Origin of the sequence: Bergeyella cardium (assembly GCF_003614945.1) — a bacterium.
In the GTDB taxonomy this organism is placed as follows: Bacteria; Bacteroidota; Bacteroidia; order Flavobacteriales; family Weeksellaceae; genus Bergeyella_A; species Bergeyella_A cardium.
In genome coordinates this window covers 80,001-137,415 of sequence record NZ_QYCZ01000001.1, presented here as the reverse complement: position 1 = coordinate 137,415, position 57,415 = coordinate 80,001, and the positions used below count along the sequence as shown (strand labels likewise).

The following is a 57,415-nucleotide window of genomic DNA, read 5'->3' as shown; positions in this document are numbered from 1 at the left end:
GGGATAAATTACGCAATGCTCATCACTACCAATGGTGGGCTGTGGAGATACCTCATCGGAGATACGGTTTATTTCACCTCTACCGAGCCTTACCGAATAAAAATCTCTGGCAGGACTAAGCATCACATCAATGTATTCGGTGAGGAGCTGATGATTGATAATGTAGAAACCGCCATAGAAATCGCCTGCAAGAAGACCCATTCCAGTGTGAAGGACTATACAGGTGCTCCCGTCTTTATGGAAGGAAACTCCAAAGGTGCCCACGAATGGATTTTTGAGTTTAATGATGAGCCTGAAGACTTCAATGCCTTTAAGCAAGAATTTGATTCTGCATTAAAAGACCTCAACTCCGACTACGAAGCGAAGCGATACAATAATATGACCCTAAGGGAACCCATTATTCATAAAGCCAAGCCCAACCTCTTCTTCGAGTGGATGTCTTCCCGAAACAAGCTCGGGGGGCAAAACAAAGTACCACGCCTCAGCAATGAAAGAGAATACATAGAACCCCTCCTTGAAATGAACCGATAACCTATGGGCGAGACCTCACAACAGCACTGCTACCACTGCGGACAGGAGATTGATAAAGAAAAAATCTTCTTCGATGAGAAAGCCTTTTGTTGCAATGGTTGCAAATCCGTCTACGAAATCTTAAACCTAAACCATTTAGAGAACTTCTATACCCTGAACAAACAGTCGGGAATACGACCAGATGACAATCTCTCGCAGTTTGACTACCTCGATACCCCAGAAATATTCAGCAAAGTAACCGACTTCTCTGAGGGGGAGACTACACTCGTTACCTTTAAGATTCCCGTTATCCATTGCTCCTCCTGCATCTGGCTTTTAGAGAGCTTGAGTAGCCTGAACCCTCATATCAAGTACTCGCAAGTTAATTTCACGAGGAAGAACCTTCAAGTATCTTTTAATCACAATGAACTCAAACTAAGCGAGCTCGCAAAGTTCCTTACCAACCTTGGGTATAAGCCTGCCATCAACCTAGAAACAGCCGACAAAAAGGAGGAATCCTTGGATAAATCCCTGCTGATAAAATTTGCCATAGCAGGCTTCGCTTTCGGGAATGGAATGTTTTTCAGCTTCCCAGAATACGCACAAGAGATTTTAGGTACCAATGACCTTTGGATGGACAGCTACAAACACCTGTTCCGATGGATGGTCTTCCTGCTCTCCACTCCCGTAGTGTTTTATTCTGCTTCAGATTACTTTAAATCTGCCTACTTCGGGCTAAAAAACAAAATCGTCAATATCGATGTACCTATCGTACTCGGCATTCTGGTGCTCTACGGCAGGAGTATCTATGAGATGCTTACAGACTTTGGTCCTGGCTACTTTGATACCCTTTGCGGACTGCTGTTCTTTATGCTCCTTGGAAAGATTTTCCAGAAGCGCACCTACTCTTCCCTCTCCTACGACAGGGATTATAAATCCTTCTACCCCATTGCCGTTACCAAAATAGAAGCTGGGGGCAAGCAGGAAAACATCCTCCTCTCTCAACTGAAGGTAGGCGACAGGATTATGGTGAGAAACCAAGAGATTATCCCAGTAGATTCTATACTGATACAGGGCGAAGGGAATATAGACAACTCCTTCATCACGGGAGAGAGCGCCACCATTCCTAAAAAGGCAGGAGATAAAATCTTTGCTGGAGGAAAACAAATCGGCTCCATCCTCGAACTTGAAGTGATAAAAAGCGTAGATCAGAGCTACCTGACTCAGCTTTGGAACAAAGAAGCTTTCAAGAAAGCAGAAACGGGATTGGATAACCTCACCAACCGCGTAAGCAAGTACTTCACCTTCGTTATCCTCGCCATTACGCTCATTGCAGGAGTCTATTGGAGCCAAGTAGATTTCGAGAAGATGTTCCAAGTAGTTTCCGCCATTCTCATCATCGCCTGTCCGTGTGCCTTAGCCCTGTCGGCACCCTTTACTTTGGGGCATATAATGAGAATACTCGGGCGGCATAAATTCTATGTAAAAGATACATTGACCATAGAAAAACTCTCAAAGATAGATACCCTCGTTTTTGATAAAACAGGAACCATTACCCAGACTAAGAAATCTCAGATAGAGTACAAAGGCAAAGCCCTCTCGGAATTTGATGCTCAAAATATCAAAACCCTATTAAAGAACTCCAACCATCCGCTTTCCAAATCACTCTATGAGTTTCTGAATATCCCCGATGAATATTTCCCTGTGGAGAACTACCAGGAAACCTCTGGAAAAGGCTATTCTGCCACTATACGAAGCCATCAATACCTCATCGGCTCTGCTCAATTCATAGGAGAAACCGCCTCCGAAATAGAAACCGCCGTCTATATCCGAAGAGATAATGAATTTCTCGGCAAATACCTCTTTAAAAACGAATACAGAAAAGGGATTTCACAGATGTTTTCAGACCTAAAAGACTACAAAATCTATATCCTCAGCGGTGATAATGCCTCCGAAGAGCAAACCCTTCGCGAGAAAGCACCGAATATCTCTGGATTATCCTTTAATCAAAGCCCTGAGGACAAGCTCAGCTTCATCCAACAGCTGCAAGAGCAAGGGCGCAAAGTCGCAATGCTGGGCGATGGGCTAAACGATGCAGGAGCCCTAAAACAAAGCAGCGTAGGAATCGCTATAGCCGATGATACCAATGCCTTTACCCCCTCCTCCGATGTTATTATGAGCGGGCAGGTTCTCCCACACCTAAGAAACTACATCACCCTGACCAAAGACGCGATGAACATCATCAAAGCAATGTTCGTCATCAGTTTTCTCTATAATATTATAGGGCTTGGCTTTGCTGTTTCTGGCAACCTCTCCCCTCTCATTGCTGCCATTCTAATGCCCATAAGCTCCATTACTGTAGTTTCCTTTACTGCCCTCGCCTCCCACGCCGCAGCATATCGCAGGTGGCGCTCTCATTAGCACGAGGGGCTATGATAGGTCTGCTAAAACTGTATATTACTATCCTCTTGGGGCAATTAAAAAAGCGAGACGGGCTCGCTCTCTCAGGCGAGGGTGACTCGCTCTCTCGGGCGAGGGTGACTCGCTCTCTCGGGCGAGGATGGCTCGCTCTCTCAGGCGAGGGTGGCTCGCTCTCTCAGGCGAGGGTGACTCGCTCTCTCGGGTGATAGACCTATAAATAAAAAATACAGCCTTTAAAGAGGCTGTACTTTTTTGCTTTAGGCTTTAGGCAGTAAGCCTAACCACACATCGCCTACTGCTTACTGCCTAAAGCCTACTGCCTTTTTAGTATATTTGTCGGGAAAAATTAGAGAAAATGCCAGATTTTTTACATCCAGATAAGGAGAATTTTTCGCCTCAGGACTTGGATATGGAGGAGAGGATTCGTCCGCAATCGTTCAGCGATTTTGCGGGGCAGAGAAAGACGCTTGAGAACTTGGAAGTATTCGTTGCCGCTGCAAAGAAAAGAGGGAGTGCCCTTGACCATACCCTGCTTCACGGCCCACCAGGGCTGGGGAAAACCACCCTCTCGCATATTATCGCCAATGAACTGGGGGTGAATTGTAAGGTAACCTCAGGTCCCGTGCTGGATAAGCCTGGTAGCCTCGCAGGGATATTGACCAATCTGGAAGAAAATGATGTGCTTTTCATCGACGAGATACATCGGCTCTCGCCCATCGTGGAGGAGTATCTGTACTCGGCAATGGAAGATTATAAAATCGATATAATGCTCGAGACAGGCCCTAATGCCCGCTCGGTACAAATAGGGCTCAATCCCTTTACCCTTATCGGAGCTACGACCAGAAGCGGAATGCTTACCAAACCGATGCTCGCAAGATTCGGCATCCAAAGCAGGTTGGAGTATTACAACATAGAGCTCCTGAGTAGCATTATACAGCGAACAGCAAGGGTTTTAGGAGTTCCGATTGATGAAAATGCAGCCATAGAAATCGCCAGACGAAGCCGAGGAACCCCAAGAATAGCCAATGCCCTGCTGCGAAGAGTGAGGGACTTTGCCGAGATAAAGGGGAATGGCAAGATAGAAATAGAAATCGCCAAGTACGCACTCAACTCACTCAATGTAGATGAATACGGACTGGACGATATGGATAATAAAATTATGCGGGTGATGATAGAGAACTTTAAAGGTAAGCCTGTGGGCATCTCCGCATTGGCGACTTCGATTGGGGAGAACCCCGAGACCTTAGAGGAGGTATATGAGCCTTACCTGATTCAGGAGGGGTTTATCATCCGTACCCCTCGCGGTAGGGAGGTTACCGAGAAAGCGTATAAGCACCTCAACCTTTCCAAGCCTTCTCACCCAGGGGAATTGTTTTAGTGAGGGCTATTTCTCTTCTACTTTGGTTACAAAACCGTCGTAGGAAATCGGCTGGCGATCAGATGAACTTATAGAAAGATATGCCCTGCCATTAGAGAAAATTTCAAGGCTCATCCTTTTTACTGAAGGCTGATCCTTCACATCAAAGGTATAGAGCATACCGCGCTTGCCTCTATCGGTTTTCGTCATATAAAAATCCTTGGATTCAAAATTAAAACCGGCATCTCTACCACCATAGGAGAGGTTATACGCCCTCCCGAAATAGGGAAGATGTACGAAGAGGGCATCTTTCTGCACCTCTAATGTATAGCCCTGCCCTGATAAATCTAAAATCCTCATAGGGACTGCTCCAGGGATAGATGCAGAGGCATTATTTACCGCCGAATAATCCATAGGCGTAGCCTTCTCTGCCACAAAAGAGAAACGGTCTTCTGCAATCATCTGAGATAAAACCCCTGATTCTACATAGCGTTTAGAAGCACAAGAGCTTAAAACCACTAAAAATCCAAAGTAAACCAAAACGAACTTTTTCATTGGGAGAAGTTTTTATTATTAAACAGGGAGCTTATCATCAAAATCTATGCAAATCACGGCACATTTGGAATACTAATTGCAAATCTACACGGCATTTAATAGCATCATTATGAAAATTTCAGCATATATTTCAGCAGGGCTAGTGTCCCTATCTTTACTCGGCTGTACTACTAACCCTATTACAGGTAGAAAATCCTTTCAGCTAACTTCTCTCAACCCAGAGATACAAGCGAGCTCTTTTAGCCAATACAGAGCTACACTCAACAAGAGCAAAGTGATTAATAATACCTCTGCAGCAAGGCAGGTAAAAGCTGTAGGACAAAGGATAAGGAATGCTGCCCACGCCTATTACAGAAGTATAGGAAGGGAGCAGGATTTAGCATCTTATGCCTGGGAATTTAACCTCATAGAGGATAAGCAGGTAAATGCCTGGTGTATGCCTGGCGGCAAAGTAGCGGTATATACTGGGATACTTCCTGTAACAAAAAATGAAACAGGAATGGCAGTAGTAATGGGGCACGAAATTGCCCACGCACTTGCAGGGCACGGTAATGAGAGAATATCTCAAGCAATGGTAGCTCAGTATGGTGGAGCGATTCTCGGTAGTGCTATCTCAGATGCTCAATGGGCAAGGGTATTCCAAGAGGCCTATCCTCTGGGCTCGCAGATGGTACTTCTAAAGTACGGTCGTAGTCAGGAATTAGAAGCCGATGAAATAGGGCTTTACCTAATGGCAATGGCAGGCTATGACCCAAGGCAAGCACTCCCCTTCTGGGAGAGAATGGAGGCACAATCCAGCGGACAGAGAAATCCAGAGTTTCTCTCTACCCACCCCCACCCCGAAAGCCGAAGAGCAGATATCACAAGGCACTTGCCTCGAGCATTGAATTATTACAAACAAGCAGGAGGTAAATAAATATTTTAATACATTTGACGCCTAAAATTTAAATCTATGCGAAGTTTATTAATCATTGGAGTAATCCTTTTAGCTGTGGCTACTGGATTTTTTTATATTGCCGACTTTAAAGTACGAGACCTTTTTGAATCCGCTATCCTAATGGGGATTATTTGTGGAATTGGTATTGGGCTTATCATTGGAGGTGTAGTAGGCTATGTTTCCAAAGGTGTAGCGATAAAAACCGCTCAGAAAGAAAAGGAATTTAAAGCACTGCAAAAGGAAAAAGAAAAACTGGAAAAGCAGGCAGCAAATCTCTCTGATACTCATTCTAATTCAGGTAATACTATTTAAGAGGTAAATGAATTGCCTCTTTTTTTTTATTTCCCCTCCTCACACGCACTCCAAACGGTATCTTGCTGAGGTACGGGAGCCGTGATTTCTATACGCTCTCGGGTTACGGGGTGAATAAACTCCAGTTTTCTGGCGTGTAGAGAGATTCCTCCATCTTGGTTTGAGCGCGGTGCACCATACTTTAAATCTCCTTTAATTGGCAAGCCTATCTTTGAGAGCTGTGCCCGAATCTGATGATGCCTGCCCGTCTCTAAATCTACCTCCAAGAGCTGGTAATTATCCAATACTTTTATAATGGTATAGGTAAGTACGGCTTTCTTAGCCCCATCCGTAGGCTTTGTAAAGACAATTGCCTTGTTATTTTTCTCATTTTTTTTGAGGTAATGCACCAGCCTCTGGCTTTTAGGGACGATTTCCTTAGGCACAATAGCCCAATAGGTTTTCTTTATCTCTCTGTTTTTTATCATCTGAGTAAGGCGAGAGAGTGCCTTTGAGGTTTTAGCATAAATCACCAAGCCCGAAGTAGGTCTGTCTATACGATGAACCAAGCCGAGGAATACATTCCCTGGTTTATGGTCTCGCTCTTTGATAAAATGCTTTAGGGTTTCCAAGAGAGATTCATCACCTGTTTTATCTCCTTGCACGAGCTGCCCAGCCCGTTTGTTGATAATCAAAAGGTGGTTATCCTCATACAGAATCTGGTCTTGCATCGGTTAGTAGCTTTCGTTTGAGTTGGGAAAATCTTTTCCCTTTACATCTTTTACATATTGGGAAACGGCTCCTGTAATTTCGGAGTAGAGATTAAGATAGCGTCTTAAGAATTTAGGTGAGAAGCCTTGATTCATCCCCACCATATCGTGATAGACGAGCACCTGACCGTCACAATCTGCCCCAGCGCCTATACCAATAGTAGGTATCGTAAGACTTTTGGAGACTTTTTTTGCCAGTTCTGCCGGGATTTTCTCTAATACAATAGCAAAGCATCCGAGCTTCTCGAGGAGTTTTGCATCGGAGATGAGTTTCTCTGCTTCCTGCTCTTCTTTTGCTCTTACTTTATAGGTACCGAACTGGTAGATGGACTGTGGAGTAAGCCCCAGGTGCCCCATTACGGGGATTCCTGCATTTACAATCTTTTGTATGGAGTCTTCTATCTCCTTACCTCCTTCGATTTTTATGGCGTGTGCTCCGCCTTCTTTCATCATCCTCACGGCAGACTCGAGAGCTTTCTCGGCATTGGATTGATAAGTCCCAAAAGGTAAATCTGCCACTACTAATGCTCTACTTACGCCTCTCACTACGGATTGAGTGTGATAAATCATCTGATCCAAGGTAATCGGGAGTGTAGTTTCGTGCCCTGCCATTACATTAGAGGCAGAGTCTCCTACAAGAATAGCATCTACCCCTCCTGCATCTACCATTTTAGCAGTGGTAAAGTCATACGAGGTGAGCATTGTGATTTTCTCACCTTCAAACTTCATCTTTCTTAGAGTCTCTGTGGTTACTTTTTTTATTTCTGAGTAGGTTGACATTTAGCTTCCTTTTTTCTTTTAGTTACAATGCCCAAGTTTCATCAGCTTTGAGCGATCTAAAACCTTAATATTCCTCCCTTCTACCTCTATCAATCTATCGGCTTTAAATTCGGAGATGAGTCTAATGGCACTCTCTGTTGCTGTACCGATAAGGTTCGCTATTTCCTCTCGGGTGAGGGCTATTTTTATGTATCCTTCAGGGTCTGTGCCAAGACGGTCTTCGAGGAGGAGGAGGATTTCTGCAAGCCGCTCTCTTACGGTTTTCTGTGCCAGTAGTGTAATGGTATTGGAAGATTCTCCCAGCTCATAAGCTATTTTTTGAAGCATTGCATAGGCAAGTTTAGAATCGTGTTCCAGTATAAGGAGAAAGGTCTCAGCAGGGATAAAGTAGGTCTCTACACTGGTCATAGCCTCTGCTTTTGCCTGAAATGCCTCATGGCAAAGAAGTGAGCGATAGCCTACAAGATCTCCTTCCTTTATAAACCTGAGGATTTGGTCTTTGCCATAAACTCCAGACTTGGAGAGTTTAGCAATACCTTTTTCTATAATATAAACTCCCTTAGCATTATCTCCATCATCAAACATCGTATCTCCCTTTCGGAAAGTTATAAACTTCCGTGAGCGTAGTAGTCTATCAAAATACTCTTTCGGCAATCTGTCTCTCAGTCCTTCTGTATCAAGTGCCTTATGGAGGCTTGCTTCGATATGATTATATTTCTCTACTGACATAGATATGATATTTATCAGCAAATATAAGTTTTTTTTAATTAAGACAAAGAGGTCTCTAATTAATTAGAAACCATATAACAAACTCCCCTGAAACTTAAAAATACTCCTGCATATCCTCCTTCTTGATAGAAAAATATTTTTCTTTTGCTTTAAGGAAGAAAAGCCATTTTTAAAGGTAGAATAATCTTATTCTTCACCCCTTCCAAGGGGGTAAATTATAGGTAAAATAGTTATAAAACAATACCCTGTCATCATACAAAGCGTAAGGCTATGAGATTATTCCTTATTTTTGCTCATCAATAAAAAATTATGGCAAAAAAGAGCAAAGAAACCCCACTAATGCAGCAGTACAATACGATAAAAGCAAAATACCCAGACGCAATACTACTGTTTAGAGTGGGAGACTTTTATGAAACCTTTGGAAGTGATGCAGTGCGAACGGCAGAGGTACTGGGCATTGTCCTCACCAAAAGGAATAATGGCAGTTCACATACAGAACTGGCAGGTTTTCCACATCATTCCTTAGATTCTTATTTGCCAAAACTCGTAAGAGCAGGGCTGAGGGTAGCCGTATGCGACCAATTAGAAGACCCCAAAATGGTAAAAGGTATCGTAAAACGAGGGGTAACAGAACTTGTAACCCCTGGAGTAACCTTTAATGACCAAGTCCTTAGCTCAAAGAAAAACAACTTCCTGCTATCCTTGCACAGGGAAAAGGAAAAATTTGGCATCGCACTGATAGATGTCTCCACAGGTGAATTCTTGGTAAGCGAAGGCAATCTTGAGAAGCTCATCCATATTGTCCACAGCTTTGACCCAAGCGAAATCATCTACCAACGAACACAAGCTCTACCCGAACAACTGAAAAACAGGGCAACCTTTAAACTGGAAGACTGGGCATTTCAGTACAACTATGCCAAGGAAAAACTCACCCAGCAGTTCAAAACCCAATCCTTAAAAGGTTTCGGTATAGAAGATATGCCACTGGCAATAACCGCCGCAGGAGCTATCCTCGCCTATCTGATAGAAGATACACACCACAACCTGCTGGCACACATCATCAACATAAAAAAAATTCCAGATGACGAATACCTGCTGATGGATGGCTTTACACTAAGAAATCTGGAAATCATCTACCCAACCTCCAAAGAAGGGAAAAGCCTGCTGGACATCATAGACCGTACAGCAACTCCTATGGGGGCACGGCTCCTCAGAAGGAGGCTCATCCTCCCCCTTAAAACCGTAAATGATATAGAACGGAGGCTACATCTCGTAGACTTTTTTAATAAAGAAGACGCATTAAAGTTTGAAATCTTAGAGCTTCTAAAAAGCCTCTCGGACCTTGATAGGCTGATGGGAAAACTCGCCTCCGAACGCATTAGTCCAAAAGAATTCGGGCACTTGAGGCAGAGCCTTATCAATATTAGAAAGATAAAAGAGCTCCTCAGCCCTAAGCACGACCTCCTCGCTTGGATAAAACCCCTTAACGAACTCTCCGAGCTCATCTCCTATTTAGAAAGCCACCTTAATGAAGAGCTCCCCATAAGCATCGCCAAAGGAAATGTAATAAAATCTGGAGTAAATACCGAGCTGGATGCCCTCAGAAGCCTTCAAAACAAAGGAAAGGACTATCTGGAAGAAATGTGCAACCGAGAGATAGAACGAACAGGGATTTCAAGCCTTAAAATCAGCTTTAATAATGTCTTCGGCTACTATATAGAAGTGAGAAACACCCATAAGGACAAAGTACCCGCAGACTGGATTCGTAAGCAAACCCTCGTAAATGCAGAGCGCTACATCACCGAAGAGCTCAAAGACTACGAAGAGCAAATCTTGGGGGCAGAAGAAAAAATTTCCATACTCGAGCAGCAGCTCTACAAAGAAACCTGCTACGAAGCGATGAAATATATAGACCTCATACAGGAAAACAGCCAAATCACTGCCCAGCTCGATATCGCAACGGCATTCTCCGACCTCGCCACTGTCGAAGGCTATACCAAACCTTCATTAAACGATGGATACGCCATCAACCTGAAAGAAGCAAGGCACCCGATTATTGAAAACACCCTCCCCTTAGGCGAGAAATACATCCCCAATGATATTTATTTGGATAGAGATAGCCAGCAAATCCTAATGGTTACAGGCCCGAATATGGCAGGTAAATCCGCCATCCTAAGGCAGACGGCAATCATCGCACTGATGGCACAAACAGGCAGCTTCGTGCCCGCAAAATCTGCCGAAATTGGAGTGCTCGATAAAATCTTCACCCGAGTAGGTGCCTCCGACAATATCTCCGCTGGAGAATCTACCTTTATGGTGGAGATGAACGAGGCCGCGAATATCTTAAACAACATCTCCGAGCGCAGCCTCATCCTCCTCGACGAAATCGGGAGGGGAACTTCCACCTACGACGGGGTATCTATCGCTTGGGCGATTGCCGAGTATCTGCACCAGCACCCCACAAAGCCCAAAACCCTCTTCGCCACCCACTACCACGAGCTCAATGAAATGGCAGCATCTTTTGAGAGGATTAAAAATTTCCACATCTCCATCCAAGAGAATAAAGGGAACATTATCTTCCTCCGAAAGCTCATCGCAGGCGGTAGCGAGCACAGCTTCGGTATCCACGTGGCGAAGCTGGCGGGTATGCCTTCCAAAGTGATTAACCGCGCCAATGAAATATTGGAAACCTTGGAGAGCAGCCGTAGCCAAAAGGCGTCTAAAAAGATTAAACAAACCACCGAAAAGAACCTCCAGCTTTCCTTCTTCCAATTGGACGACCCTACGCTGGAAAGCATCCGCGATGAGCTCAACAAAATCAATATCAATGCCCTCACCCCCATCGAAGCACTGATGAAACTCAACCTGATAAAAGAAATGGTCAGCGCTTAACTCTCCCCTCCAAAATACAATGGACACTACACAAACAAAAAATAATAATAAATGAACTATAAAGAAAAACTAAAAGACATCAAGGCATTCGTTTTTGATGTAGATGGAGTATTCACCGACGGTACGGTATACCTCCTCCCAGGCGAAAATATGTGCAGAGCAATGAGCTCCTTAGATGGCTACGCCGTAATAAAAGCCCTGAAGCAAGGATACAAAGTAGGAATCATCACAGGAGGGAGCGACCCGATGGTAAAGTACCGATTCTCATACTTGGGAGTGGTGGATTACTACCCAAAGTCTAAGGACAAGATAAAAGATTTAGAGCATTTCAAAGCAATTTATAATCTGAAAGACGAAGAAATACTCTCAATGGGTGATGACATCCCTGATAGAGAAATGCTCAAGCAGAGCCACATCGCTGCCTGCCCACCGAACGCCGTACCCGAAATAAAAAAAATAGCGGATTATATCAGTCCCATAAAAGGAGGTTCGGGCGCCGTGCGCGATGTGATAGAACAAGTACTGAAAGCCCAGGGCCACTGGGATGTAACCGATGAAACCCCATCCATATAAATGAAACTCCTGCTCGCATCCCAATCCCCCCGAAGGAAAGAACTCCTCCAATGCTTGGGATTCCCCTTCGAGGTCGTCTCAATCCATTGCGATGAGTCTTACCCCTCCCAGCTCCCCATTTGTGAAGTAGCCGCTTACCTTTCATTAAAAAAAGCCAACAGCTACACTCACCTGCGCTCGGGCGAAATCCTCCTCACCGCAGATACTATTGTGAGCTGTAGCGGCCAAATATTAGGAAAACCCAGAGATAAACAAGAAGCCGCCCAGATGCTAAAAAAACTCTCTGGGAACACCCACGAAGTCTATACGGGAATTACCTTAAAAACCAGCACAAAAACCACCACCCTTACGGATAAAGCCGAAGTAGAATTTATGCCTATCAGCAGTGAGGAAATCGATTTCTATATCAATGAGTTTAAACCGCTGGATAAGGCAGGGAGCTACGGGATACAGGACTGGATAGGGATGGCGAAAATAAATAAAATCTCGGGGAGCTACTATACCATTATGGGGCTACCAACCCACCTGATTTATAAGGAACTAAACAAGCTCACCAAATAAAAAAAGCCATTCGATTGAATGGCTTTTTTAGGTTATATACTGAAAAAATTATTCTTCAGTCTTTTCTTCAGTAGCTTCTACTTTTGCTTCTTCTGCAGCGGGTGCATCTATAGCTTTTTTAGTAGATCTTCTACTTCTTCTTGTTGCTTTTTTCTCTTCAGCTTTAGGGTTGTAAAGCTCGTTAAAGTCTACAAGCTCGATAATTGCAGTATCTGCGGCATCGCCAGGTCTAAATCCTGTTTTGATGATTCGGGTATAGCCTCCGTTTCTTTCTGCAATTTTTGGAGCGATAGTTCTGAAGAGCTCGCTTACTGCATATTTATTTTGCAGGTAAGAGAATACTGTTCTTCTGTTATGTGTAGTATCTTCTTTAGCTTTAGTAAGAATGGGTTCAACGAATACTCTTAAAGCTTTAGCTTTAGCAACAGTAGTGTTGATTCTTTTATGCTCGATAAGAGAACAAGCGAGATTAGAAAGGAGTGCGCTTCTGTGAGAAGCAGTTCTTCCTAAGTGATTGAATTTTTTACCGTGTCTCATTTTTTATTAATTATCAGCGTCTAATTTATATTTTGCTACGTCAAAACCGAAGTTAAGACCTTTAGAGTGTACTAACTCTTCCAATTCTGTTAAAGATTTCTTACCGAAATTTCTAAATTTCATAAGATCAGACTTACTATAAGAAACCAGCTCACCAAGAGTTTCTACTTCTGCTGCTTTCAGGCAGTTTAGGGCTCTCACTGAGAGATCCATATCTGAAAGTTTAGACTTGAGTAGTTGTCTTGTATGTAGAGTTTCTTCATCATACTGGATGGATGCTTTCACGGCTTCTGTCTCTAATGTAATTCTCTCGTCTGAGAATAGCATAAAGTGATATATCAATATCTTGGAAGCCTCTGTAAGTGCTTTTTGAGGAGAAATAGAACCATCGGTTTCTATATCCAGTACGAGTTTTTCGTAGTCTGTTTTTTGCTCTACACGATAGTTTTCAACTGTATATTTCACTTTCTTTATCGGTGTAAAGATAGAGTCAATAGCGATAGTTCCGATAGGAGCATTATTAGATTTATTCTGCTCTGATGGTACATATCCTCTACCTTTTTCAATATTGAAAGTTATCTCAAATGATACATTCTTATCTAAGTTGCAGATAATATGGTCTGAGTTTAAAACCTCGAAACCGCTTATTGACTTAGCTAAATCGCCAGCTGTTACCGTATTCTTACCTGAGACTTTCACAGAAACTTGTTCATTAGCTTGGTTTTCAGCTTTTGCTTTAAACCTTACTTGTTTCAAGTTTAGGATAATTTCAGTTACATCTTCAATAACTCCTGGAATTGTTGAAAATTCGTGCTCTACACCTTCAATTTTGATAGATGAAATAGCATATCCTTCCAGAGAAGAAAGAAGCACTCTTCTCAATGCATTACCGATAGTAAGGCCGAAACCAGGTTCTAAAGGTCTGAACTCAAACTGACCTTTAAAATTATCTGAATTAAGGAGGATTACTTTATCGGGTTTGATGAATTGTAAAATTGCCATATTGTTGGTTGAGCAAAAATTTAATTATAAAATTATTTAGAGTAAAGTTCGACGATAAGTTGTTCTTTTATATCTTCTGGGATTTGAATTCTCTCAGGGACGGATACAAAAGTACCTTCTTTTTTCTCGTCATTAAATTGTAACCACTCGTAGTTTACTCTTGAAGCCAAGGCATCAGCTACTACATCGAGTGATTTAGATTTCTCTCTTACAGCAACCACATCACCAGCTTTTAGCAAGTAAGAAGGGATATTTACAACTTCTCCGTTTACAGTGATGTGTCTATGGGAAACCAATTGTCTTGCAGCGGCTCTGGTTTTAGCAAAACCGAATCTATACACTACATTATCCAATCTTGATTCGCATAATTGTAAAAGAACTTCACCTGTTACTCCTTTACTTCTATCAGCCTTAGTAAAGAGGTTTGCGAATTGTCTCTCGAGGATACCATAAGTGTATTTAGCTTTTTGTTTTTCTGCTAACTGCACTGCGTATTCGGAGCGTTTTGCACCTCTTCTTTTGTTAGGTCCGTGTTGTCCTGGTGGTTGGTTTCTTCTTCTTTCGAAGTTTTTATCATCGCCATAGATTGCTGCACCAAATTTTCTAGCAATCTTAGTTTTAGGTCCAATATATCTAGCCATAATGGTAAATTCTAAAAATTAAACTCTTCTTCTTTTTGGTGGTCTACATCCATTGTGTGGCATAGGAGTCACATCAATGATTTCACTCACTTCAATTCCAGAATTGTGAATAGAACGGATAGCAGATTCTCTACCTGCACCTGGACCTTTCACAAATACTTTTACTCTTCTAAGACCAGCTTCGTGAGCTACTGCTGCACAATTTTCAGCTGCCATTTGAGCTGCAAAAGGAGTATTCTTTTTAGAACCTCTGAACCCCATTTTACCAGCGGAAGCCCAAGAGATTACCTCTCCATTTTTATTTGTCAAAGAAATAATAATATTATTAAAAGATGCCTGGATATGTGCTTCTCCAATAGCCTCTACTTTTACTTTTCTTTTTTTAACTGTTTTTGTTTGTTTTGCCATAATTCTTAACGATTATTTACTTGCTTTTTTCTTATTAGCAACAGTTTTTCTTCTTCCTTTACGGGTTCTAGAATTGTTTTTCGTTCTTTGGCCTCTTAAAGGTAATCCTAGTCTGTGACGTATTCCTCGTTGGCAACCAATATCCATTAATCGCTTAATGTTTAGTTGAATTTCTGAACGAAGCTCTCCTTCTACTTTCACATTTTCGGAGATATACGTTCTAATTGCTGCCAAGTCATCGTCATTCCATTCATTGACTTTCTTGTCCTCGCTGATACCGGTAGCCTTAAGAATTTCAGAAGCGGTACTTCTTCCGATTCCGAAAATATAAGTTAAACCGATAACACCTCTTTTGTTTTTTGGTAAATCAATACCTGCAATTCTCGCCATAATTTAATTCTTAACCTTGTCTTTGTTTAAATTTTGGGTTTTTCTTGTTGATTACAAACAGTACTCCTTTTCTTCGTACAATTTTGCAATCAGCACTTCTTTTTTTAATAGATGCTCTAACTTTCATTTCTTTTTGCTTTATAAGCGTTAATATCTAAATGTAATTCTACCCTTAGTCAAGTCATAAGGGGACATTTCAAGTCTTACTTTATCTCCAGGTAGCAATTTAATATAGTGCATTCTCATCTTACCAGAGATATGAGCTATAAGTATATGCCCATTTTCTAATTCTACGCGGAACATAGCATTAGAAAGAGCTTCTACTATTACGCCATCCTGTTCAATATGTTTCTGTTTTGCCATAATTATAGCCCGGTTGTTCTTGATAATTTTGATTGCGTTAAGCCATCATAATGATGATTCAACAAATAAGTATTAATCTGCTGAACGGTATCCATAATTACCCCTACCATAATCAGTAGTGATGTTCCTCCAAAAAACAGCGCAAATCTGTCTGTCTGTACAAGAGATCCATACACTAATGCGGGAAGGACGGCAAATATAGCCAAAAATATTGATCCCGGCAAAGTAATTTTTGATAAAATATCATCAAGATAATCTGCTGTGTCTTTACCAGGTCTTACTTTTGGTATTAATCCTCCATTTTTCTTAAGGTCATCAGCCATTTGATTTACTGGAATCGTAATTGCTGTGTAGAAGAATGTAAAGATAATAATAAGTATGGCAAACAGCACATTATACTGCCAACTGAATACATTTTTGAATCCTGCGAAAAACTGATTCGTTTCATCAATATTCGTCAATAGCCCTGGAACAAACATCAATGCCTGTGCAAAGATAATTGGCATTACCCCTGCTGCATTTACTTTTAATGGTATCCACTGTCTTGCTCCTTGTGTTAAGTTACGAGTAGCTCCACCTCTTGCGTGTGCTCTGCTCACATACTGGATAGGGATTTTTCTAACCACAACTGAAAGTACAATTGCAAGTAAAACTACCAACATCCAGAATAGAACTTCAACAAGAATCATTACATTTCCTAATCCTCCTTTACCTGTTTGAGTAGAGAATTCCTGCAAGAATGCTGCAGGGAAATCTGCTAAAATACCAACCATAATGAGGATAGAAATACCATTTCCAATGCCTTTATCTGTTATCTTCTCACCTAACCACATAGCGAAGAGCGAACCTGCTACCAAGATTACTATGCTTGGGAACCAAAACATAAATGTATTTGGATCAACATAATATGCTTGTGCAAACTGGTTATATGGTAAGAAATACTGTGTAATTGAAGTAAGATAAGATGGTGCCTGTACTAAGCACACGGCAATTGTAAGCCATCTTGTAATCTGGTTCAAAGTATTTCTACCGCTCTCTCCATCTTTCTGTAGTTTTTGAAGATAAGGGATCGCCATTCCCATTAGTTGCACTATAATCGATGCCGAAATATAAGGCATAATTCCCAATGCCATAATGGATGCACGGCTAAAAGCCCCACCAGTAAAAGATGAAAGCAAACCAAGAAGGCCAGCTCCTTGTCCGCCACCTCCTTGGTTTCTGTATTGTTCCAATAAACTACCCACCTCTGCCATATTAATAGCAGGCAGTGAAATATATGAAGCAAATCTATACACCAATATAATACCCAAAGTAAAGAGTATTTTATCTCTCAGTTCTTTCAGGCTCCAAATGTTTTTTAAGGTCTGTATAAATCCTACTTTCATATTCAGTTTTTATTTTTATAGAGTAATTGCTTTACCTCCAGCTTTGGAAATTAATTCCTCAGCAGATTTAGTAAACTTGTCAGCAGTAATAGATACTGAAGATTTAAGCTCTCCTCTACCTAAAATTTTCACAAGTTCATTTTTAGATGCTAATCCATTTTCTACTAAAACTTCTTTTGTAATATCTCCAGAGATATTTTTAGTATCGATCAGGGTCTGGATAGTATCTAAGTTTACACCTCTATATTCTTTTCTATTTACATTTTTGAAGCCGAATTTAGGCAATCTTCTCTGCAAAGGCATTTGACCACCCTCAAATCCGATTTTTTCAGAATAACCAGATCTTGATTTCTGACCTTTGTGCCCTTTTGTAGAAGTACCACCTTTTCCACTTCCTTGTCCTCTACCTACTCTTTTAGAGTTATGAGTAGAGCCTTTTGCTGGCTGTATATTATTTAAATTCATTATTTATTTAATTAATATGATTAAGGAGAGATTAGAATAATGGATTATACTAATCTCTACCTGTAATTTATTTTTGAACTTCTACTAAGTGTGCTACAGTTGCTATCATCCCGAGTATAGCGGGTGTAGCTTCGTGCTCTACAACCTGGTGAAGTTTTCTAAATCCTAATGCTTCAAGCGTTCTTTTTTGGGTTTTTGTTCTCCCAATAGCGCTCTTAACTTGTTTTACTTTAATAGTTGCCATTGTTGTGAATTTTTTAACCGTTAAATACTTTGCTTAAAGAAATACCTCTCAATCTTGCAATCTCTTCAGGTCTTCTAATATCTAATAACGCTTTGAATGTAGCTTTAACCACATTATGCGGGTTAGATGAACCTTTAGATTTTGAAAGAATATCGTGGATACCTGCGGATTCTAATACAGCCCTTACAGCACCACCAGCAATAAGCCCAGTACCGTGGGAAGCTGGTCTAAGGAATATATCCGCACCACCGTATCTTGCAGAAGTCTGGTGAGGTATAGTATGGTTCATTACTGGCACTCTAACCAAGTTTTTCTTAGCATCTTCTACTGCTTTTGCAATTGCAGATGCAACTTCTTTAGATTTACCTAAACCAAAACCAATTACCCCATTTTCATCTCCTACTACTACGATAGCAGAAAATCCGAATGCTCTACCACCTTTGGTTACTTTCGTTACTCTATTTACAGCTACGAGACGATCTTTTAACTCTAATCCTCCCGGTTTTACTTTTTCTATATTATCTAGTCCTAACATAATTTTCCGAAATTTTTTGATTAGAATTGAAGACCACCTTCTCTTGCACCATCAGCTAGAGCTTTGATTCTTCCGTGATATACGAAACCATTTCTATCGAATACCACTTTCTCAATGCCCGCAGCTTTTGCTTTCTGAGCAATAGCTTTACCTACAGTAGCAGAAACTTCAGTCTTAGTACCTTTAGCATCTACTCCCTTCTCTCTTGAAGATGCAGATACCAAAGTCTTACCGCTTTGATCATCGATTAACTGAGCATAAATCTCTTTATTACTTTTGTATACAGATAATCTTGGCAATTCTGCAGAGCCAGAGATTTTCCCTCTCACTCTTCTTTTAATTCTATTTCTTTTTTCTAATTTATTTAGTGCCATTGTCTTAAAATTTATTATGCAGATTTACCAGCTTTTCTTCTAATAACTTCACCTACGAATCTCACACCTTTACCTTTATATGGCTCTGGTTTTCTAAATGAACGGATCTTCGCAGCCACCATTCCTAGAAGCTGTTTATCATGCGATGTTAAAGTAATGATTGGATTTTTACCTTTCTCAGTTTCTGTATTTACAGCAATCTCTTTTGGTAGTTCTACCACGATACCGTGAGAGAAACCAAGAGCTAATTCAAGTTTCTGACCTGAATGAGATGCTCTATACCCTACACCCACAAGTTCTAATTTTTTCTCGAAGCCTTGATGAGTTCCAACAATCATATTGTTTATCAAAGCTCTATAAAGACCGTGAAGTGCTTTATGCTGTTTAGAATCAGATGGTCTGTTTACTGTAAGTACTCCATCTTTTTGCTCAATCGTAATCCCTCCTGTAAGCTCCTGAGATAATTCTCCTTTTGGACCTTTTACTGTTACTACACTTTGATTTTCTGTAATAGTAACACCAGCAGGAATTGTTATAATTGCTTTACCAATTCTTGACATTTTCCTTTAATTAATGGTTAATATACATAGCAGATTACTTCACCTCCTACTTTCTCTTCTCTCGCTTTTTTATCAGTCATTACACCTTTAGATGTAGAGATGATAGCGATACCCAAACCGTTTAATACTCTTGGCAGCTCAGTAGCTCCAGCGTATTGTCTTAGACCTGGTCTAGAAGCTCTTTGAATCTTCTTAATCACAGGTTTTCCAGTTTTTTTATCATACTTCAAAGCGATTTTGATTGTCCCTTGAACACTATTATCTTCAAACTTGTAGTTTAAGATATAGCCTTGATCAAACAGGATTTTCGTAATCTCCTTTTTAATTTTTGATGCAGGAATTTCCACCACTTTGTGGCCTGCGCTTTGTGCGTTCCTTACTCTAGTCAGGAAATCTGAAATTGGATCTGTTAACATTCTTTATTTATTAATTATTGGTCAAAAATAATCAGTTTTCAAAGGCAAAAAGACAATTTTATCAATCTAAGCAGAGATGATATCATCATCCATTTGCCTTTAAACTTAATTATCGTTATTAAATTTTAATTATTACCAACTTGCTTTTTTAACTCCCGGTATAAGACCTTGGTTCGCCATTTCTCTAAAAGTTACTCTGGAAATACCAAAAGTTCTCATATAACCTCTTGGTCTACCTGTAAGTTTACATCTATTGTGTAGTCTCACTGGAGACGCATTTTTAGGAAGTTTTTGTAATGCTTCATAATCGCCAGCTTCTTTAAGAGCCTGTCTTTTTGCAGCATATTTAGCAACTAATGCTTCTCTTTTGCGCTCACGCGCTTTCATTGATTCTTTTGCCATTTCTTAGTTCTTTTTAAATGGTAAACCGAAGTGAGTTAATAATGCTTTTGCTTCTTTATCAGTCTTTGCTGATGTTACAAAAGTGATGTCCATCCCTTGAATTTTTTTCACTTTATCGATTACGATTTCAGGGAAAATGATTTGCTCAGTAATACCGAGGTTATAATTTCCTCTTCCATCGAATCCATCTGCTTTGATACCGTTAAAATCTCTAATTCTTGGAAGAGCAGAAGAAGTTAATCTATCCAAGAACTCATACATTCTGTCAGCTCTTAGGGTAACTCTTGCTCCGATTGGCATTCCTTTTCTCAATTTAAAAGAAGCCTCGTCTTTCTTAGAAACGGTTCCAACGGCTTTCTGACCTGTAATTGCAGTAAGCTCTTCTACAGCATAATCTACAATTTTCTTATCTGCTGTAGCAGCACCCAAACCTTGAGAAACAACGATTTTCTCTAATTTAGGAACCTGCATAATAGACTTGTAGCCAAATTCTTCCATCATTGCTGGAACAATTTTCTCTTTATACGCTTTCTTTGGTCTTGCTATATACGTCATTGTTTTCTACTTTATAAGGTTTCACCTGTAGCCTTAGAGATTCTAACGCTTCTCGTTTTCTTCTTACCATTTCTCTCTACTTCTACTCTCTTAAAGCCAACTTTAACGATTTTACCGTCTTTGTCGACCAAAGCTACATTAGAAATATGTAGAGAAGCCTCTCTCTCTATAATACCACCTTGAGGATTTTGAGCGGATGGTTTTACGTGTTTTTTCACGATATTTACACCTGCTATGATCACTCTTGGATCTTGACCTTCTTTTCTTATCACTTCAATAACTTCACCTTTACTACCTTTATTTTTACCAGTAGTAACGATTACATTATCTCCTCTTTTAATTTTAACTTTTGCCATTTCTTTTAGATTTTAAAAATTAAAGTACTTCAGGAGCTAATGAAATGATTTTCATATACTCTTTATCTCTTAACTCACGAGCAACTGGTCCGAAAACACGAGTTCCTCTCATTTCTCCAGCTGCATTTAAAAGAACACAAGCATTGTCATCAAAAGAGATGTAAGAACCATCTTTTCTTCTAACTGCTTTTTTAGTTCTCACTACAACAGCTTTAGAAACCTGACCTTTTTTAGCATTTCCTGATGGTGTTGCATCTTTGATAGTCACTACGATTTTATCACCAACTGAAGCATATCTTCTTCTCGTACCTCCGAGAACTCTGATTACAAGTACCTCTTTTGCACCTGTATTATCAGCAACTTTTAATCTTGATTCTGTTTGTAACATTACTTAGCTTTTTCAATGATTCTTACTAATCTCCATCTTTTATTTTTGCTCAAAGGTCTTGTTTCTTGGATAAGAACAGTATCTCCTTCGTTGCACTCATTATTCTCATCATGTGCAGTATATTTTTTCGTTTTCAAAACGAATTTACCGTACAGCGGATGTTTCACTCTCGTTGTCTCACTAACAACAATGGTCTTTTCCATTTTATTGCTGGAAACAACTCCAATTCTTTCTTTTCTTAAATTTCTTTCCATTGTAAAATGAAATTATTGTTTGTTAGTTAACTCCGTTTTTATTCTTGCAATTGTTCTTCTCAAATCTCTGATTTGAATAGGATTTTCAATTGGGCTAATTCTATGAGCCAAAGTCAGTTTCTGATACTGAGCTTGAACTTCTGCCAATTTATTTTGAAGATCCTCTACACTTAAATTTTTAATTTCAGTACTTTTCATTATTCAAAGATTATTGAGGTTTAACAAAATCATTAGCTACTACAAACTTGGTTACCACTGGAAGTTTTTGAGCAGCAAGTCTAAGAGCTTCTTTTGCTACTTCGTAAGGCACTCCACCTACTTCAAACATTATTCTTCCTGGTTTTACTACAGCTACCCAGTATTCCACAGCACCTTTACCTTTACCCATCCTTACTTCGGCTGGTTTTTTAGTAATCGGTTTATCTGGGAATATTTTAATCCATAGCTGTCCTTCCCTTTTCATATATCTGGTAGCCGCGATACGAGCTGCCTCGATTTGTCTTGCAGTAATCCAAGCTCCTTCAATGGCTTTAATTCCGAATGTTCCGTAAGCTAATTGAGCACCTCTATTAGCATTACCTTTCATCTTCATTTTATGAACTCGTCGGAACTTGGTTCTTTTTGGTTGTAACATAATTTCTAAATTTTAGATTTCCTATTTTAGATTTTAGATTTTCTATTTTAAAAAAGTAACGGTAATTTAAAATTAAAAATGTCTAATCTAAAATTTTTAATTATTTATTATTTCTTCTTGGTCTTCTGTTATCTCTATCACCACCTCTTGATGCAGATTTCTTTTGTTGTCCTACGAGTGGAGATAATTCTCTTTTACCATAAACTTCTCCTTTCATAATCCAAACTTTTACACCTAATCTACCATAAGTAGTGTGAGCTTCTGCCCAGTGATAGTCTATATCTGCTCTGAAAGTAGACAATGGGATTCTTCCTTCTTTGAAAGATTCGCTTCTTGCCATTTCAGCACCATTTAAACGACCAGAAATCATAACTTTTATTCCTTCTGCTCCTACTCTCATTGTGCTTGCTATCGCCATTTTAACAGCTCTTCTATAAGAAATTCTGTTTTCAATTTGCTTAGCAATACTATCAGCTACTAATACAGCATCAAGTTCAGGTCTCTTAATTTCGAAGATATTGATTTGAACTTCTTTTTCAGTAAGTTTCTTCAATTCTTCTTTTAATTTATCAACCTCTTGACCGCCCTTACCGATGATAAGCCCTGGTCTTGCTGTAGTAATAGTTACTGTAACTAATTTAAGAGTTCTTTCTATAAAGATTCTTGAAATACCACCTTTAGATAATCTCGCTTCAAGGTATCTTCTGATTTTGTAGTCTTCTGCTATTTTATCTCCATAGTCATTACCTCCAAACCAGTTAGAATCCCATCCTCTGATGATACCTAATCTATTACCAATTGGATTTGTCTTCTGTCCCATACCTTGAATTAATTTTCTTTATTACCTAAGATTATTGTTACGTGGTTTGATCTTTTTCTGATTCTATAACCTCTTCCTTGTGGAGCTGGTCTTAGTCTCTTCAATTGTCTTGCACTATCCACATATATTTCTTTTACAATAAGGTTTGCTTCTTCAATATCAGCTCCCTCATTTTTCACTTGCCAGTTGGCAATAGCAGAAAGAAGGAGTTTTTCTAATTTATTAGAAGCCTCTTTCTTAGAATATTTCAGGATATAAAGTGCTTTATCTACTTTTTCTCCTCTAATAATATCAGCAACAAGTCTCATTTTTCTCGGAGAAGATGGACAATTGTTCAATGAAGCCTTTACAACATCTTTGTTTGCTTCTTTTCTTGCGATTGCACTATCTTGTTTTCTTGATCCCATTATCTGCTTCCTTTATTTTTATTACCCGCGTGTCCTCTAAAAGACCTTGTCGGAGAAAATTCACCTAACTTATGACCCACCATATTTTCTGTAATATAAACAGGAACGAAAGTTTTCCCATTGTGTACAGCGATGGTTTGTCCTACAAAGTCTGGAGAAATCATAGATGCTCTAGACCAAGTTTTAATTACCGTTTTTTTACCAGACTCTATATTTGCCTGAACCTTTTTCTCTAATTTATAATGAATGAAAGGACCTTTTTTAAGTGATCTTGCCATAATTATTTTCTTTTAGATACGATATAACGGTTAGACACTTTATTTTTCTTTCTGGTTTTATAACCTTTAGCTGGTTTACCGTTTCTAGATCTTGGGTGACCTCCGGAAGCTCTACCTTCACCACCACCCATTGGGTGATCCACAGGGTTCATTACTACTGCTCTTGTTCTTGGTCTTCTGCCTAACCATCTGCTTCTACCTGCTTTACCAGATACTGTAAGCTGGTGGTCACCATTAGATACAGAACCAATCATAGCTACACATTCTACTAAAATCATTCTTGATTCTCCAGAAGGCAGCTTTATGATAGCATATTTACCATCTCTTGAAGTTAATTGAGCAGAAGAGCCTGCACTTCTTGCGAGGATTGCTCCTTGACCAGGTCTCATTTCTACACAAGAAATAACAGTCCCTAATGGAATGTTTTTCAACTTCATTGCATTACCTACATTAGGCTCTACATTTTCTCCTGAAACTACTTTCTGACCTACTTTAATACCATTTGGAGCGATGATGTATCTCTTTTCTCCATCTGCATACTCAAGAAGAGCAATAAAAGCAGTTCTGTTTGGATCGTACTCTACAGATTTAACCTCAGCTTCAACATTGAATTTGTTTCTCTTGAAGTCAATAATTCTGTATTTCCTTTTGTGTCCACCTCCGGTGTAACGCATCGTCATTTTACCCGTGTTGTTACGCCCACCTGACTTTTTAATACCTACAACCAAAGATTTCTCTGGTTTGTTAGTAGTAATTTCCTCAAAATTGTTTACAATTCTGAATCTCTGTCCCGGGGTGATAGGTTTTAATTTTCTAACAGACATTACTATTTATTAATTATTAAATTATTTATTTACACTTAATAGATTAAGCAATAAGCGATTTCACTTACTGCTTAAAACTTATTTTATACTGAAAAAATATCGATAACTTCTCCCTCTGCAAGAGTAACAACAGCCTTTTTCAGCTTATTTGTCTTACCGATTTGAAGTCCTTTTTTTGTATACTTAGCAGAAACTTTCGGTGCATAAATCATCGTCCTTACATCTGCTACTTTCACTCCATAAGCCTCTTCTATCGCTCTCTTAATTTCGATCTTATTCGCCTTAGTATCTACCAAGAAAGAATAAGCCCCTCTAAGATCTGTAAGATAGTTAGCTTTTTCTGAAATAACTGGTTTGATAATTACTGACATACGATTTATTTCTTTAAGTTTTCTTGAAATTTATCTACTGCACCTTCTAAGAAAACAATCTCACCTGCATTGATTAAATCATAAGAAGAAATCTCATTATAATTTAACACCTTAGTCTTAGGCAAGTTTCTTGAAGATAAATATACATTCTTATTAGCCTCTGGAAGGATAAACAAAGATTTCTTACCATTAAGCTCTAATGCATTTAATACATTGATGAAATCCTTTGTTTTAGGAGCAGCAAACTGCACATCTTCCAAAACTTTAATGCTGTTATCTCTCAATTTCTGAGAAAGAACAGATTTCTTAGCTAATCTCTTAACAGCTTTATTTAATTTAAATCTGTAATCTCTTGGTTTAGGTCCGAATACTCTACCTCCACCTTTAAATACTGGCGATTTAATATCACCATATCTTGCAGAACCAGATCCTTTTTGTTTTTTAAGTTTTTTAGTAGAAGCGGTTATTTCACTTCTTTCTTTAGACTTATGAGTACCTTGTCTTTGTGCTGCAAGGTATTGTTTCACTTCTAGGTAAACCGCGTGCTGATTAGGCTCAATTCCGAAAATTGATTCATCAAGAGTTACTTTTCTTCCGGTTTCCTTTCCTTGTGTATTTAATACTACTAGTTCCATTTTCTGATAATTACATAAGAATTTTTAGCTCCCGGAACAGCACCTTTTACAACTAAAAGATTTTGTTCTTCATCTACTTTTAACACTTGAAGGTTTTGAACAGTCACTTGCTTACCTCCCATTCTTCCAGCCATTCTCATCCCCTTGAATACTCTTGATGGGTCTGAACCCGCACCGATAGAACCAGGAGCTCTTAGCCTGTTATGCTGACCGTGAGTTGCTTGCATAACACCACCAAAGCCGTGTCTTTTCACTACCCCCTGAAATCCTTTACCTTTAGAAGTACCTGTAACATCTACATACTCTCCTTCAGCAAAAAGATTCACTTTCACTTCATCACCTACATTCAAAGTATCTACGAATTCGTGATAGAATTCTGCCAACTTTGCCTTAGGTGTAGAACCAGCCTTTTTAAAATGACCAGCCAATGCCTTACCGACATTCTTCTCACTCTTGTCATCGAAACCTAACTGAACAGCTTTATAGCCGTCTTTTTCTAAGGTTCTGACTTGTAAAACCGAGCAAGGACCCGCCTGAATAACGGTACACGGAATATTTTTTCCGTTCTCGTCAAAAAGGGAAGTCATCCCGATTTTTTTTCCAATAATACCTGACATTGTTTATAAAAATATATATAAAAATTATCTTTTTATTCTCCAGCATTTTAAGGTTTTAGTTCTCAAACAAGCACACTACACCCCTAAAATGAGTGCGCAAATGTATAAAATATTTTCTTATCTCCAAATTTTAGCAGTAAAATATTTTGAAAATCAACAGCTTTTTAAAGACGAATATCCGGCTAAAAATTTTAATCATCATATAATATAGATTTTCAAAATCTAAAAATCAACGCATTACAAGCATAAAATAAAAAGCAACTGGTAAAACCAATTGCCTTAAAGTCTCATTATTTTTTTTCTTATTTAGGTAAGCATACCTCCATCTACATTAAGCACTTGCCCTGTAATATAAGAAGATTTATCGCTTGCGAGGAATACACAAGCATTCGCAATATCTTCTGGCTGGCCTCCTCGTTTTAGAGGGATGGCATCTCTCCAGCCCTGCACTACTTTTTCATCAAGAACGGCAGTCATTTCTGTTTCTATGAAACCTGGTGCGATAGCATTACAGCGGATATTCCTCGAGCCGAGCTCTAATGCCACAGATTTTGTAAAGCCAATAACTCCCGCCTTTGATGCCGCATAATTTGCTTGCCCCGCATTTCCTTTCACGCCCACTACGGAAGTCATATTGATAATAGCACCAGATTTAGCCTTCATCATTGGTTTTATAACCGCTTTTGTGAGATTAAATACAGAGTCAAGGTTTACTTTTATAATCGTATCCCAATCTTCTTTCCCCATTCTGAGAAGGAGATTATCCCGAGTAATCCCTGCATTATTCACCACGATATCGATCTGGCCAAATTCTGTGAGAACCTCATCTACCAGCTTTTGTGCGGCATCAAAATCGGAGGCGTCAGACTGATAACCTTTAATCTTGGTAAGCGCAGAAAGCTCTTTTTCGAGGGATTGAGCTTTATCTACCGAGCCAGCGTAGGTAAAAGCTATTTTAGCTCCTTCTTTCGCAAAAACTTCGGCGATGCCCTTCCCGATGCCTCTCGTTGCTCCTGTAATAATGGCAACTTTTCCTTCTAATTGTTTCATTTTATGTTATAGTTTATAAATTTCAAATCAAATACTGTTATTAATCACCAGAACGATTTCTCCTTTGAGGGTTTTAGACTTGGAAAATGCGATCAGTTCGGCGATTGTACCTCTTTTTGTCTCTTCAAACTTCTTAGAAATCTCTCGGCTAAGGCTTATCCTCGTATTTTCGCCGAAAAATTCCTGTATTTGCTCCAAAGTTGTGTTGATTTTATGGGGACTTTCGTAGAGAACGATGGTTTTTTTCTCCTCTGCGAGCTGTTTCAGTTTGGTTTGCCTCCCTTTTTTCTGAGGGAGGAAGCCCGCGAAATAAAAATCGTGGTTGGGCAAGCCCGATACCACCAAAGCGGGAACAAAAGCCGTAGCTCCGGGCAGGCATATCATCTCGATATCGTTATCTGCACAGGCTTTTGCAAGGAGGTAGCCTGGGTCTGAAATCCCAGGAGTACCCGCATCGGTAATCATCGCGATGCGCTGCCCATTCATTAAATCGTCTATAATTTTTTGGGTGGATTGATGCTCATTATGCAAATGATAAGATTTCAGCGGTTTTGAAATCTCAAAATGCTTCAAGAGAACTCCCGAAGTGCGGGTATCTTCGCAGAGGATATAATCTGCTTCTTTCAGCGTTTTTATCGCTCTGAAAGTCATATCTTCTAAATTCCCAACAGGTGTAGGTACGAAATAAAGAATACCCTGCATCTCATCAAAATTTGTGACCAAAGGTAGTATTTTTATACCAATCCCACTACTTAGTTGATCTACCCCACTTATTAATGATATGCATTCTATGGATAATTAGACACATTCAATAGCTCGAAGCTGTAGCATTTTAACTATTCTCTCTTCTCCTTATCCAAAGGATTGTTTTGCAAAGAGGACATTCCAATCTATTCAATTCATTATTCAGAAATTTTAATTAAGACCATCTATAAATAAATGGCACTTATCAGGTTTTTGTTCTCTATATTTGCAAGCAAAATATAAAATACCGCTTTATGAAAAAGTTCATCATTTCATCATTCTTTTGCGCTGGGATGCTGATTTCTGCCCAGCAAAAATCTCCTCTTTCGGAGGCTAAATTCTGGGAAGGCGCACCAAGCCTAAAAGAAGTAAAGAAAGAGGTGCGCAAAGGCTTTGACTTTAAAAATACCGAAGGCGCGAGCGACCCTATTTTTGCGGCTATAATGGCGAAAGCAAGCCCAGAGGTCATCAAATACCTCACTGACCAAAAAGGGGTGGATATAGAAAAGAAATTCTTCCATGAGAGAACTTACCTGCACTGGGCAACCAATGCTAAACTCTACGAGGTAGTAAAGCACCTGATAAAAAAAGGAGCCAACCTGAATGCCTTAGATGATAAAGGGGCAAATCCCTTAGTTTATGCTTGTAGAGGTGGGAATATTACCCCAGAAATATTAGAACTTTATATTAAAAATAGGTTTGATATCCGCCAAAAATACCCGCAGCTTGAGGATGCCGATCTGCTTCTGCTCTGCATTGGACAGGATAAGGGGCTCAAAATAACCGATGAGCTCATCTCCAAAGGGCTTAGCCTCCAAGTAGAGGACAAAAAGGGGCGAGGTGCATTCTACTACGCGGCATTGGTCGGTGATAATGTAGAAAACCTGAGAACGCTCGTAAAACGAGGGGTAAAATACGACTCCTCTGCCCTGCTCGCCGTAGCCGAAGGGGCACATAAGGTAACGAATGGTGTGCAGCCCTACCTCTACCTTATCGGTGAGCTGAAATTAGACCCCAAAATCACGAATGCACAAGGAGAGACCTTGCTCCACATCGTAGCGAGGAAGCCTAAGCAGGAGGAAGTGATCAACTACCTTTTATCAAGCGGAGCAGATGCCTCACGAAAAGATAAAAACGGAAACACCGCCTTTATGCTGGTCTGCGGTGGTAAAAGTCTTAGCATCGTGAAACAGCTTTTCCCTTATTGCCGAGACATCAATGCTAAAAATGCGAATGGAGAGACCGCCCTACTGAATGCCGTAAAAACGGGGAGCACAGAAATCGTAAATTTCCTCCTCCAAAAGGGTGCAAGCCTCCGCACTACTGATGCGAAGGGGAATAGCCTTGCTTTTGTGCTCGTGGATTCGTTCCGAGTACCAAAAAAAGGTAGGCAAGCCGATAAAGATTTCCTTCCGAAGCTCCTCCTCCTACAAGAAAAAGGTCTTAATTTTGCCCAGCCCTTCAGAGATGGGAGCACGGTTTATCATATCGCAGCGGCTAAGAATAACTTGGACTTCATCCGAAGCCTTTCGCCTATAAAAGCAGATATTAATGCGAAGAATAATGATGGGCTCACCGCACTGCACAAGGCAGCATTAGTGGCAAAGGATGATCAGATTCTGAAATACCTCATCTCGCTTGGGGCTGATAAAAAAATTAAAACAGACCTAGACGAAACGGCTTATGACATCGCTAAGGATAATGAAGCCCTCACTCATCAGAATATAGACCTCAGCTTTTTAAAATAAATTGAATCAATAATTATAAATTAAATTTTTATGAGATTTTTAAAACAAAGTTTTTTATTCGGATTTTTTGCGCTCTTGTTTAGCATTCAAGCACAGGCACAGAGCAGCAAGTACAAACTAATGCTCCAAATGACCAATTACGATGGAGAAAATGCTTACCTCGTAGTCTCTCTCATCAATCCTAATGGAGAATACGAAAAAACCCTCGCCGTAATGGGAGATAATAAGAAATGGTACAAAGGGCTCAAAGAGTGGTTTAAAGCTCAGAACCAAAAACCCGAGCAGCTCAGTGCGATTACGGGGGCTTCCGTAGGTGCAGGCGATAGGAGCACTACCGTTCTCAATATAGATGATTCTGTCTTTGATAAAGGCTATAAACTCAGGATAGAATCTGCCGTAGAACACGCAAAATACCATACGGAAGACGCTGTAATCCCCCTTACTCAAGCTGATTTTTCTAAAAAAGTAAGCGGCAAAGGCTATGTGCGTACCGTAAAACTGAACAAACTCTAACCACCATACAAAAGGCACCCACCTACCAATCGGGGAGATTGCACCAGCGATGAAATCATCCAAAAAAGTCTTCTCCCTGATTTTTCTATTTATACACGCATTATTATCTATTAAAAAAATAAAATGACATCATCCATCTGGAGAAAAGCACACCTTATCCTTGCGATTATTTCGTCGGTATTCTTACTCGTGATCTCAATTACAGGCGTTATTTTAGCGGGGAATATCATTATCAATAAAACCCAATACCCTTATAAAGTAGAGAATTTTGAAGAGCTTAGCCTTGCCAAAACGCTGCCTGTACTCAAAAAAAACTACCCTGAGATTACAGAGATGAGCATAGATCCTAACCATTTCGTAAGCATCGATGGTTTTGATGAAGACGGCAATGCAGTAAAAGCCATCATCAACCCAAACAATGGGAAAATACTTGGCAAGCCCCTTAAAAAAAGCCCATTTATACAGGAAGTAAAAGGGATTCACCGCTCGCTTCTTCTCCACGAAAAAGGACGATTTATAGTAGGGATAATGGCAGCTCTCCTCCTGATGATTAGCCTTACAGGCACCATAATGATTATCAAAAGACAAAAAGGATTCTTCGGTTTCTTTGCTAAAATACACAAAGACTCGCTCTCGCAATTCCTACACACCTCAGCGGGGAGGTGGTTCTTAGTTCCCATCTTCGTAGTATCGCTTACGGGGACTTATTTATTTCTGAAAAGGTTTAAAATCATCCCCGAACAAAAAGAAATCACCCAAACCTATGAAGCAAAACACACCGATACACAAAAAAACATCGCCGATTTTGAAGTTTTCAGGCAGACCAAGCTCAGCGAGGTACAAAAAATAGAATTTCCCTTCTCAGATGACGACCCAGACGAGGTCTTTATATTAAAATTAAAGTCCAAAGAATTAGAAGTAAATGCTTTTTCTGGTGAAATCACTAAGGAAACCCTCTATCCCTCCGCTGTACTTTTAGCCAATCTCAGCCTGAACTTACATACGGGGCGAACCAATCTCTGGTGGGCAATCGTGTTGGCAATTGCTACGCTTAACATTCTTGTATTTATCTACACAGGCTTTGCTATCACCCTAAAAAGAACCGCGTCCAAGGTGAAGAATAAGTTCAAAGCCCAAGATGCAGACTGCATTATCCTCGTAGGTTCAGAAAACGGAACTACATTAGGCTTTGCCAATAAAGTGCAACAGCAGCTCCTCACAAGTGGCAAAAAAGTCTTTCTCTCATATCTTAATAACTATCAGTATTTCCCAAAAGCGGAGCACATCCTTATCTTCACCTCCACTTATGGTGATGGAGATGCCCCTGCCAATGCTGAAAAATTTGAGACTTTACTCGCTAACGACATTAAGCAAAACCCCAATACCCTGTTTTCTGTTGTGGGCTTCGGTTCGAGAACATACTCCAACTTCTGTGGATTTGCTAAAAAGATAGATGCTCTCCTCTCCTCACAAGAATGGGCAGAAAGAAGTATCCCCCTACATTTGGTGAATGATAAATCTGCCGATGAACTCGTAGAATGGGTGAAGCTCTGGAATGAAAAGACCTCTACCCCACTGATGACCTCTCCTTCATTCTATAATGCTAAGATTTCTGGACTTAAAAAATTCAAAGTAGTGGAGAAAACCCCTCTTGATGAAGATAATCAAACCTTCTCCATCTCCCTTAAGCCTCAATTCCGCAAGAGAGCATTCCAATCTGGAGATATTCTCACTGTATATCCTGCAAACGACAGCAGAGAAAGGCTCTACTCCATCGGAAAAAAGGGCAATAGCATTCAGCTCTTCGTAAAGCTACACGAAAATGGGCTCGGCTCTCAGTATTTGTATAGATTACCACTGGGGCAAACCATAAAAGCAAAAGTGGTAGAGAACCTTGCCTTCCACTTCCCAGAAGACACAAGCGATGTAGTGATGATTGCTAATGGTACAGGTACTGCACCTTTCCTCGGAATGATGAGTGAGCAACATCCAGGTGTAAAGAAACATCTCTACTGCGGCTTTAGATTTAGAAATGCAAATACTCAACAGATAGAAGAAACGGCAAAAAGCCTCATCCAAAAAGGAAACTTGCATAGCTTCACCGTTGGATATTCTCGAGGTGAAAAGCCTCAGCGGGTAACCGACCTCATCCGTGAAGATGAAGAATTTTTGGTTCAAATCCTGAAATCCGATGGTGTTATTATGATTTGTGGAGCGCTTTCTATGCTCGCCGATGTAGAAGCCTACCTCACTGAAGTCTGCGAAAGGCATCAGCTCCCAAGCCTTGAAAGATATAAACACAATTCCAGAATTCTAAGTGATTGCTATTAAATAATGAAGACCCTCGCTATCTTTTTACTCGCCCTGCAAATCACCTATGCCCAAACCGCAAGGCACAGAACCGTAATACTAATGGGCAGCAGGTTTGATATTACCATCGTAGATAAAGACTCTACCGCTGCAGAGGAGAAAATAAATATTGCCATTGCCGAAATCTCTCGAATAGAAAACCTCATCTCGGAATGGCGAGCCTCCACAGAGATTTCAGAGGTGAATAAAAATGCAGGAATTCGCCCAGTAAAAGTGAGCCCAGAAGTTATCAAACTTACTGAAAGGGCACTTTGGTTCTCCAAAATTACAGATGGAGCATTTGATATTAGTATCGCTGCAATGGATAAAATCTGGCGGTTTGATGATTCTATGGATACTCCACCCACTCCTCAACAGGTGAAAGCCTCAATAAGAAATGTGGGCTATAAAAATATTATTATCAACCGAAAAAAATCTACCATTTTCCTAAAAAATAAAGGGATGAAAATAGGTTTTGGAGCTACAGGAAAGAGCTACTCCGCCGATAAGACCAAAGCCCTAATGCAGCAACTTGGCGTACAGGCTGGCATCATTAATGCCTCTGGGGATATTGCCCTCTGGGGAACTCAACCCAATGGTAGTGCTTGGACAGTAGGTATTGCTGACCCTTTCCAGTCTGGTGAAGTCCTCAAAGTTCTAAAACTCCGAAACACAGCTATCGTAACCTCTGGGGATTACCAAAAATTTGTAGAATTTGGTGGCAAACGCTATTCCCATATCATCAATCCTAAAACAGGTTATCCCTCCACAGGGCTCACCAGTGTAACCATCACAGGAGAAAATGCAGAAACTGCCAATGGGCTCAGCACCTCCGTAATGGTTCTGGGCAAAGAAAAAGGGCTCCGCCTCCTTAAAAAATTTCCCAGCTATCAATATCTTATCATAGAGGATAATGGTAATATTACTCAAAGTACTGGATTTGACCAATAGCGAGCAACCACCCAAAACAAAAAGGAGAAACTTAAATAAGTTTCTCCTTTTGTAGCCCGTAGGGGAATCGAACCCCTCTTGCAAGAATGAAAATCTTGAGTCCTAACCGATAGACGAACGGGCCAGCTTTATAATTAAGCTAATTTATTTACATGCTTTGTAAGCTTGCTTTTTAAGTTAGCTGCTTTATTCTTATGAATAATATTCTTCTTAGCCAACTTGTCTAATAAAGAAATCACCTTAGGTAATTGTTCTTGAGCCACTGCTTTATCCTCTTCATTTCTTAATACTTTCATAGCTGTTCTTGCAGTCTTATGATAGTATCTGTTACGCATTCTTTTTACTGCGTTTTGTCTGATTCTTTTTAATGCTGATTTATGATTTGCCATATCTCTGTCTCAATTGTGGGTGCAAAGATATATCTTTTTTCGAAACCTCCAAATTTTTTTTTAAAAAAATGTATTATTTTTTAGTGATATACTTGTTTAACCAATGCTATCGGTTTTGCCAGTTTGTGAGTTAATATTATATTTGTGAGATTTTATACATCATATTTTAAGTATATGAAGACTATTATTTCTACAGAAAAAGCCCCAGCGGCAATTGGACCTTATGCACAAGCAAATATGGCAAACGGGATATTATATATCTCTGGACAAATGCCCGCAGACCCAGAAACAGGGAGAATTATAGAAGGGATAGAGAAGGCAACACATCAAGTAATGAGAAATCTTGAAGCCATCTTAAAAGAAGCAGGAATGACTTTTAAAAATGTAGTAAAAACTACGATATACCTTAAAAATATGGAGGACTTTTCCGTAATGAATGGGGTTTATGCTTCATATTTGGAAGAGGGGTTCTATCCTGCAAGGGAAACGGTTCAAGTGTCTTACCTCCCTAAAAATGTAGAGGTGGAAATCTCTATGATTGCACATCAATAGTGCTCAATTGAGCTATTGAATAAATTTTTGGAAATGAACTTTCTTAGGAATACATTAGGAGTATTTGTTGGACTTTTAGTTTCGGGTATCGTTATCAGCTTGGGGATTAGGCTCAACTCTGAATGGGTTACTTACGAGCATTTCTCCCCCTTTCAGAACTGGGAAAACTTCTTAGAAACAAGGAAAGGAGATACCGGCTTCTTTGCCTACCTGCTTTTTTTATCGGGTATCTCTGCCATAGTGGGGGGCGTAGCTACTGCCATCATCGTAAAATATGCCAAAGTAGCCTATGCACTTCTGATAGGCTTCATCCTGTTATTCTTTGCGATGCTGGATATTATTATCTTCCCCCATCACCCTACTTTTTACAAGATATGTATCTTCCTCACCTTCTTTCCTTTTTCTTGGGTAGGAGGTAAAATCACTGAAGTACTCTACGACAGAAAAAAGAAATAAAACCCGTACTACTTCCTAATGAATAAAGGGTATTTTATTACATTTGCAGCATATTTTTAGACAATGAAAAAACACACGATTAAAGATATTTTATCGGATTATAAGAGATTTCTTCATCACAATATCACTGTTCAAGGATGGGTAAGAGCTTTTCGCTCCAACAGATTTATAGCTCTTAATGACGGTTCTACTATACTTAATCTTCAAATAGTAGTAGATTTTGAGCAGTTTGATGAAGAGCTTATTAAAAATATTAAGACCGCCTCTTCCCTCAAAATAGAAGGTGAGGTTATAGAAAGCCAAGGAGCGGGGCAGAGCATAGAGATCTTAGCAAAAAAAATCACCGTTTTAGGGGACAATTTCAGTGAGGAATTAGAAAAAACTGTTCTTCAACCTAAAAAACACTCTCTTGAAGTACTCAGAGAGCAGGCGCATCTCCGTTTTAGAACCAATCTTTTTGGTGCTGTGTTTAGAGTGAGGAGTGCTATTTCATTTGCTATTCATCAGTTCTTTAATCAAAACCAGTTCTTCTATATTAATACTCCTATCATCACAGGAGCCGATGCAGAAGGTGCTGGTGAGATGTTCTCCGTTACAAATTTTGATCTGAACAACCTCCCAAAAGATGAAAATGGCGAGATTGATTATACCCAAGATTTCTTCGGAAGGAAAACCAACCTGACGGTTTCTGGGCAGCTCGAAGGCGAAACAGCCGCTATGGGATTGGGTAGGATTTATACTTTCGGACCAACTTTTAGAGCTGAAAATTCCAATACTACAAGGCACCTTGCAGAGTTTTGGATGATAGAACCAGAAGTAGCCTTTAACAACTTAGAGGATAATATAGACCTTGCGGAAGACTTCCTGAAATTCGTTATCAATTATGTATTAGACAATTGCAAAGATGATTTAGAATTCCTTGACAAACGATTTGCAGAAGAGCAAAAACAAAAACCCGAAAGAGAGAGAGCCAAAGAAGGACTTATAGAGAAACTTCAAAATGTGGTTTCCAAACGATTTAAACGGGTTTCCTATACTGAGGCTATTGAGATTTTACTCGCGTCTAAGGAAAACAAGAAAGGCAAGTTTCAATTCCCTATTGAGGCTTGGGGGGCAGATCTCCAGTCTGAACACGAGCGCTATCTCGTAGAGAAACACTTTGAATGCCCTGTGGTACTCTTTGATTATCCTAAGGAAATCAAGGCGTTTTATATGAAACTCAATGAAGATGGTAAAACCGTAGGAGCAATGGATGTACTTTTCCCAGGAATCGGGGAGATTATCGGTGGCTCCGAAAGAGAAGCGAGATATGATGTACTCATCCAAAAAATGAAGGAGATGAATGTAGATGAAAAAGAACTTTGGTGGTACCTTGATACCCGAAAATTTGGCTCTGTACCACACGCAGGTTTCGGCTTGGGACTTGAAAGGCTTGTGCTCTTCATCACGGGAATGACGAATATCCGAGATGTAATCCCTTTCCCAAGAACACCAAAAAATGCAGAGTTTTAAGTTTTAAATATGTGGAATTCATCAGCCTTGCCAAAATAAATAAAACAAATTATGCTGAAACAAAATCTTCAATTAAAATTAGGTCAAAGACTTGCTCCTCAGCAAATTCAACTAATGAAGCTCATCCAGCTTCATACCCTTGACTTTGAACAGGACTTAGAACGAGAGCTGGAAGAAAATCCTGCCCTTGAAAAAGTCTCCGACGATGATAATGAAGATGAATACGAAGCAGCCGATGAAGAACTTGAAAGTGAAGGAAGTGAATCCATAGAAACCGACTTTGATGTAGATGAATACCTCTTTGATGATGAGCCAAGCTATAAAACAGCAGCCAGCAACTACTCCCCAGATGACGAAGAATTTGATAACCAAAGCCTCCTCACTGAAGGACAAACCCTCTACGACTATCTGATGGAGCAAATAGGTATGGCAGACCTCTCTGAAGAAGACCTCAACATCGCACACTATATCATAGGAAATCTAAACCCTGAGGATGGCTATCTAAGACGGGAAGTAAAGTCCTTGGTAGATGATCTTGCCTTCTCGCAAGGGATATACACTACCCAAGAAAAGGTAGAAAATATACTGGAGAACTATGTACAGAAACTCGACCCACCAGGTGTAGCAGCCAGAAATCTCCAAGAATGCTTGCTACTGCAAATAGAGAAAAAAATCAGCAGTAATAAAGCGGTTTCCCTTGCAGCAGATATCCTGAGAAATCAATTTGATGCCCTTACCAATAGGCATTACTCCAAAATAATGAACAAATACGGCATCTCTGAAGAAGAACTGAAAGATGCCCTTGATGAGATTTCAAAACTCTCACCGAGAGTTGCAGGAAATTTTGATACCCAGACCATCACCATCAATCAGGAGATTATCCCCGATTTTACTATCCAACTCGATGAAGATAACGAGGGAAATGTACAGGTAGTTCCTCTTCTCAACAGTAAAAACGCACCCACCCTCCGTGTATCTGATGAGTATAAAGATATCCTCTCTACCTACTCGCATAATAAAGACTCTGCCGAGCATAGACAGGCAGCGCTTTTCATCAAGCAAAAACTCGATGCTGCTAAGTGGTATATAGACGCGGTAAATCAGCGACAAAACACACTATTACAAACCATCAAAGCCATTACAGAGCTACAAAAAGAATTCTTTATTACAGGAGATGATAAATCATTAAAACCAATGATTCTAAAAGATGTAGCCGATAAAACAGGGTTTGACATCTCTACGATTTCAAGAGTGGTGAGGAGTAAATATGCGGATACACCCAATGGAATTGTTTTTCTTAAAGACCTCTTCTCAGACAGCCTTATAAATGACGATGGAGAAGAAGTCTCTACAAAAGAAATAAAAACACACCTGCTCGAAGCTATTGCAAAAGAGGACAAGAAAAAACCTTATACAGACGATGCTCTTGTAATCATCTTGAAAGAAAAAGGTTATAATATCGCCAGAAGAACAATTGCCAAGTATCGTGAGCAGCTCAATATACCTGTAGCAAGGCTTAGAAAAGAACTCTAATCGGTTTCTAGCAACTGGCTATTAGCAATTAGCCTTTACGCATGATACCTTCTAAACTCGATTTGCTCGAGTTTTTTTGTTACAATCTCTTGGTCGAGCAGAGGAGCAGATTCTACCACTACATTGTGAGGAGATACCCCCCACGCCTTGAAATCATCACTGCCGATATACCGTACAAAACTATAGATATTGAGAATAATCTTCTCTTTCAGGGTGAGGAGATTGTCATTAATATAAGTATTATCTATAATCACATACTTCAGATCTGGGGGTACATTATGCTGCCTCAATGATGGGAAACCGCTCCTCGATGGGATTTCTTCGGCCTCCATCAAGTCTTTCAGCACTTGGTCAAAATAGTCATTAATCCTCCTATCTACCTTAAACCCGAGGAGGAAGTTAATTTTATATATCGTACTCGGCATTATTTCATCTACATAATACTTAAATGTATAAGGGTCTTCTTGGTTAATGATATTTAAAATAAAGTAATGGTCTGCCCTTTTCGGTTGCTTCCTTATAATGGAATAGATGATTTTTGCCTCTATCTCGTCCTCCCTTTTAGCACGGCTAAGAAAAGCCAAATTAGTAGCATATTTAGGGATGGTCTCATCCAGTTTCATATCTTTTATGACGGGGACATACTTCTCAAACTTCACATATTTCAGGAATTTTGCCTTAATCTTTCTCCCATTAAACCACGCATACATACACACCATCATAAACCCGCTAAGGGCAATCGTAATCCAGCCTCCATCTAAGAACTTGATGATATTCGCATAGAAAAAGCCCAGCTCTATCGAGAGATAAGTAATGGCAAAGACGATGATGAGCCATTTCTTTACTCGTTTCTTTTTAAGCCAAAAGATGAGCAGCGTAGAAGTCATCAGCATCGTAATGGTAATGGTAAGCCCGTAGGCAGACTCCATCTTGTGAGACTCCTGAAAGTAGAGCACGATGATGAAGCAAAGCGCCATTAGCCCCCAATTGATTCTCGGAATATACATTTGCCCTTTTACCCCACTCGGGTATTCAATCTGCTGATTAGGCCAAAAGGCAACCGACATTGCCTCAGAAAACATCGTGAATGCCCCCGTGATTACTGCCTGGCTGGCAATAATCGCTGCCATCGTAGCGAGCAGCACACCTGGGAATACCATATAATCTGGCATTATCCCAAAGAATGGATTAATTCCCTCACGCACCTTTAAATGATTATCGAGCAGCCACGCACCTTGCCCCAGATAGTTCAGGATAAGCATTGCCTTCACAAAAATCCAGCTCACACGGATGTTCTGCTTCCCACAATGCCCCAGATCTGAATACATCGCCTCTGCACCCGTAGTACAAAGGAATACCGCCCCCATCACCACAATCGCACTCGGAGAATGGGAGATGAGATTATATGCATAGATGGGGTTAAAGGATTTAAGAATGGATAAATTGCCCATAATATGATTAGCCCCGAAAATTCCCAATGCCAGAAACCAAATAATCATCACAGGGCCGAAGAACTTCCCTATTTTGCTCGTGCCAAACTGCTGCACAAAGAATACGATAAAGAGTATAAAACAGGTATAAAGCACCACAGGAGTATCGGGATTATAGATTTTAAGCCCCTCGATAGCCGATATTACCGTAAGCGATGGCGTTATCACACTATCCGCAACCAAAGTAGAAGCCCCAATAATCGCAAAGAGATAAAGATGCTTGCGCTTCATCCGCTTCACAAGGGAGTAGAGGGAAAGTATCCCGCCCTCGCCTTTGTTATCTGCCCTCAGGGCAATCGCTACATACTTTATGGTCGTCTGCAAGGTAAGCGTCCAGATAATGCACGAGAGCGCACCCTCTATATACTCATCCAAAGGCATAGCCGCCGTCTCCAAGCGGGCATTAATAATCGCCTTCATTACATAGAGCGGAGAAGTACCAATATCTCCGAAAACGATGCCCATAGATACCAAAAGGCCAATGAGCGTGAGCTTACTTGTATCAAGATGCTGAGTGGAATTATTTCCCGACATAAGTTCTTTTATGAAATCAAGATGCAAATGTAGAGTAAAAAAATAAATTTCCTCACCAGTAGCCCTCCTCCCCTTCTATCAAATAGGATGATAGATAAATTTACCATTAAAAATAAAAAGCGGGTTAATGAATATTAACCCGCTTTCAAATGATTAAGCTATGAAAAACTTACCTTACTGAACGATGAGCTTAGCCGTTTGCTTCTCGCCTTTGTTATTGGTGAGGTGCAATAGATATACTCCTTTCGGATACTGAGTAAGGTCGAGATCAGCCCTACTGCCGCTATAATCCTTCTTGAAGAGTAGCTTACCTGAAAGGTCATAAACCTGTGCTTGAACTGAAGAAGTTCCACTACCAAGCTCGATAGTAAATCTACCATCAGATGGGTTTGGATAGATTTTCAGACCACCTTTCACTACCTCTGAAGCAGAAAGGTTATCTACAACAATCGTTACACTTGCCTTATCAGACTTCTTACCATCAGAGTACACAGCGTATACATCGTAGGTATAAGTACCAGTCTGTGTAAGATTATCTGTGTGTTTCAATGTGTTATAGTCATTGATATCGGTGAGCTTCACATTGTTTCTCACAATCTCATACTTCTCAAGTTTAGGAAGGTCTGTAGCTCCAAACTCTACTGGCACTTGCTCTCGTGCTTCTGCTTTGTATGGATCTTCAAAATCACCAGATTTCAGAATCTTAGTACCTTCTCTTACTACTTGCTTCAAGTCAACAGATGCTTCATCAGATGGTTTTGCAGCTACTGTCTTATCAGAGCTTACATTATCTTTATATCCTATTTGGATATCATCTAATGCAAGGAGAAGAGCGTCATCATCTTTTGTAGTTCTGTGGTGGAACACTACGAAGAAGTCATCCTTAGAGTGTTCTTTGATATCAACTTCTCTTTCAACAAATGTACCTTTAGTTTTTTCAGTTCCATCAAACTTGTAAACAATTTCACCTGTTGCTTTGATTTCATCTATCGTTGGTGCTTTACCAGAAGCTGGTGCTTTCACTACATACACATCATATCTTTCTACATAGTCGTGTTTCACAAAATATTTAAGCACTTCTGCTCCTCCTTTTATTTTAGGAGTTACGATCCAGTCATCTACATCCATACTTCTGAAGTACCAACCATAATTGAGTAGTCCATAATTTCCACTTGCTTTATTAAAAGCAGAAATCATCCAGCTCATTTTATCTGCATTATTGTCATAGACTGTCATCTCGGTAGGTATTTTTCCGGATTCAAATCCTTCGGTATAGGAAGGGTTCATATTAGGTCTTACCCACTTGAGATTTACCTTGTTATTCTCTTGAGTAGCTGAAAGATCTTTCACGGAATTATGTACTCCTGCTACTTTTATATCTACCTCAGCAGTGGTTTCGTTTTGTGGAGAAGTTGCTTTTAGGGAAACTTTATAGTCTCCGGATTTATTAAACTTAACTACTGGGTTATTAGATGTAGAAGTAGTACCACTTACAAATTCTGTATTATCACTTGGCGTTACCGTCCATTCAAATGATGTAGGAAGCGGATCACCAGTAGATTTATTAGTAAATGCTACCGTTTCAGTTTCAAAGATTGAATTTCCTGAAGTGATAAATTTAGCTTGAGATGGAGTATTCTTAACAGTGATAAAGTCTTTTTTCTCCTTAACATCATTACCTGAAGAATTCGTTGCCTTCAATGTTACTGAATACTGTTTCTCTTCTGTAAATCTTACTTTCGGATCTTTAGATGTGCTTGTTGTACCGTCTTTATACTCTACTGTATTCGGGCTGAATGACCATTCATAAGTCGCTGGCTGAGTAGAGGCAGTTGTTGTATTATTATTAAGCTGAACTGTCTCATAAGAATTAACTCTTGGTTTAGCCACTGTAAAGTCTGCTGATGGTTTCCCTTCTGCAAATCTTACCAATACATCATCTACTGCTACAGCATAAGAGGCCTTATCGGCGTCCATCTTATTGTGGAAGCCTAAATAAATGACGCCATCTTTTGTAGGAGTAAATTCTCTATTTACTTTATTATAACTTGGAGCAAGGGTTAATTTATCTCCTAACTTATTGGTCATTGCTGATACTTCCGGGCTATCACCATAGAAGAATTCAAGATTTTCTTCATCATTCTGGAATCTACCTGCGTAGAGCTCCAGCATATAGAGCTTACCTGCTTTCACCTTGATAGGGTTGGAGAATAACCAGTCGTCTGTACCTTTTGTTCTATTAGGGAAGTTCACCGCAAAGCTCTTTCCTGTATTTGCTAAGTCTGCATCTGTATACTTCATCCAGGTTCTTCCTTTTCCATCTACATCTTTCACAGTCCAACCGATTTTCTCTAAACTCTCTTCTTCGAAACCAACGGCGTGTTTATCCCCATCTTCTAATACAGAGGCTACTATACCGTATGCACTTGTAGAAGCGGTGTTGTTCATTGCTACCTCATCTCCTGCTAATTCTACTTCTACCTCTATATTGTAATTCACAAAAGATTTGGATAAATCTACATTAAACGACTTGCTAAGCGTCTTTCCTTGTGCTACTTCTTCTAATGCTACTTCTCCTGTATGCTCTACGGCATTACCATTGTCTACATTTACGAGTTTGTATTTAAGTTTAGCTCCTGTTGCAGATGCACTTCCTAAGTTCTCTACCTCTACCGTTACTGGCGTTTGGTTTGTATACTCCTTAGCTGGTGGTAAGGATACGGATTTTAATGCCAAGTCTTTTGATACACCATTGTTAATTCCCGTTGCAATAAGAGAGAAGTCTTGAGAAGCTGCAGGAACTAATTTACCCTGGTCATCGTTCTTTTTCAGGTCACCCTTATGGCTTACGGTGATGGTATATTCCTTGCCTGCTACCGGGTTTTCTATCACTACCTGCTCTACATTGTCTTTGGTATTATCGCCTTTGGTAGCAGCGTTCGCTGGATTATTTACATCTAATTTCCAAGGGAAGAAAGTGGTTGCTCCATCGGATACTCGTAAATCCAAGTCATTTACCAATACGGATTCTCTGTTGTTAAGCGTAGCATCTGGAAGTTTTTCTACTACGGCATCATCCCAAACAATGGTTACAACTAATGGTGCACTTCCTGTTGCCGTGAGTTTTAGGGTATAAGTGCCATTATTATTTAAGGTAACCTCTTCTACTTTTGAGTATTTATCTTTGGTGGATAATACTTCTGCAGCTTTAAAGGCATTGAGAAGTCCCCAACCGAATTGATAATCTGGACCAGGATGCTCACCTGCCTCGTTCGCTGTATGAATTGCCAATGCTTTTAGAGTGGCAGATTTCATAAACGAACGGTACAATTTATTATGATGCTCTTGTAATAAGGCAAGAGAGCCCGTTACATTTGGAGACGCCATTGAGGTACCGCTCAAAGAGGTATATTGGTCATCACCTGTTGATGTTGTAGAATATACACCTACACCTATACCTGCTAAATCTGGCTTGATACGACCATCATCGGTAGGACCGAAAGCTGAGAAACTCGCTGCTTTTACATCACTTGGCTGTTTGTAGCCACCTGGGATTTTATGAGCCGCTGCGATAATAAGCCCATTCTTACCCGTTGCTCCGTGGTTAATACAATCAAAACCATTGGCTCCCCCATTCTTTTGGCGAACTTTTGTAGATTTTGCCCATACTAATTTACCATTCTCTAATTTTCTTACATAGTGTGCTCCACCAGGTTCAGGACCATCTCCTCTTGGGTTACCTGCTGCTTTTACCGCCAAGTAATAAGGAGCATTTTTTGAGATTAAATCCCATTGAGCATCCGTTTCTCCATAATGTCCATAGCCTACATATTCTGTATCATCATCAGTTCCTAACCAGTGCCAACCTGTAGCTCCTGACCAGTTACCATACTCAAAACCTCCTAAATAACCATAAGAGTGATTTGAAAGAAGTGCCCCGTTAGTTGCAGCTGTTGTCATTTCATCCTCATCATCATTCCAGTCATAGGCGATAAGCTCTGCTTTTGGTGCCATTCCTTTCGCTTTCTTATCTACTCCACTGGCAACCATTGTCCCCGCCACATGGGTAGAGTGGCTATTAAGCCGTGTAGAGGTATCACCCATTTTGGCTCTTCCTCCAAATTCCTGGTGGGTAAGCCTTACAGCTCCTCCATCCCACTCACGGAGAACAATACCTTCTCCTTGAAGTTCCAATCCTGGGCTCGTCTGAAGCCTTGTAACTCCCGTACCTTCTGCTGCTCCAGCATTGCTCGTTACATAGTACAAAGGGAAGCCCTTAGCGTTAAAACCTTGCAACTGGTAAAACTTACCTCCAAACTCGGTGGTGAACGGAATGTTCATCTCCTTTGCTCTGGACTCCAGCTGCGCTCTGCTTAGCGTTCCTTTGCGGAATTGCTTGCCTAATAAATTCAATCCTTTTAGGTTCGTCTTGCTTTGAAGAACCTTTACCTCTTGGGCATTCTGTGCAAACACTGCCGTAGCAAATAAGTAACATAATGCTACTGGCAATTTTCGGGTAAATGACCCGAACTCTAATGTAGACTTTCTCATTATTAATTCATTTAAAATTAACTGGACAATACTACACAATATTTTTAATACTACAAAATTTTATTTATTTTAATAAATTTTTAATACAATTAACGATTATTTTATGCAATAAAATTAATTATACCACAAAACACATACATTTTAATTATATACAAAATTCATAGATGATATTTTTTAATTATATACATTATATTAGCCATATAACAATAAATATTCATTCAAATAAGTGTTAAATTGTGATATTTATACCTCAATCACATTGTCAATCTTTATGATATTATAAAAATATCGCCATTATAAATTATAAAAATTTATTTGTATTTTCTGCTTAGAAAAGCACTTTTTTCAGTATAAACACAGTTTTGAAATTACCAAAAACAGACTTGAGCTATTAATTCTAAAGTTAATAAAGCATTTCTATTTCTTTATGAAAGAATTTTTGGAGCCCATCTTTTTCGAGGAGAATATGAAGAAAACCTTTCTCATCAGCATATTGAATAATGCCATTTTGTCTGATATTACTTTTAGAAAAAAGAGCTACAGAATTTCGGCAGAAGAGGTGGTGATTATATCTTTCCAAGATGTTGTATGAAGGCTGATGAGTGATATGTTTTGTAAAATAGAAATGAAAATTTTCAGATAATGAGGTGAGATTAAACCTTTGATGGGTTTGTGTAAGTATTGAGCCTGCTTTGGTTAGCTCTGAAAAATCCCGCTGTAGAACATTAATCCCTATACCGATAATATAAAAACTCTTACCATCAATTTTTATTTGCTCTATAAGAATCCCTACTACTTTTTTTCTATTGATAATAATATCATTAGGCCACTTGATAAAGACTTCCTCATCTGACAAATTGTCAAGAAAATCCCGAATAATAACAGCGGTATAAAAATTGACAAAATTGCCCCCTATTGGGATTAAGCTCGCATCTATTAGTAGAGAGTAGGCTATATTTTGGTCTTTGGGCATCTTCCAAGTATTGCCATACTGCCCTTTTCCATTTATCTGATTAAATGTATAAATTGCGATATTTGGTCGGCTGGGAGTATGATAATTCAGGATGGCTTCATTGGTAGATTCTAAGCTTTCTGATAGATAGAAGAGAGGATACATTTAAGAAATATTTATAATATTGAGATGCCAAACCTAAACATTAATACAGAAAAAAACAATAAATTTGCACGATTATACCCTAATTTTAGATGAATAAACTAACAGAAAAACAATTATTAATAGACAAGATTGTAGAGGCAATACAAGATACAAAAGGTGAAGATATTAAGATCTTTGACCTTTCTACTATTGAAAACTCAGTAACTGAGACTTTCATTATATGCAGTGGAAACTCTAATACTCAAGTATCTGCCATAGCCGGGAGTATAGAAAAAAAAGTTCGTAATGAGTTAAAAGATAGACCTTGGCATGTGGAGGGGGCAGATAATGCACTTTGGATTTTGGTAGATTATGTGTCTGTTGTCGTACATATTTTCCAGAAGCATATACGCGATTATTACGAGATAGAAGAGCTTTGGGGAGATGCCAAAATTACAGAAATACAGAATTTAGACTAAGCAATAATCATTGAAATAAAAGATAATGAATAGCAAAGGATTTAATTGGTTTTTTCCAATTGTCATTATAGGTATATTGTATATTTTTTTCCAGCCTTCGTTTGGAGGAGCTGATGCTAAGAGGATAGATGAAGATACCTTTTTTCAGAAATTAAAAGAAGGCAAAGTAAGCAAAGTTGTCGTTTATAAAGATACCGATAAAGCTGAAGTATTCTTAACCAAAGAAGCAAAAGTCGAGCACATCACCAATAATAAGCCATCTATGAACCCATTAGATGGTCTTACAACTAGAGTTGTTCCTGATTATGACTTTACTTTTGGTGATATAAAGTCCTTCCAAGACGAGTTTAAAAAAGTAAAAGCATCAAACCCCGAAGTACAAACAAAAATGGATTTTAGCAAAGAGAGAAATCCATTGGTGGAAATCCTCCTCCCTATACTTATGTGGGTAGGTCTATTGGGTATATTCTATTACTTTATATTTAGGAGAATGAATGGCGGTTCTGGAGGTGGAATGTTCTCCATCGGAAAATCAAGAGCTAAGCTCTTTGATGAAAAAGATAAAATGCAAATTACCTTTAAAGATGTAGCAGGTTTGGAAGGCGCTAAGGAAGAGGTACAAGAGGTAGTAGATTTCCTAAAAAATGCAGATAAATATACCAAACTCGGAGGTAAAATCCCAAAAGGAATGCTCCTCGTAGGCCCTCCAGGTACAGGTAAAACCCTATTGGCAAAAGCCGTAGCAGGAGAGGCACAAGTACCTTTCTTCTCCCTCTCAGGTTCCGATTTTGTAGAGATGTTCGTCGGTGTAGGAGCATCTCGGGTGAGGGATTTATTTGCACAGGCAAAAGCCAAATCTCCAGCGATTATTTTCATAGATGAAATAGATGCTATCGGTAGAGCCAGAGGTGGAAAAAACTTTACTGGAGGTAATGACGAGAGAGAAAATACCCTCAACCAACTCCTCACCGAAATGGATGGCTTTGGCACAGATACCAATGTGATTGTAATGGCAGCAACCAATAGAGCAGATATATTGGATAAAGCCTTGCTCCGAGCTGGAAGATTCGACCGCTCTATCTATGTGGATCTGCCAGAACTTCACGAGAGAAGAGAAATCTTTGAGGTACACCTTAAAAACATAAAAATCGATGACTCCGTAGATAGAGAATTCCTAGCAAAACAAACCCCTGGCTTCAGCGGTGCTGATATCGCAAATGTATGTAATGAAGCTGCTCTCATCGCTGCCAGAAACGGAAGAGAGTCCGTTACTAAACAAGATTTCTTAGATGCTGTAGATAGAATTATCGGAGGATTGGAGAAAAAAAATAAAGCAATTAAACTCTCCGAAAAGAAAAGAGTTGCTTACCACGAAGCAGGGCACGCTACTGTATCTTGGCTTCTTGAGCACGCTGCTCCACTTCTTAAAGTGACTATTGTGCCAAGAGGACGCTCGTTAGGTGCTGCTTGGTATCTACCAGAAGAGCGACAGCTTACCACTACCGAACAAATGCTCGATGAAATGTGTGCTACCCTCGGTGGTAGAGCAGCAGAGCAAGTGATATTTAATAATATATCTACAGGAGCCCTATCAGATTTGGAAAGGGTAACCAAGCAGGCGCAAGCTATGGTAACCATCTACGGACTTAGCGAGAATATCGGTAATATATCTTATTATGACAGCTCCGGCCAGTCGGATTACAGTTTCAATAGACCTTATTCCGAAGAAACAGCAACAAAGATAGATGCAGAGATTAAGTCCATTATAGAAAACCAATACCAAAGGGCGATAAGCATCTTAACTGATAATAAGGACAAACTTGATATCCTTGCCAATAAGCTCTTGGAGAAAGAAGTGATCTTCCGCGAAGACCTCGAAGAGATTTTTGGAAAGCGTGCTTGGGACCCCGAACTTACAGAGCAACCCCTCCAAGAGGAGCTCAATAAAGAACAAGACAGCACGCAAGAAGCAGAAGAAATAAAATTGGAAAATTAAAGGTTTAATATTACTAAACGAGTTTGGAGATTATCTTCAAACTCATTTTTTTATTAGAGAAATTCGTCTGTTTTTAAAAATTATTCTTACATTTTTCATTTAGTTATATAATTTTTATACTTTTGTCTACAAAATCAGTTAGCTAACCTTGAGATTAATTAGAAATATACTAAAACTATTTACTCCAAAGCAGGAAGAAGATGATGAGCTTAATCTTGTAAGATTGGGGGATGAGCTAAAACATGCTGATATGGACTACAAGTTTGCCCAGCTTTTTAGTCATTCTGGCGGTATATTTTCTTATTGTGTAGATGAAGCAGAAGCACTCGGCATCCTCAATCAAATTATAAAGAACGAAGACTTGAAATCTGTATTCTGCTGCGATGAAGACTTAAAGAATTTTCTATCTGTACTTAATGTACCACAATCAACTGAGCTAACGCTAAATAACGATGCTGCACTCATCACTTGCGAATATCTTATAGCACATAATGGAAGTATAATGCTTTCGTATAATAATATTTTACATTATCATTCCTCTCGGTTACCAAAGAAGGTGATTATTATGGCAAATGTCTCTCAGATTGTTCCTGATCTTAATATGGCAATGATGAAGATAAAACGCCGAAAAACTATGCTAAAAAACCTTACTTCCATCAGTGGTAGCCAGTCTAAGTTAGGAGGTACAGAGGCGAATCATACCAAACTCTTCCTATTATTACTTGAAGATTAAAACTTAGTATTTTGGATAAAAACTTTTTTCAGAGGATTGTTTTCGGATTGCTTTATTGTTTAGTTGTGGTGTTTTGCACTCATCCTATGGGTTCAGAATTACTACAAAATATTTTTCCTGTACAGCAGTATCAGCTGTATTACGGGCTTATTGTTTTCTTTATCCTCGTGGGTTTATGGGAGTGTGTTAGAATAATGGAGTTTAGGAAAGGCTGGGAGAGGCTTGCCGTTTTCCCCATTGCAATACTTATCTTGTATAGATTTTCCAAGAAATACTTCTACCACGGGTTTTCATTTGAGTTTAATCTATCTGAAATCTTAGGACTTTCCCTTATTCTCATTGCTGTCATTACACTGTTCAGGTTTAAAAGCGAACTGGACTTTGAAAGCGGGAAGCTCATTTTTACCCTAATCTATGTTCCTCTTACTTTCGGTTATGCCTTAGCTTTGCCTTATTATAATAGTGAGAACACTTTCAGTCTCGAACCTTTATTTCTTTTCATATTGATTTGGAGTAGTGATTCCTTTGCCTACCTCTCTGGAAGGCTATTCGGCAAGCACAAAATGGCACCCACCATCTCCCCTAAAAAAACTTGGGAAGGCTTTGCAGGAGGGGTATTGCTTACACTGATCTTCTCTTACTTTATTGAGCAGAAGTTTGGCTATCTTCGGGGGAATTGGATGGTTGTAGGCTTCCTCGTCGCTGTATTCGCTCCGATGGGTGATTTAGTGGAAAGCCAGCTCAAGCGAACCTTTAATGTGAAAGATAGTGGAAACATTATTCCCGGACACGGTGGGATACTCGACAGGCTCGACAGTTTTATGATTTGTGCTCCTGTTCTATATTTGTACTTTATTTTAGATAAACTTTTATAATTAATTATGAAATTACATAGAGAAGGAAAAGGTAGTATTGTATTGGCTACGGTGATTGTATTAGCGGTGTATATCCTCAGCACTCTATTTTTAAGTGCTTGGGCTTGGCTTATCACTTTACCCTTTTTGGTGCTTTATGCTCTTGTTTTGTGGTTCTTTCGAGTACCCAATAGACAAATTGGTGAGTACAAAACAGAAGTAATAGCCCCTGTAGATGGTAAGGTGGTAATGATAAAAGAAGTGGAGGAAACAGAATTTCTTAAAGAAAAATGCATACAGGTTTCCATTTTTATGTCTCCGCTTAATGTTCATATCTGCCGATACCCTGTTACAGGTAAGGTGATTTACAAGAAATACCACAAAGGCAAATACCTGATGGCTTGGAATGAAAAGTCCTCCACCGATAATGAGAGAACTACTGTGGCGGTAGAGACTCAGACTCATCACAAAATAGTTTTTCGCCAGATTGCGGGCTATATAGCCAGAAGAATCGTCTTCTATACGAATGTAGGTGATGATGCTAAAGCAGGGCACGAGTTCGGATTCATTAAATTCGGTTCCCGAATGGATGTATTCCTCCCCCTTGATACTCAAATTCTCTGTAAGATAGGTGATACTACTAAGGGTGGACTAGACACCATCGCACAATTGAAAGACCATTAAGCTCCATAAAAGCATAAAAAGCAGTATAGAATTTCTGTACTGCTTTATTTATTATCGCTTGCGGATCTTGCCACTGAGAAGATTTATTGTCTTAATTGTAAATACCTTGTTTGCAAATTAGGAGATAGAAATACTCTTTTTCAGGTTTAGGAAGCACAGTAATATTCAACATCAATCCCCAACATTAGGTTTTGGTATTTAATTAAAAAATCCGTAGTATTGCTCAGTTTATTTTAAATCAAAATAATAATGACTAAATCTATATTTAAAGTAGGAGTGCTTGCACGAAACTTACCCATAGCACTCTGCTACTTATTTGCTTCAGCAGTATTCGCTCAGAATGCAGAGGAAATAAGAGCCATTCAAGGCAAAACCGATCTAAAAGCCCTCAGCCAGCTCAGTAGCCGTATTCAAAAAGAAGAGATGAGCACGGCAAGGCTTCAATCCAAAGCAAAAGAGCTCAATATCCCTTTCACAGGGGAAGTGGATGGCAAGCTGTATCAGCTACAAGGCTTCAATCATAATGGACTGCCCTTCTATTATATAACAGATAATGTAGGGGCTGCCGAATCTGTCTACACCAGCATCCTGCAAAACAGCCCTGCGTTTAACCTCCAAGGAGATGGTATTACCCTTCGCGAGTGGGATGCGGGAGCGGTGAGAATTTCCCATCAAGAGTTTGGTGGAAGAGCTAAAATGGGAGATTCCTCTAAATTCCCTAATAGCCACTCTACCCATGTGGCGGGTACGATGATCGCCAGCGGTATAGATAAGCAAGCCAAAGGAATGGCTCCAAAAGCAGAGCTTATTGCCTATGATTGGACGGATGATTCTAAAGAAATGTCAGACGCTGCAACTAATGGAGCCCTTCTCTCTAACCATTCCTATGGTACTACAGCGGGCTATCAGCAAGGCAACTGGTCAGGATTTACAGGCTGGCACTGGTTCGGTGAGGAAGATGAAACCGAATTCATAGGCTATGGTCATTATGGAGAAAAAGACGCAAAATGGGACTTGATTTCGAGAAACGCTCCGTACTACCTCTTCCTAAAAGCAGCAGGTAACCCAAGAGGAGGCGGGCCAGAGCCTGGCGGAGTTCATTATGTAAGAAGGAAAGAAAATCAGCGCATCGTTTGGGTTCGCTCTACCAAAACCCGACAAAAGAACGGAGGTGCAAGTGGCTTTGATTGTATTGCCAACGGAGGAACGAGTAAAAATGGACTCATTATCGCAGCAGCCCATAAAATACCGGGAGGTTACAAACAGCCAAGTGATGTAAAAGCAGCGAGCTTCTCAGCTTTCGGTCCTACCGATGATGGTCGTATCAAGCCAGATTTAGCAGGTATAGGTGTAGGTGTATATTCTACCAACTCCACAGGCGATGACCAATACACCTCTTTAAATGGTACCTCAATGGCGTCTCCAAATGTAACGGGCTCTCTTGCCTTATTACAAGAGCATCATAATAAATTGTACCGTTCGTTTATGAAATCTGCTACCCTAAAAGCATTGGCAATTCATACAGCGAACGAGGCAGGTAAGCACCCTGGTCCAGATTATCAATTCGGTTGGGGGCTTCTCAATGCATATAAAGCCGCAGAGGTATTATCAACAAAAGACAAGTACTCAAAAGTAGAAGAAGCTACTTTAAATAACAATACTCCTTACACACTTAAGCTCACTGCTCTGGGGAATACTCCACTTATTGTAACCATTGTTTGGGATGATGCCGTAGTAGAAAAACTTCCAGATTATGTATTAAACAACAGAGAATCTGTCTTGGTAAATGACTTAGACCTCCGTATCTCTGATGGAGCAACCACTTTCTTCCCTTGGGTATTGGATGTGGAAAATCCAGCCAACGCTGCTACAAAAGGAAATAATGTAAAAGACAATGTAGAGCAAGTGGTAATAGAAAACCCAGTTGCTGGTCAGGAATACACTATTACCGTAAGCCATAAAGGAAGCCTAAGAAAGAATGATAATGATGGAAAACTCGTCCCAGCAACTTCTCAAGACTTTTCTCTTATCGCAACGGGAATTAATACAGGTGTTGCAAATGACTTAGCCTTAAAATCTGTATCCTTGCCACAAGCGAAGGACTATACTGACCAAACACCAGTAACGGTAGAGGTAGAGAACTTAGGAAGTACATCTGCAACAGGAGCTAAACTTAAATACAAACTCGTCAATGCAGATACTGATGCAGTAGAGCACACAGGAGAAGTAGCATTGGAAGAAATTGCTAAAGGAGCAACACTTAGCAAATCGTTCAATGTAAATTTATCCAAATCATTTGTGAACTATAGCATAGAGGCAGAAGTAGAATTTACAGGTGATGAAGTCGCTATAAACAACGCTGTATCTGCAAAAGCCTACGGTATTATTGCAACGGTAGAGAATGTAGGAGAATCCTATTCCTACGGCTTTGAGGAAGAATTAGAAAAGAGCGGTTGGACAGTAGAAGATACAGATGGAAACGGAAGAACCTGGCGAGTATATCCAGATATTAAATTAGCAAGAACAGGCAAGAGCTTTGGAGTGAATTTCCCTAACAGTACTAAAGGAGCGGACGACTGGCTATTCTCCAACCCAATAAAAGTAAAAGGTGGCAAGCCCTACCGACTGAGATTCTACCTCCGAAAGCTCAATAAAGATGCAGAAGAATCCCTCAAAGTATTCTATGGAGCACAGCCAGATAAGACTTCTATGACAAATCAGCTCGGTGAGAAGCTCATCGCCTCCGAAGATTTGGAGTACCAACAAGTCATTAGAGAATTTACTCCAACTCAAGACGGGATTATCTATTTCGGTTTCCACAATAAGGTAGATGCCGATAAATCCTCCTATGCTATTGGTATAGATGACATCCTTGTAAGGCGCTCCGAAGGCAAGCCAGATGCAGACTTCAAACCGAGTAAAACGAAAGCCAATTCCTACGAAACTATAGAGCTACTAAACCAAACAGCAAATGCTCCTTCGCAGCCTGCCACTTATGAATGGTCATTCAGCCCGAATACAATAGAGTATAAAGACGGTACTGCTAGTACTTCCGAGCACCCGAAAGTGAGATTTATAGAAGAGAAAGCGTACTCTGTAACCTTAAAAGCCAAAAATACTTCAGGTGAAGATTCTATACAAAAAACAGCACTTATTACCATTAAGAATACCCCTACGAAAGCCGTATTTACCCCTTCTAATTCGAGGGCATACGCAGGTGAGGGCATTGTACTCATCAATCAATCCACAGGAGACCCTCTTCCTACCGAGTTTGAATGGACTGTAAGCCCAAGCGAAGACGCTGAGTTTATCAACGGAACTTCTACCACCTCCTCCAGCCCTATACTCAAATTCAATAAAGAAGGAGATTATACAATATCATTAAAGGCAACCTCCCCTCATAATGCAAATACAGTGAAGCAGAAAATAAGCATCTCCAAAGTGCTGAATAAGGTTACTCACCTTACCGCTACCCAGCGAAATAATACGGTTGATTTGAAATGGGTAAGACCGCTCATTGCTCCCATTTATACCGAAGGTTTTGAGCTGGATATGCCTGCTGATATCACAGTGATAGATGCCAATAGAGATGGCAATAGCTGGGAAATAACAACTAAATACCCTAACTCTGGGCAGAAAGGTGTGGCAAACTTCTCCTCTGGTAAAACTGGCGACATTACTGTGGATGACTGGCTCATTACTCCAAAAATCAAGAGCGGTGCAGAAGTCCTCAAATACTACGAGAAGCACTTCTTCAAAGAGAGGTATGATGTCTATGTAGTCCCTGCTCCTACTTCTGGTAATGCCCCAACCATTGATGAAATCAAAAACACTGGAAGCATCGTCTATAAGTTTGATGCAGGCTATACAAGTGGCGACTTCAAGCAGAACACGGTGGACATTAAGCAACACACCGCTCAGGACTTCTTTGTGGCATTCCACCACAGAACCCAAAAAGAGGATAAAGGTTTCTACTTTGCTTTAGACGACATCCAAGTGGGGTATAGAGACAGAGTAAGCGCCGACAAAACTCCTCTGGCCAATAAAAAGCAGTCGGCATCAGTGCCTATCTCAGATTTGAAGAACAATGCCAATGAAGATATTCTTATCCTCGATACTAAGCCTGATGAGCTGCTTACTGTCAATTCTCAAGGGCTGCCTACCGAGATGGGCGTTCTCAATCTCCCCACCCTTAAAGGCTACGAAATCGTGAGAAATAATGTAAAACTCACCGATATCACTGATATCAATACCTTGAAGCATACCGATACTCTTACCCAAACAGGTTCTTATACCTACGATGTATATGCGGTGTACTCCGATGGTAAGAAGTCTGATAAGGTGAGCGTAAGCATTACCATCTCCGATCTCTCTTCTTCCGAAGTGGTGAAAGGCGGTCTGAAAATCTATCCAAACCCATCTGATGGTAGATTTATCATCGAGCTGGGTAGCGGTACTTCTTCCCTTGAAGCGCAAGTGTATGACCTCTCAGGCAAGCTGATCTTCAAGAAGGAGTATAGCGGTAGCAGAGCAGATCTCAACCTTACTCAGTATCCGAAAGGAGTATATCTATTGCACCTCACCAACAACAAAGGCGAGAAGCAAACGGCTAAGCTCATCGTTCAGTAAGGTAAGTTTTTCATAGCTTAATCATTTGAAAGCGGGTTAATGAATTATTAGCCCGCTTTTTCTAATCATAGAAATCTACATTCAATAAAAACTGGATTGTCCCCCACAAAAAAATTTAATCATATCTAAAAAAATAGTACAGACCTACTGAAATCACCAATTATCTATCCCATTATCAAATTTTAAATACACCCTATTTAATAGAAAAATACAATTATTATAATAAAATACGCATCAGTCTTTATTATTCTCATAAAAATGTTTACTTTTACGCCATTATTTTAATTATTAACCCTATAATAACCTCATATCAAAATGAATAAGTCCATCTATATCATCACTCCTGATAGCTACAGCGGCAAGATTCTCGTGAGTCTTGGAATAATGCAAACCATTATCAGAAATACGCCTAATGTGGCTTACTTTAAACCTATTCTGGAACGAGCAGATGACAATCATATCTCTACGATGATTTCTCAGTTTAACCTGAATATGAAATACGAAGAGGCATTTGCCTTTACGCGAGACCAGGCAATTACACTGAAAAATCAGGGTAAAATCTCTGAGGTCTATGATACGATTATTAATAAATATAAGGCTTTGGAAGAGCGGTTTGACTTCGTTCTTGTAGAAGGGGTAGACCTTGCGAAGGAGTCCAGCACTTTTGACTTTAATTTTGATATTTCCATCATTCGCTCGCTCAACACCCCTGCCTTAGCTGTAGTAAAAGACAGCTTCACCACAGAAGAAGCCCTCCTTAGCCATACCAGAGTGGAGCTGAATACCCTACTGGAAAATGAGATAAAAGTACTCGGACTTTTCATTAACAAAGCCGAAAATCATACTTCTGAAACCAAACAAACCCTCGAAAGAGAATTTAAAAACATACATTTCACCATCATTCCACAGGAAGAAATTCTGGAAAAACCAACATTAAAGGAAATAGCCAATGCCCTTAATGCCGACTTCCTCTACGAAGACAAAAATGTAAATGTAATCGCTCAAAAGACCATCGTTGGAGGGATGAGATTGCACAATTTCCTGCCTCGCCTTACCGAAAATTGTATTGCAGTAATACCAGCAGACCGCTCAGACCTTATCGTGGGGACACTTGCAGCGAGCTTCTCTACCAACTACCCAAGAGTAGCGGGTATTGTGCTCTATGGTGGCTTTGAGCCAGAAGAGGCGATTAGTAAAATCATCGAGGGAACCAGCATTGGTGTTCCTATTATCCACGCTCAGACGGGAACCTACGAAACGGCAAATATCATTGGGAATATACGGTCGAGAATCTATCCAGAAAGTGAAGAGAAAATCAAACTCTGCCTACAGCTCTTCGATAAGCACACCGATATTTCTGACCTCAACACAAGGATTTCCTCCTTTAAATCTGACACCCTTACACCAAGGATGTTCCAATACAATATGGTAAAAGCTGCTAAAAAAGCACAGAAACATATTGTACTCCCAGAAGGTACAGACGACAGAATCCTTACCGCTGCCTCTCAACTCGCAAGTGATGAGCTGGCAACACTCACCATCTTAGGAGAGCGAGACGGCATATTGAGAAGAGTAAATGAACTCGGATTGAAGTGGAATAATGACAGAATATCCATCATTAACCCTATTGAAAGCCCGAAATATAAAGACTATTACGAGAAACTCTACGAACTGAGAAAAGCAAAAGGTTTGGAGCTCTCCCAAGCAAAAGACCTAATGCTCGATGTTTCCTACTTCGGAACAATGATGGTCTTCTTAGGCGATGCCGACGGTATGGTATCTGGTGCTGTAAATACTACGGCACACACCATTCTCCCATCGCTACAGTTCGTAAAAACAAAAGCGGGAGTGAATACCGTATCCTCCGTATTCTTTATGCTCCTCCCAGACAGAGTGCTGGTATATGGCGACTGTGCCATAGTGCCAAACCCTACGGCAGAGCAGCTTGCAGAGATTGCCATTACCTCTGCAGATTCTGCTAAAGCATTCGGTATAGAGCCAAAAGTAGCCCTTCTCTCCTACTCCTCTGGAAACTCTGGAAGTGGTGCCGATGTAGATAAAGTACGCTCTGCAACTGCCATTGTGAAAGAGCAGAGACCAGATCTCCTCGTAGAAGGTCCTATTCAGTACGATGCTGCGGTAGATCCAAAGGTGGGCTCACAGAAAATGCCTAATTCTCCAGTAGCTGGGCAAGCAAATGTGCTCATCTTCCCAGATTTGAATACGGGGAATAATACCTACAAAGCAGTACAGAGAGAAACGGGAGCTCTTGCCATCGGTCCAATGCTTCAAGGGCTTAAAAAGCCTGTGAATGACCTTAGCCGAGGCGCTACAA

General features: G+C 39.9%; 61 protein-coding genes and 1 tRNA gene (2 of these 62 only partly in view). 23 read left to right on the top strand and 39 right to left on the bottom strand.

All coding sequences use genetic code 11. The features are described 5' to 3' along the window. The 3 genes from D8991_RS00675 to ruvB form a co-directional block, all read left to right on the top strand. Nucleotides 1-531: the 3' end of a GH3 auxin-responsive promoter family protein gene (locus tag D8991_RS00675; protein ID WP_120489653.1), read on the top strand. 984 nt of this gene lie to the left of the window's left edge; 531 of the gene's 1,515 nt are visible here — the last part of the coding sequence; its start codon lies beyond the left edge, outside the window; it ends in the stop codon at nt 529-531. A gap of 3 nt (nt 532-534) precedes the next feature. Then, nucleotides 535-2,931 carry a heavy metal translocating P-type ATPase gene (locus D8991_RS00670; RefSeq protein WP_120488285.1) on the top strand — a complete coding sequence of 799 codons (2,397 nt, stop codon included), beginning with the start codon at nt 535-537 and terminating at the stop codon, nt 2,929-2,931. A 355-nt stretch (nt 2,932-3,286) separates the two neighbouring features. After that, on the top strand, nt 3,287-4,309 hold the full coding sequence (gene ruvB, locus D8991_RS00660; RefSeq protein WP_120488283.1) for a Holliday junction branch migration DNA helicase RuvB: 1,023 nt from the start codon (nt 3,287-3,289) through the stop codon (nt 4,307-4,309). 6 nt (nt 4,310-4,315) lie between these two features. On the opposite strand, the gene D8991_RS00655 is transcribed toward ruvB, so the two are convergent. Beyond that, nucleotides 4,316-4,843, bottom strand: a complete 528-nt coding sequence (locus D8991_RS00655; RefSeq protein ID WP_120488282.1) for a DUF4251 domain-containing protein — start codon at nt 4,841-4,843, stop codon at nt 4,316-4,318. 109 nt (nt 4,844-4,952) lie between these two features. On the opposite strand from D8991_RS00655, the gene D8991_RS00650 reads away from it, so the two are divergent. Both D8991_RS00650 and D8991_RS00645 read left to right on the top strand, forming a co-directional pair. Beyond that, nucleotides 4,953-5,759: a M48 family metallopeptidase gene (locus tag D8991_RS00650; protein WP_120488281.1), complete on the top strand. Its 807-nt coding sequence runs from the start codon at nt 4,953-4,955 to the stop codon at nt 5,757-5,759. Nucleotides 5,760-5,795: 36 nt separating this feature from the next. Beyond that, nucleotides 5,796-6,092: a hypothetical protein gene (locus D8991_RS00645; protein WP_120488280.1), complete on the top strand. Its 297-nt coding sequence runs from the start codon at nt 5,796-5,798 to the stop codon at nt 6,090-6,092. 26 nt (nt 6,093-6,118) lie between these two features. Here D8991_RS00645 and D8991_RS00640 read toward each other — a convergent pair whose 3' ends face one another. The 3 genes from D8991_RS00640 to D8991_RS00630 are packed head-to-tail and all read right to left on the bottom strand — an operon-like array spanning nt 6,119 to nt 8,350. After that, nucleotides 6,119-6,802 (bottom strand): RluA family pseudouridine synthase, encoded by a 684-nt coding sequence (locus tag D8991_RS00640; RefSeq protein WP_120488279.1) that lies wholly within the window; start codon nt 6,800-6,802, stop codon nt 6,119-6,121. Nucleotides 6,803-6,805: 3 nt separating this feature from the next. Continuing rightward, entirely contained in the window at nt 6,806-7,621 is an 816-nt protein-coding gene (gene panB / locus D8991_RS00635) for a 3-methyl-2-oxobutanoate hydroxymethyltransferase (RefSeq protein ID WP_120488278.1), read from the bottom strand. A gap of 18 nt (nt 7,622-7,639) precedes the next feature. Next, a complete protein-coding gene (locus D8991_RS00630) occupies nt 7,640-8,350 on the bottom strand; it encodes a Crp/Fnr family transcriptional regulator (RefSeq protein ID WP_120488277.1) in 711 nt (236 codons plus the stop codon). A 309-nt stretch (nt 8,351-8,659) separates the two neighbouring features. Here D8991_RS00630 and mutS point away from each other — a divergent pair, with 309 nt between their 5' ends. The 3 genes from mutS to D8991_RS00615 are packed head-to-tail and all read left to right on the top strand — an operon-like array spanning nt 8,660 to nt 12,376. Further along, entirely contained in the window at nt 8,660-11,242 is a 2,583-nt protein-coding gene (gene mutS, locus D8991_RS00625) for a DNA mismatch repair protein MutS (protein WP_120488276.1), read from the top strand. Between the two features lie 51 nt (nt 11,243-11,293). Continuing rightward, complete coding sequence (locus D8991_RS00620) at nt 11,294-11,815, top strand: KdsC family phosphatase (protein ID WP_120488275.1); 522 nt, start codon at nt 11,294-11,296, stop codon at nt 11,813-11,815. After that, nucleotides 11,816-12,376, top strand: a complete 561-nt coding sequence (locus D8991_RS00615; RefSeq protein WP_120488274.1) for a Maf family protein — start codon at nt 11,816-11,818, stop codon at nt 12,374-12,376. A 48-nt stretch (nt 12,377-12,424) separates the two neighbouring features. On the opposite strand, the gene rplQ is transcribed toward D8991_RS00615, so the two are convergent. The 30 genes from rplQ to rsmI form a co-directional block, all read right to left on the bottom strand. Continuing rightward, nucleotides 12,425-12,913: a 50S ribosomal protein L17 gene (rplQ, locus tag D8991_RS00610; protein WP_120488273.1), complete on the bottom strand. Its 489-nt coding sequence runs from the start codon at nt 12,911-12,913 to the stop codon at nt 12,425-12,427. A 6-nt stretch (nt 12,914-12,919) separates the two neighbouring features. Then, nucleotides 12,920-13,915 carry a DNA-directed RNA polymerase subunit alpha gene (locus D8991_RS00605; RefSeq protein ID WP_120488272.1) on the bottom strand — a complete coding sequence of 332 codons (996 nt, stop codon included), beginning with the start codon at nt 13,913-13,915 and terminating at the stop codon, nt 12,920-12,922. Between the two features lie 32 nt (nt 13,916-13,947). Then, nucleotides 13,948-14,556, bottom strand: a complete 609-nt coding sequence (gene rpsD / locus D8991_RS00600) for a 30S ribosomal protein S4 (protein ID WP_120488271.1) — start codon at nt 14,554-14,556, stop codon at nt 13,948-13,950. Between the two features lie 18 nt (nt 14,557-14,574). Continuing rightward, on the bottom strand, nt 14,575-14,964 hold the full coding sequence (rpsK, locus tag D8991_RS00595; RefSeq protein WP_120488270.1) for a 30S ribosomal protein S11: 390 nt from the start codon (nt 14,962-14,964) through the stop codon (nt 14,575-14,577). 12 nt (nt 14,965-14,976) lie between these two features. Next, a complete protein-coding gene (gene rpsM, locus D8991_RS00590; protein ID WP_120488269.1) occupies nt 14,977-15,354 on the bottom strand; it encodes a 30S ribosomal protein S13 in 378 nt (125 codons plus the stop codon). A gap of 10 nt (nt 15,355-15,364) precedes the next feature. Continuing rightward, the gene (rpmJ, locus tag D8991_RS00585; RefSeq protein WP_007839480.1) at nt 15,365-15,481 is read right to left on the bottom strand and encodes a 50S ribosomal protein L36; all 117 of its coding nucleotides are present in this window, start codon (nt 15,479-15,481) and stop codon (nt 15,365-15,367) included. 20 nt (nt 15,482-15,501) lie between these two features. Further along, nucleotides 15,502-15,717, bottom strand: coding sequence for a translation initiation factor IF-1 (gene infA / locus D8991_RS00580; protein ID WP_120488268.1), 216 nt, complete (start codon nt 15,715-15,717; stop codon nt 15,502-15,504). Nucleotides 15,718-15,719: 2 nt separating this feature from the next. Continuing rightward, on the bottom strand, nt 15,720-17,102 hold the full coding sequence (gene secY / locus D8991_RS00575; protein WP_120488267.1) for a preprotein translocase subunit SecY: 1,383 nt from the start codon (nt 17,100-17,102) through the stop codon (nt 15,720-15,722). A 15-nt stretch (nt 17,103-17,117) separates the two neighbouring features. After that, complete coding sequence (rplO, locus tag D8991_RS00570) at nt 17,118-17,567, bottom strand: 50S ribosomal protein L15 (protein ID WP_120488266.1); 450 nt, start codon at nt 17,565-17,567, stop codon at nt 17,118-17,120. Between the two features lie 67 nt (nt 17,568-17,634). Continuing rightward, nucleotides 17,635-17,811, bottom strand: a complete 177-nt coding sequence (rpmD, locus tag D8991_RS00565; RefSeq protein WP_120488265.1) for a 50S ribosomal protein L30 — start codon at nt 17,809-17,811, stop codon at nt 17,635-17,637. 13 nt (nt 17,812-17,824) lie between these two features. Then, nucleotides 17,825-18,346 carry a 30S ribosomal protein S5 gene (gene rpsE, locus D8991_RS00560; protein WP_120488264.1) on the bottom strand — a complete coding sequence of 174 codons (522 nt, stop codon included), beginning with the start codon at nt 18,344-18,346 and terminating at the stop codon, nt 17,825-17,827. A gap of 20 nt (nt 18,347-18,366) precedes the next feature. Further along, entirely contained in the window at nt 18,367-18,720 is a 354-nt protein-coding gene (gene rplR, locus D8991_RS00555) for a 50S ribosomal protein L18 (protein ID WP_120488263.1), read from the bottom strand. 14 nt (nt 18,721-18,734) lie between these two features. Further along, a complete protein-coding gene (gene rplF / locus D8991_RS00550) occupies nt 18,735-19,280 on the bottom strand; it encodes a 50S ribosomal protein L6 (RefSeq protein WP_120488262.1) in 546 nt (181 codons plus the stop codon). A gap of 17 nt (nt 19,281-19,297) precedes the next feature. Then, nucleotides 19,298-19,696: a 30S ribosomal protein S8 gene (gene rpsH, locus D8991_RS00545; protein WP_120488261.1), complete on the bottom strand. Its 399-nt coding sequence runs from the start codon at nt 19,694-19,696 to the stop codon at nt 19,298-19,300. A gap of 132 nt (nt 19,697-19,828) precedes the next feature. Next, nucleotides 19,829-20,098, bottom strand: a complete 270-nt coding sequence (gene rpsN / locus D8991_RS00540) for a 30S ribosomal protein S14 (RefSeq protein ID WP_009087322.1) — start codon at nt 20,096-20,098, stop codon at nt 19,829-19,831. A gap of 3 nt (nt 20,099-20,101) precedes the next feature. Further along, nucleotides 20,102-20,653, bottom strand: a complete 552-nt coding sequence (rplE, locus tag D8991_RS00535) for a 50S ribosomal protein L5 (protein WP_120488260.1) — start codon at nt 20,651-20,653, stop codon at nt 20,102-20,104. Nucleotides 20,654-20,664: 11 nt separating this feature from the next. Beyond that, on the bottom strand, nt 20,665-21,009 hold the full coding sequence (gene rplX / locus D8991_RS00530) for a 50S ribosomal protein L24 (protein WP_120488259.1): 345 nt from the start codon (nt 21,007-21,009) through the stop codon (nt 20,665-20,667). A gap of 19 nt (nt 21,010-21,028) precedes the next feature. After that, nucleotides 21,029-21,397, bottom strand: a complete 369-nt coding sequence (gene rplN / locus D8991_RS00525) for a 50S ribosomal protein L14 (protein ID WP_120488258.1) — start codon at nt 21,395-21,397, stop codon at nt 21,029-21,031. Next, nucleotides 21,397-21,651, bottom strand: coding sequence for a 30S ribosomal protein S17 (rpsQ, locus tag D8991_RS00520; protein ID WP_120488257.1), 255 nt, complete (start codon nt 21,649-21,651; stop codon nt 21,397-21,399). Before rpsQ ends, rplN begins: the two co-directional genes overlap by 1 nt. Nucleotides 21,652-21,663: 12 nt before the next feature. Continuing rightward, nucleotides 21,664-21,849: a 50S ribosomal protein L29 gene (gene rpmC, locus D8991_RS00515; protein ID WP_120488256.1), complete on the bottom strand. Its 186-nt coding sequence runs from the start codon at nt 21,847-21,849 to the stop codon at nt 21,664-21,666. A gap of 10 nt (nt 21,850-21,859) precedes the next feature. Next, nucleotides 21,860-22,285: a 50S ribosomal protein L16 gene (gene rplP / locus D8991_RS00510; RefSeq protein ID WP_120488255.1), complete on the bottom strand. Its 426-nt coding sequence runs from the start codon at nt 22,283-22,285 to the stop codon at nt 21,860-21,862. A gap of 100 nt (nt 22,286-22,385) precedes the next feature. Continuing rightward, nucleotides 22,386-23,105 (bottom strand): 30S ribosomal protein S3, encoded by a 720-nt coding sequence (rpsC, locus tag D8991_RS00505; RefSeq protein WP_120488254.1) that lies wholly within the window; start codon nt 23,103-23,105, stop codon nt 22,386-22,388. An 8-nt stretch (nt 23,106-23,113) separates the two neighbouring features. Continuing rightward, nucleotides 23,114-23,512 carry a 50S ribosomal protein L22 gene (gene rplV, locus D8991_RS00500; protein WP_120488253.1) on the bottom strand — a complete coding sequence of 133 codons (399 nt, stop codon included), beginning with the start codon at nt 23,510-23,512 and terminating at the stop codon, nt 23,114-23,116. Continuing rightward, a complete protein-coding gene (rpsS, locus tag D8991_RS00495) occupies nt 23,512-23,790 on the bottom strand; it encodes a 30S ribosomal protein S19 (protein ID WP_120488252.1) in 279 nt (92 codons plus the stop codon). The genes rplV and rpsS overlap by 1 nt, the downstream gene beginning before the upstream one ends. 2 nt (nt 23,791-23,792) lie before the next feature. Next, nucleotides 23,793-24,614: a 50S ribosomal protein L2 gene (gene rplB, locus D8991_RS00490; protein ID WP_120488251.1), complete on the bottom strand. Its 822-nt coding sequence runs from the start codon at nt 24,612-24,614 to the stop codon at nt 23,793-23,795. An 83-nt stretch (nt 24,615-24,697) separates the two neighbouring features. Beyond that, nucleotides 24,698-24,985 (bottom strand): 50S ribosomal protein L23, encoded by a 288-nt coding sequence (rplW, locus tag D8991_RS00485; RefSeq protein WP_120488250.1) that lies wholly within the window; start codon nt 24,983-24,985, stop codon nt 24,698-24,700. 5 nt (nt 24,986-24,990) lie between these two features. Next, a complete protein-coding gene (gene rplD / locus D8991_RS00480) occupies nt 24,991-25,620 on the bottom strand; it encodes a 50S ribosomal protein L4 (RefSeq protein ID WP_120488249.1) in 630 nt (209 codons plus the stop codon). After that, entirely contained in the window at nt 25,611-26,237 is a 627-nt protein-coding gene (rplC, locus tag D8991_RS00475) for a 50S ribosomal protein L3 (RefSeq protein ID WP_120488248.1), read from the bottom strand. The genes rplD and rplC overlap by 10 nt, the downstream gene beginning before the upstream one ends. 306 nt (nt 26,238-26,543) lie before the next feature. After that, nucleotides 26,544-27,287: a 3-oxoacyl-[acyl-carrier-protein] reductase gene (gene fabG, locus D8991_RS00470; protein ID WP_120488247.1), complete on the bottom strand. Its 744-nt coding sequence runs from the start codon at nt 27,285-27,287 to the stop codon at nt 26,544-26,546. 27 nt (nt 27,288-27,314) lie between these two features. Then, entirely contained in the window at nt 27,315-27,989 is a 675-nt protein-coding gene (gene rsmI / locus D8991_RS00465) for a 16S rRNA (cytidine(1402)-2'-O)-methyltransferase (protein ID WP_120488246.1), read from the bottom strand. Between the two features lie 296 nt (nt 27,990-28,285). On the opposite strand from rsmI, the gene D8991_RS00460 reads away from it, so the two are divergent. The 4 genes from D8991_RS00460 (at nt 28,286) to D8991_RS00445 (ending at nt 33,592) form a co-directional block, all read left to right on the top strand. After that, complete coding sequence (locus tag D8991_RS00460; protein WP_120488245.1) at nt 28,286-29,779, top strand: ankyrin repeat domain-containing protein; 1,494 nt, start codon at nt 28,286-28,288, stop codon at nt 29,777-29,779. Between the two features lie 30 nt (nt 29,780-29,809). Beyond that, a complete protein-coding gene (locus D8991_RS00455; RefSeq protein ID WP_120488244.1) occupies nt 29,810-30,292 on the top strand; it encodes a DUF2271 domain-containing protein in 483 nt (160 codons plus the stop codon). Between the two features lie 123 nt (nt 30,293-30,415). Next, nucleotides 30,416-32,623: a PepSY domain-containing protein gene (locus D8991_RS00450; protein ID WP_120488243.1), complete on the top strand. Its 2,208-nt coding sequence runs from the start codon at nt 30,416-30,418 to the stop codon at nt 32,621-32,623. A gap of 3 nt (nt 32,624-32,626) precedes the next feature. Then, nucleotides 32,627-33,592: an FAD:protein FMN transferase gene (locus D8991_RS00445; protein ID WP_162926715.1), complete on the top strand. Its 966-nt coding sequence runs from the start codon at nt 32,627-32,629 to the stop codon at nt 33,590-33,592. A 52-nt stretch (nt 33,593-33,644) separates the two neighbouring features. On the opposite strand, the gene D8991_RS00440 is transcribed toward D8991_RS00445, so the two are convergent. Together D8991_RS00440 and rpsT are read right to left on the bottom strand one after the other, a co-directional pair. Further along, nucleotides 33,645-33,716: transfer RNA gene (locus D8991_RS00440), tRNA-Glu, on the bottom strand. A 10-nt stretch (nt 33,717-33,726) separates the two neighbouring features. Continuing rightward, nucleotides 33,727-33,981, bottom strand: coding sequence for a 30S ribosomal protein S20 (rpsT, locus tag D8991_RS00435; protein ID WP_120488242.1), 255 nt, complete (start codon nt 33,979-33,981; stop codon nt 33,727-33,729). A 174-nt stretch (nt 33,982-34,155) separates the two neighbouring features. Here rpsT and D8991_RS00430 point away from each other — a divergent pair, with 174 nt between their 5' ends. The 4 genes from D8991_RS00430 (at nt 34,156) to rpoN (ending at nt 38,034) form a co-directional block, all read left to right on the top strand. Beyond that, nucleotides 34,156-34,533 carry a Rid family detoxifying hydrolase gene (locus D8991_RS00430; RefSeq protein ID WP_120488241.1) on the top strand — a complete coding sequence of 126 codons (378 nt, stop codon included), beginning with the start codon at nt 34,156-34,158 and terminating at the stop codon, nt 34,531-34,533. 33 nt (nt 34,534-34,566) lie between these two features. Beyond that, complete coding sequence (locus D8991_RS00425) at nt 34,567-34,989, top strand: hypothetical protein (RefSeq protein ID WP_120488240.1); 423 nt, start codon at nt 34,567-34,569, stop codon at nt 34,987-34,989. Nucleotides 34,990-35,052: 63 nt separating this feature from the next. Further along, nucleotides 35,053-36,501, top strand: coding sequence for an asparagine--tRNA ligase (gene asnS, locus D8991_RS00420; protein ID WP_120488239.1), 1,449 nt, complete (start codon nt 35,053-35,055; stop codon nt 36,499-36,501). 51 nt (nt 36,502-36,552) lie between these two features. Further along, nucleotides 36,553-38,034, top strand: a complete 1,482-nt coding sequence (gene rpoN, locus D8991_RS00415; protein WP_120488238.1) for an RNA polymerase factor sigma-54 — start codon at nt 36,553-36,555, stop codon at nt 38,032-38,034. Nucleotides 38,035-38,069: 35 nt separating this feature from the next. On the opposite strand, the gene D8991_RS00410 is transcribed toward rpoN, so the two are convergent. From D8991_RS00410 to D8991_RS00400, 3 genes are all read right to left on the bottom strand, one after another. Continuing rightward, nucleotides 38,070-40,058 carry a KUP/HAK/KT family potassium transporter gene (locus tag D8991_RS00410; RefSeq protein ID WP_120488237.1) on the bottom strand — a complete coding sequence of 663 codons (1,989 nt, stop codon included), beginning with the start codon at nt 40,056-40,058 and terminating at the stop codon, nt 38,070-38,072. Between the two features lie 174 nt (nt 40,059-40,232). Further along, complete coding sequence (locus D8991_RS00405) at nt 40,233-44,609, bottom strand: S8 family serine peptidase (protein ID WP_120488182.1); 4,377 nt, start codon at nt 44,607-44,609, stop codon at nt 40,233-40,235. 403 nt (nt 44,610-45,012) lie between these two features. After that, nucleotides 45,013-45,726, bottom strand: a complete 714-nt coding sequence (locus D8991_RS00400) for a biotin--[acetyl-CoA-carboxylase] ligase (protein ID WP_120488236.1) — start codon at nt 45,724-45,726, stop codon at nt 45,013-45,015. Nucleotides 45,727-45,815: 89 nt separating this feature from the next. On the opposite strand from D8991_RS00400, the gene rsfS reads away from it, so the two are divergent. The 7 genes from rsfS to pta all read left to right on the top strand — a co-directional run. Further along, nucleotides 45,816-46,184 carry a ribosome silencing factor gene (gene rsfS / locus D8991_RS00395; RefSeq protein WP_120488235.1) on the top strand — a complete coding sequence of 123 codons (369 nt, stop codon included), beginning with the start codon at nt 45,816-45,818 and terminating at the stop codon, nt 46,182-46,184. A 22-nt stretch (nt 46,185-46,206) separates the two neighbouring features. Further along, nucleotides 46,207-48,180, top strand: a complete 1,974-nt coding sequence (gene ftsH / locus D8991_RS00390; protein WP_394364121.1) for an ATP-dependent zinc metalloprotease FtsH — start codon at nt 46,207-46,209, stop codon at nt 48,178-48,180. 148 nt (nt 48,181-48,328) lie between these two features. Further along, nucleotides 48,329-48,913, top strand: coding sequence for an LUD domain-containing protein (locus D8991_RS00385; RefSeq protein ID WP_245957157.1), 585 nt, complete (start codon nt 48,329-48,331; stop codon nt 48,911-48,913). A gap of 11 nt (nt 48,914-48,924) precedes the next feature. Further along, nucleotides 48,925-49,788, top strand: a complete 864-nt coding sequence (locus D8991_RS00380; protein WP_120488233.1) for a phosphatidate cytidylyltransferase — start codon at nt 48,925-48,927, stop codon at nt 49,786-49,788. A 6-nt stretch (nt 49,789-49,794) separates the two neighbouring features. After that, nucleotides 49,795-50,451 (top strand): phosphatidylserine decarboxylase family protein, encoded by a 657-nt coding sequence (locus tag D8991_RS00375; RefSeq protein WP_120488232.1) that lies wholly within the window; start codon nt 49,795-49,797, stop codon nt 50,449-50,451. A 249-nt stretch (nt 50,452-50,700) separates the two neighbouring features. After that, the gene (locus tag D8991_RS00370; protein ID WP_120488231.1) at nt 50,701-55,080 is read left to right on the top strand and encodes a T9SS-dependent choice-of-anchor J family protein; all 4,380 of its coding nucleotides are present in this window, start codon (nt 50,701-50,703) and stop codon (nt 55,078-55,080) included. Between the two features lie 315 nt (nt 55,081-55,395). Then, nucleotides 55,396-57,415, top strand: partial view of a phosphate acetyltransferase gene (pta, locus tag D8991_RS00365; protein WP_120488230.1) — the 5' portion only. The gene runs 59 nt beyond the window's last position; the window shows 2,020 of its 2,079 coding nt (coding positions 1-2,020); the start codon lies at nt 55,396-55,398; its stop codon lies beyond the right edge, outside the window.

Coding starts and splice junctions, on each gene's coding strand:
- fabG (WP_120488247.1), bottom strand. CDS start 27,287: ATGAAACAATTAGAAGGAAAAGTTGCCATTATTACAGGAGCAACGAGA.
- D8991_RS00605 (WP_120488272.1), bottom strand. CDS start 13,915: ATGGCAATTTTACAATTCATCAAACCCGATAAAGTAATCCTCCTTAAT.
- rpsT (WP_120488242.1), bottom strand. CDS start 33,981: ATGGCAAATCATAAATCAGCATTAAAAAGAATCAGACAAAACGCAGTA.
- D8991_RS00375 (WP_120488232.1), top strand. CDS start 49,795: ATGAAATTACATAGAGAAGGAAAAGGTAGTATTGTATTGGCTACGGTG.
- rpmD (WP_120488265.1), bottom strand. CDS start 17,811: ATGGCAACTATTAAAGTAAAACAAGTTAAGAGCGCTATTGGGAGAACA.
- rpmJ (WP_007839480.1), bottom strand. CDS start 15,481: ATGAAAGTTAGAGCATCTATTAAAAAAAGAAGTGCTGATTGCAAAATT.
- rplV (WP_120488253.1), bottom strand. CDS start 23,512: ATGGGATCAAGAAAACAAGATAGTGCAATCGCAAGAAAAGAAGCAAAC.
- rpsS (WP_120488252.1), bottom strand. CDS start 23,790: ATGGCAAGATCACTTAAAAAAGGTCCTTTCATTCATTATAAATTAGAG.
- rplW (WP_120488250.1), bottom strand. CDS start 24,985: ATGTCAGTAATTATCAAACCAGTTATTTCAGAAAAAGCTAACTATCTT.
- D8991_RS00655 (WP_120488282.1), bottom strand. CDS start 4,843: ATGAAAAAGTTCGTTTTGGTTTACTTTGGATTTTTAGTGGTTTTAAGC.
- rpsM (WP_120488269.1), bottom strand. CDS start 15,354: ATGGCGAGAATTGCAGGTATTGATTTACCAAAAAACAAAAGAGGTGTT.
- rplP (WP_120488255.1), bottom strand. CDS start 22,285: ATGTTACAACCAAAAAGAACCAAGTTCCGACGAGTTCATAAAATGAAG.
- D8991_RS00650 (WP_120488281.1), top strand. CDS start 4,953: ATGAAAATTTCAGCATATATTTCAGCAGGGCTAGTGTCCCTATCTTTA.
- D8991_RS00620 (WP_120488275.1), top strand. CDS start 11,294: ATGAACTATAAAGAAAAACTAAAAGACATCAAGGCATTCGTTTTTGAT.
- D8991_RS00450 (WP_120488243.1), top strand. CDS start 30,416: ATGACATCATCCATCTGGAGAAAAGCACACCTTATCCTTGCGATTATT.
- rpsQ (WP_120488257.1), bottom strand. CDS start 21,651: ATGGAAAGAAATTTAAGAAAAGAAAGAATTGGAGTTGTTTCCAGCAAT.
- rpsC (WP_120488254.1), bottom strand. CDS start 23,105: ATGGGACAGAAGACAAATCCAATTGGTAATAGATTAGGTATCATCAGA.
- D8991_RS00430 (WP_120488241.1), top strand. CDS start 34,156: ATGAAGACTATTATTTCTACAGAAAAAGCCCCAGCGGCAATTGGACCT.
- rpsK (WP_120488270.1), bottom strand. CDS start 14,964: ATGGCAAAACAAACAAAAACAGTTAAAAAAAGAAAAGTAAAAGTAGAG.
- mutS (WP_120488276.1), top strand. CDS start 8,660: ATGGCAAAAAAGAGCAAAGAAACCCCACTAATGCAGCAGTACAATACG.
- rplE (WP_120488260.1), bottom strand. CDS start 20,653: ATGACGTATATAGCAAGACCAAAGAAAGCGTATAAAGAGAAAATTGTT.
- rplF (WP_120488262.1), bottom strand. CDS start 19,280: ATGTCAAGAATTGGTAAAGCAATTATAACAATTCCTGCTGGTGTTACT.
- rplN (WP_120488258.1), bottom strand. CDS start 21,397: ATGTTACAAACAGAATCAAGATTAAAAGTTGCTGATAATACAGGTGCA.
- rsfS (WP_120488235.1), top strand. CDS start 45,816: ATGAATAAACTAACAGAAAAACAATTATTAATAGACAAGATTGTAGAG.
- infA (WP_120488268.1), bottom strand. CDS start 15,717: ATGGCAAAACAGAAACATATTGAACAGGATGGCGTAATAGTAGAAGCT.
- D8991_RS00400 (WP_120488236.1), bottom strand. CDS start 45,726: ATGTATCCTCTCTTCTATCTATCAGAAAGCTTAGAATCTACCAATGAA.
- D8991_RS00645 (WP_120488280.1), top strand. CDS start 5,796: ATGCGAAGTTTATTAATCATTGGAGTAATCCTTTTAGCTGTGGCTACT.
- D8991_RS00410 (WP_120488237.1), bottom strand. CDS start 40,058: ATGTCGGGAAATAATTCCACTCAGCATCTTGATACAAGTAAGCTCACG.
- rpsE (WP_120488264.1), bottom strand. CDS start 18,346: ATGTTAGGACTAGATAATATAGAAAAAGTAAAACCGGGAGGATTAGAG.
- D8991_RS00640 (WP_120488279.1), bottom strand. CDS start 6,802: ATGCAAGACCAGATTCTGTATGAGGATAACCACCTTTTGATTATCAAC.
- rpoN (WP_120488238.1), top strand. CDS start 36,553: ATGCTGAAACAAAATCTTCAATTAAAATTAGGTCAAAGACTTGCTCCT.
- rpsN (WP_009087322.1), bottom strand. CDS start 20,098: ATGGCAAAAGAATCAATGAAAGCGCGTGAGCGCAAAAGAGAAGCATTA.
- rplB (WP_120488251.1), bottom strand. CDS start 24,614: ATGTCTGTTAGAAAATTAAAACCTATCACCCCGGGACAGAGATTCAGA.
- D8991_RS00670 (WP_120488285.1), top strand. CDS start 535: ATGGGCGAGACCTCACAACAGCACTGCTACCACTGCGGACAGGAGATT.
- D8991_RS00455 (WP_120488244.1), top strand. CDS start 29,810: ATGAGATTTTTAAAACAAAGTTTTTTATTCGGATTTTTTGCGCTCTTG.
- rplO (WP_120488266.1), bottom strand. CDS start 17,567: ATGAATTTAAATAATATACAGCCAGCAAAAGGCTCTACTCATAACTCT.
- rplC (WP_120488248.1), bottom strand. CDS start 26,237: ATGTCAGGTATTATTGGAAAAAAAATCGGGATGACTTCCCTTTTTGAC.
- rpsD (WP_120488271.1), bottom strand. CDS start 14,556: ATGGCTAGATATATTGGACCTAAAACTAAGATTGCTAGAAAATTTGGT.
- secY (WP_120488267.1), bottom strand. CDS start 17,102: ATGAAAGTAGGATTTATACAGACCTTAAAAAACATTTGGAGCCTGAAA.
- rplR (WP_120488263.1), bottom strand. CDS start 18,720: ATGGCACTAAATAAATTAGAAAAAAGAAATAGAATTAAAAGAAGAGTG.
- D8991_RS00445 (WP_162926715.1), top strand. CDS start 32,627: ATGAAGACCCTCGCTATCTTTTTACTCGCCCTGCAAATCACCTATGCC.
- panB (WP_120488278.1), bottom strand. CDS start 7,621: ATGTCAACCTACTCAGAAATAAAAAAAGTAACCACAGAGACTCTAAGA.
- rplQ (WP_120488273.1), bottom strand. CDS start 12,913: ATGAGACACGGTAAAAAATTCAATCACTTAGGAAGAACTGCTTCTCAC.
- rsmI (WP_120488246.1), bottom strand. CDS start 27,989: ATGCAGGGTATTCTTTATTTCGTACCTACACCTGTTGGGAATTTAGAA.
- D8991_RS00370 (WP_120488231.1), top strand. CDS start 50,701: ATGACTAAATCTATATTTAAAGTAGGAGTGCTTGCACGAAACTTACCC.
- D8991_RS00615 (WP_120488274.1), top strand. CDS start 11,816: ATGAAACTCCTGCTCGCATCCCAATCCCCCCGAAGGAAAGAACTCCTC.
- asnS (WP_120488239.1), top strand. CDS start 35,053: ATGAAAAAACACACGATTAAAGATATTTTATCGGATTATAAGAGATTT.
- rplX (WP_120488259.1), bottom strand. CDS start 21,009: ATGGCAAAAGTTAAAATTAAAAGAGGAGATAATGTAATCGTTACTACT.
- D8991_RS00425 (WP_120488240.1), top strand. CDS start 34,567: ATGAACTTTCTTAGGAATACATTAGGAGTATTTGTTGGACTTTTAGTT.
- rplD (WP_120488249.1), bottom strand. CDS start 25,620: ATGGAACTAGTAGTATTAAATACACAAGGAAAGGAAACCGGAAGAAAA.
- D8991_RS00405 (WP_120488182.1), bottom strand. CDS start 44,609: ATGAGAAAGTCTACATTAGAGTTCGGGTCATTTACCCGAAAATTGCCA.
- rpmC (WP_120488256.1), bottom strand. CDS start 21,849: ATGAAAAGTACTGAAATTAAAAATTTAAGTGTAGAGGATCTTCAAAAT.
- rpsH (WP_120488261.1), bottom strand. CDS start 19,696: ATGTTAACAGATCCAATTTCAGATTTCCTGACTAGAGTAAGGAACGCA.
- D8991_RS00630 (WP_120488277.1), bottom strand. CDS start 8,350: ATGTCAGTAGAGAAATATAATCATATCGAAGCAAGCCTCCATAAGGCA.
- ruvB (WP_120488283.1), top strand. CDS start 3,287: ATGCCAGATTTTTTACATCCAGATAAGGAGAATTTTTCGCCTCAGGAC.
- D8991_RS00460 (WP_120488245.1), top strand. CDS start 28,286: ATGAAAAAGTTCATCATTTCATCATTCTTTTGCGCTGGGATGCTGATT.